This window comes from [Phormidium] sp. LEGE 05292 (genome assembly GCF_015207735.1).
GTDB lineage: Bacteria > Cyanobacteriota > Cyanobacteriia > Cyanobacteriales > Aerosakkonemataceae > Floridanema.
Map to the genome: position 1 here is coordinate 1 of NZ_JADEWG010000032.1, position 56,741 is coordinate 56,741.

Annotated in this window: 41 protein-coding genes; 17 read left to right on the forward strand and 24 right to left on the reverse strand. The window is 41.7% G+C overall.

Translation table 11 applies throughout. The features are described 5' to 3' along the window. Positions 1–30: 30 nt before the first annotated feature. The 7 genes from IQ264_RS11640 to IQ264_RS11670 all read right to left on the reverse strand — a co-directional run bounded on the left by IQ264_RS11640 (position 31) and on the right by IQ264_RS11670 (position 8,247). A complete protein-coding gene (locus tag IQ264_RS11640) occupies positions 31–1,206 on the reverse strand; it encodes a murein transglycosylase A (protein ID WP_193980945.1) in 1,176 nt (391 codons plus the stop codon). 3 nt (positions 1,207–1,209) lie between these two features. Continuing rightward, positions 1,210–1,464 carry a hypothetical protein gene (locus tag IQ264_RS11645; protein WP_193980946.1) on the reverse strand — a complete coding sequence of 85 codons (255 nt, stop codon included), beginning with the start codon at positions 1,462–1,464 and terminating at the stop codon, positions 1,210–1,212. A 95-nt stretch (positions 1,465–1,559) separates the two neighbouring features. Further along, the gene (locus IQ264_RS11650; RefSeq protein WP_322744666.1) at positions 1,560–2,441 is read right to left on the reverse strand and encodes a hypothetical protein; all 882 of its coding nucleotides are present in this window, start codon (positions 2,439–2,441) and stop codon (positions 1,560–1,562) included. A 906-nt stretch (positions 2,442–3,347) separates the two neighbouring features. Then, positions 3,348–3,719, reverse strand: a complete 372-nt coding sequence (locus IQ264_RS11655; protein WP_193980947.1) for a Mo-dependent nitrogenase C-terminal domain-containing protein — start codon at positions 3,717–3,719, stop codon at positions 3,348–3,350. 573 nt (positions 3,720–4,292) lie between these two features. After that, positions 4,293–6,062, reverse strand: coding sequence for a ribonuclease J (locus IQ264_RS11660; protein ID WP_193980948.1), 1,770 nt, complete (start codon positions 6,060–6,062; stop codon positions 4,293–4,295). 210 nt (positions 6,063–6,272) lie between these two features. Continuing rightward, on the reverse strand, positions 6,273–7,157 hold the full coding sequence (dapA, locus tag IQ264_RS11665; RefSeq protein ID WP_193980949.1) for a 4-hydroxy-tetrahydrodipicolinate synthase: 885 nt from the start codon (positions 7,155–7,157) through the stop codon (positions 6,273–6,275). Positions 7,158–7,197: 40 nt separating this feature from the next. After that, entirely contained in the window at positions 7,198–8,247 is a 1,050-nt protein-coding gene (locus tag IQ264_RS11670; protein WP_193980950.1) for an aspartate-semialdehyde dehydrogenase, read from the reverse strand. A gap of 637 nt (positions 8,248–8,884) precedes the next feature. On the opposite strand from IQ264_RS11670, the gene tig reads away from it, so the two are divergent. The 4 genes from tig (at position 8,885) to IQ264_RS11690 (ending at position 13,962) form a co-directional block, all read left to right on the forward strand. After that, on the forward strand, positions 8,885–10,321 hold the full coding sequence (tig, locus tag IQ264_RS11675) for a trigger factor (RefSeq protein WP_193980951.1): 1,437 nt from the start codon (positions 8,885–8,887) through the stop codon (positions 10,319–10,321). Positions 10,322–10,979: 658 nt separating this feature from the next. Further along, complete coding sequence (clpP, locus tag IQ264_RS11680) at positions 10,980–11,624, forward strand: ATP-dependent Clp endopeptidase proteolytic subunit ClpP (protein ID WP_265583030.1); 645 nt, start codon at positions 10,980–10,982, stop codon at positions 11,622–11,624. A 9-nt stretch (positions 11,625–11,633) separates the two neighbouring features. Continuing rightward, on the forward strand, positions 11,634–12,989 hold the full coding sequence (clpX, locus tag IQ264_RS11685; RefSeq protein WP_193980953.1) for an ATP-dependent protease ATP-binding subunit ClpX: 1,356 nt from the start codon (positions 11,634–11,636) through the stop codon (positions 12,987–12,989). A 109-nt stretch (positions 12,990–13,098) separates the two neighbouring features. After that, positions 13,099–13,962: an alpha/beta fold hydrolase gene (locus IQ264_RS11690; RefSeq protein WP_193980954.1), complete on the forward strand. Its 864-nt coding sequence runs from the start codon at positions 13,099–13,101 to the stop codon at positions 13,960–13,962. A 34-nt stretch (positions 13,963–13,996) separates the two neighbouring features. Here IQ264_RS11690 and IQ264_RS11695 read toward each other — a convergent pair whose 3' ends face one another. Next, positions 13,997–14,557, reverse strand: coding sequence for a Uma2 family endonuclease (locus IQ264_RS11695; RefSeq protein ID WP_193980955.1), 561 nt, complete (start codon positions 14,555–14,557; stop codon positions 13,997–13,999). A 6-nt stretch (positions 14,558–14,563) separates the two neighbouring features. Further along, entirely contained in the window at positions 14,564–15,547 is a 984-nt protein-coding gene (locus IQ264_RS11700) for a GntR family transcriptional regulator (protein WP_193980956.1), read from the reverse strand. Between the two features lie 339 nt (positions 15,548–15,886). Between IQ264_RS11700 and IQ264_RS11705 the strand changes: the two genes are divergently transcribed. Next, entirely contained in the window at positions 15,887–17,131 is a 1,245-nt protein-coding gene (locus IQ264_RS11705) for an HhoA/HhoB/HtrA family serine endopeptidase (protein WP_322744667.1), read from the forward strand. A 187-nt stretch (positions 17,132–17,318) separates the two neighbouring features. On the opposite strand, the gene IQ264_RS11710 is transcribed toward IQ264_RS11705, so the two are convergent. The 5 genes from IQ264_RS11710 to rpsT form a co-directional block, all read right to left on the reverse strand. Beyond that, complete coding sequence (locus IQ264_RS11710; protein ID WP_193980982.1) at positions 17,319–21,413, reverse strand: DNA-directed RNA polymerase subunit beta''; 4,095 nt, start codon at positions 21,411–21,413, stop codon at positions 17,319–17,321. A 152-nt stretch (positions 21,414–21,565) separates the two neighbouring features. Continuing rightward, positions 21,566–23,458 carry a DNA-directed RNA polymerase subunit gamma gene (locus IQ264_RS11715; protein ID WP_193980957.1) on the reverse strand — a complete coding sequence of 631 codons (1,893 nt, stop codon included), beginning with the start codon at positions 23,456–23,458 and terminating at the stop codon, positions 21,566–21,568. Between the two features lie 169 nt (positions 23,459–23,627). Further along, positions 23,628–26,978, reverse strand: a complete 3,351-nt coding sequence (gene rpoB, locus IQ264_RS11720; protein WP_228061472.1) for a DNA-directed RNA polymerase subunit beta — start codon at positions 26,976–26,978, stop codon at positions 23,628–23,630. Positions 26,979–28,019: 1,041 nt separating this feature from the next. Next, positions 28,020–28,814: a TatD family hydrolase gene (locus IQ264_RS11725; protein WP_193980958.1), complete on the reverse strand. Its 795-nt coding sequence runs from the start codon at positions 28,812–28,814 to the stop codon at positions 28,020–28,022. A gap of 181 nt (positions 28,815–28,995) precedes the next feature. Continuing rightward, complete coding sequence (rpsT, locus tag IQ264_RS11730; protein ID WP_193980959.1) at positions 28,996–29,304, reverse strand: 30S ribosomal protein S20; 309 nt, start codon at positions 29,302–29,304, stop codon at positions 28,996–28,998. Positions 29,305–29,579: 275 nt separating this feature from the next. Between rpsT and hisD the strand changes: the two genes are divergently transcribed. The 3 genes from hisD to IQ264_RS11745 all read left to right on the forward strand — a co-directional run bounded on the left by hisD (position 29,580) and on the right by IQ264_RS11745 (position 32,764). After that, the gene (hisD, locus tag IQ264_RS11735) at positions 29,580–30,914 is read left to right on the forward strand and encodes a histidinol dehydrogenase (protein WP_193980960.1); all 1,335 of its coding nucleotides are present in this window, start codon (positions 29,580–29,582) and stop codon (positions 30,912–30,914) included. Positions 30,915–31,255: 341 nt separating this feature from the next. Beyond that, entirely contained in the window at positions 31,256–31,681 is a 426-nt protein-coding gene (locus IQ264_RS11740; protein WP_193980961.1) for a universal stress protein, read from the forward strand. Positions 31,682–31,909: 228 nt separating this feature from the next. Further along, on the forward strand, positions 31,910–32,764 hold the full coding sequence (locus tag IQ264_RS11745; protein ID WP_193980962.1) for a DUF928 domain-containing protein: 855 nt from the start codon (positions 31,910–31,912) through the stop codon (positions 32,762–32,764). Between the two features lie 104 nt (positions 32,765–32,868). Here the strand turns inward: IQ264_RS11745 and IQ264_RS11750 are convergent, their stop codons facing one another. Then, on the reverse strand, positions 32,869–33,261 hold the full coding sequence (locus IQ264_RS11750) for a hypothetical protein (protein WP_193980963.1): 393 nt from the start codon (positions 33,259–33,261) through the stop codon (positions 32,869–32,871). Positions 33,262–33,452: 191 nt separating this feature from the next. Between IQ264_RS11750 and hslO the strand changes: the two genes are divergently transcribed. Together hslO and IQ264_RS11760 are read left to right on the forward strand one after the other, a co-directional pair. Next, the gene (hslO, locus tag IQ264_RS11755) at positions 33,453–34,355 is read left to right on the forward strand and encodes an Hsp33 family molecular chaperone HslO (protein WP_193980964.1); all 903 of its coding nucleotides are present in this window, start codon (positions 33,453–33,455) and stop codon (positions 34,353–34,355) included. A 142-nt stretch (positions 34,356–34,497) separates the two neighbouring features. Continuing rightward, positions 34,498–36,717, forward strand: a complete 2,220-nt coding sequence (locus IQ264_RS11760; protein WP_193980965.1) for a chromosome segregation ATPase — start codon at positions 34,498–34,500, stop codon at positions 36,715–36,717. Between the two features lie 66 nt (positions 36,718–36,783). Here the strand turns inward: IQ264_RS11760 and crtD are convergent, their stop codons facing one another. Beyond that, on the reverse strand, positions 36,784–38,283 hold the full coding sequence (crtD, locus tag IQ264_RS11765) for a C-3',4' desaturase CrtD (RefSeq protein ID WP_193980966.1): 1,500 nt from the start codon (positions 38,281–38,283) through the stop codon (positions 36,784–36,786). A 127-nt stretch (positions 38,284–38,410) separates the two neighbouring features. Here crtD and IQ264_RS11770 point away from each other — a divergent pair, with 127 nt between their 5' ends. Then, the gene (locus tag IQ264_RS11770) at positions 38,411–39,697 is read left to right on the forward strand and encodes a M16 family metallopeptidase (RefSeq protein WP_193980967.1); all 1,287 of its coding nucleotides are present in this window, start codon (positions 38,411–38,413) and stop codon (positions 39,695–39,697) included. Between the two features lie 252 nt (positions 39,698–39,949). Continuing rightward, a complete protein-coding gene (locus tag IQ264_RS11775) occupies positions 39,950–40,822 on the forward strand; it encodes a fructosamine kinase family protein (protein WP_193980968.1) in 873 nt (290 codons plus the stop codon). A gap of 89 nt (positions 40,823–40,911) precedes the next feature. Here the strand turns inward: IQ264_RS11775 and IQ264_RS11780 are convergent, their stop codons facing one another. Next, the gene (locus tag IQ264_RS11780; RefSeq protein WP_193980969.1) at positions 40,912–42,216 is read right to left on the reverse strand and encodes a hypothetical protein; all 1,305 of its coding nucleotides are present in this window, start codon (positions 42,214–42,216) and stop codon (positions 40,912–40,914) included. A gap of 735 nt (positions 42,217–42,951) precedes the next feature. On the opposite strand from IQ264_RS11780, the gene IQ264_RS11785 reads away from it, so the two are divergent. Next, entirely contained in the window at positions 42,952–45,456 is a 2,505-nt protein-coding gene (locus tag IQ264_RS11785; protein ID WP_193980970.1) for a tetratricopeptide repeat protein, read from the forward strand. Between the two features lie 79 nt (positions 45,457–45,535). Here IQ264_RS11785 and IQ264_RS11790 read toward each other — a convergent pair whose 3' ends face one another. Then, positions 45,536–47,884 (reverse strand): M10 family metallopeptidase, encoded by a 2,349-nt coding sequence (locus tag IQ264_RS11790; protein ID WP_193980971.1) that lies wholly within the window; start codon positions 47,882–47,884, stop codon positions 45,536–45,538. 455 nt (positions 47,885–48,339) lie between these two features. On the opposite strand from IQ264_RS11790, the gene IQ264_RS11795 reads away from it, so the two are divergent. Beyond that, positions 48,340–48,486, forward strand: a complete 147-nt coding sequence (locus IQ264_RS11795; RefSeq protein WP_193980972.1) for a hypothetical protein — start codon at positions 48,340–48,342, stop codon at positions 48,484–48,486. A 5-nt stretch (positions 48,487–48,491) separates the two neighbouring features. Here IQ264_RS11795 and IQ264_RS11800 read toward each other — a convergent pair whose 3' ends face one another. Together IQ264_RS11800 and IQ264_RS11805 are read right to left on the reverse strand one after the other, a co-directional pair. Further along, positions 48,492–49,397 (reverse strand): S1 RNA-binding domain-containing protein, encoded by a 906-nt coding sequence (locus IQ264_RS11800; RefSeq protein WP_193980973.1) that lies wholly within the window; start codon positions 49,395–49,397, stop codon positions 48,492–48,494. Positions 49,398–49,541: 144 nt separating this feature from the next. Beyond that, entirely contained in the window at positions 49,542–50,294 is a 753-nt protein-coding gene (locus IQ264_RS11805) for a dienelactone hydrolase family protein (protein ID WP_193980974.1), read from the reverse strand. A 177-nt stretch (positions 50,295–50,471) separates the two neighbouring features. Here IQ264_RS11805 and IQ264_RS11810 point away from each other — a divergent pair, with 177 nt between their 5' ends. Next, on the forward strand, positions 50,472–50,858 hold the full coding sequence (locus IQ264_RS11810; RefSeq protein WP_193980984.1) for a metal-sensitive transcriptional regulator: 387 nt from the start codon (positions 50,472–50,474) through the stop codon (positions 50,856–50,858). Positions 50,859–51,142: 284 nt separating this feature from the next. Here IQ264_RS11810 and IQ264_RS11815 read toward each other — a convergent pair whose 3' ends face one another. Both IQ264_RS11815 and IQ264_RS11820 read right to left on the reverse strand, forming a co-directional pair. Beyond that, positions 51,143–51,934, reverse strand: coding sequence for a glycoside hydrolase family protein (locus IQ264_RS11815; protein WP_228061473.1), 792 nt, complete (start codon positions 51,932–51,934; stop codon positions 51,143–51,145). Between the two features lie 47 nt (positions 51,935–51,981). After that, positions 51,982–52,641, reverse strand: coding sequence for an SDR family oxidoreductase (locus IQ264_RS11820; RefSeq protein WP_193980975.1), 660 nt, complete (start codon positions 52,639–52,641; stop codon positions 51,982–51,984). 317 nt (positions 52,642–52,958) lie between these two features. Here IQ264_RS11820 and IQ264_RS11825 point away from each other — a divergent pair, with 317 nt between their 5' ends. Further along, the gene (locus IQ264_RS11825; protein ID WP_193980976.1) at positions 52,959–53,663 is read left to right on the forward strand and encodes a DUF1997 domain-containing protein; all 705 of its coding nucleotides are present in this window, start codon (positions 52,959–52,961) and stop codon (positions 53,661–53,663) included. Between the two features lie 63 nt (positions 53,664–53,726). Here the strand turns inward: IQ264_RS11825 and IQ264_RS11830 are convergent, their stop codons facing one another. Continuing rightward, positions 53,727–54,197 carry a DUF4079 domain-containing protein gene (locus IQ264_RS11830; protein ID WP_193980977.1) on the reverse strand — a complete coding sequence of 157 codons (471 nt, stop codon included), beginning with the start codon at positions 54,195–54,197 and terminating at the stop codon, positions 53,727–53,729. Positions 54,198–54,409: 212 nt separating this feature from the next. On the opposite strand from IQ264_RS11830, the gene IQ264_RS11835 reads away from it, so the two are divergent. Beyond that, positions 54,410–55,693 carry an ankyrin repeat domain-containing protein gene (locus tag IQ264_RS11835; RefSeq protein ID WP_193980978.1) on the forward strand — a complete coding sequence of 428 codons (1,284 nt, stop codon included), beginning with the start codon at positions 54,410–54,412 and terminating at the stop codon, positions 55,691–55,693. A 76-nt stretch (positions 55,694–55,769) separates the two neighbouring features. On the opposite strand, the gene IQ264_RS11840 is transcribed toward IQ264_RS11835, so the two are convergent. Beyond that, positions 55,770–56,678, reverse strand: coding sequence for a 2OG-Fe(II) oxygenase (locus IQ264_RS11840; RefSeq protein WP_193980979.1), 909 nt, complete (start codon positions 56,676–56,678; stop codon positions 55,770–55,772). Between the last annotated feature and the right edge of the window lie 63 nt (positions 56,679–56,741).

The following is a 56,741-nucleotide window of genomic DNA, read 5'->3' on the forward strand; positions in this document are numbered from 1 at the left end:
CTGCCCCCCTGCCCCAGTCCCCATTCACCTTCACTCTTTGAGCAACAAATAATAAAGTTGCCCGTTACTCTTCATTACGCCTGCTCGATCGCCAGCTAATTGACCAGTTCCCATAAACACATCCACCCGACCTGCGCCTTTAATTGCACTTCCAGCATCTTGATCCAGAACAAAGCGGCTGACTTGGCGAAACTCCATGCCACCTCTGCCATCAGGAAAGGGTAGGGAAGTGTGAATCAAGGCTAAAGCACCGGGAGGCATTAAATTTTTATCGGTAGCGATCGATCTTTCCGCCGTCACTGGTACGTTAGTGTAGCCCGTTGCTGGCGCACCACCACTGTCCCGGAAGAACACAAACGGGTTATAGCGGGGGATATAAACGCTCAATTCTTGGGGATTACGGTGAAAATAATCGATCATTACGGGCATAGATAACCCTGAAAGCGGTAATTTGCCATCTTTCGCCAGTTCTCTACCGACACTGACGTAAGGATGCTCAGTTTTACCTGCATAGCCAACACTCATGATTCTGCCATCGGGTAATTGCAAACGGGCAGAACCTTGAATATGAATCAGAAAAGCCTCTAAGCGATCGCGCAACCAAGCTATTTCTAACCCTTGCAATCGCCCTCTAGACCCCTGTAAACCGTCTTTACCTTCCAGTTCCACTCTAGTTGGGTGAGGATGTCGCCAACTCTGGAAATCAGGTGGTAGGCGGTAAATGGGATAGCGGTAAGTTTCATCCGGGGTCAAACTAGCTTGATAGATTGGCTCATAGTAGCCTGTAAATGTCACCGTTCCTCTTCGGTCGTGACCAACAGATTGGTAAAAGACAAATTCTCTATCTACCGCTGCTTGTAATTGTTCTGGGGAATTGGAATTAACTACCAATTGGCGAAACCTTAGCAAACTACGCCGCACCCGATTTAAAGTAATTCCTGGGACGGGATACTTGGCGTAAATTGCTGCTGCTTTAGACGATCGCAAAAATTGCAGGCTATTGTCAATAGAGGTTATTAAAGCTTGTTTATCTCCCCTTTGACCTGGACTACCCCACAAACGATCGTCTAAACCTAATTGTTGCTCCGGTACAGCCCTAATTTTTTGCAGAGGTAAGCTACTGTTAGGGGTAAGCATCGTCGGACTTGGGATTTGAGCAAACACCATGCTCAAACTGAGGGCGAAAGATCCTAGCGTATTAATCATCAATCAAGGTTCTCGGTCAATACTGGATGTGAATATCGGTTCTACTCGAATCGCAAGTATACGGGATGGTCGTACCACCATGTATTCTCCCTGAATGTTTTTAATTGGTACGTTAATAAAGTCATTCGAGGCAGATTTCGGCACCAGTTCCCCGCTGTACCACTTTTGAAAGTCTTGAATTGTCGGGAAACGCACCTCTTCCCTGTGACCACCATCGATTAATAGGTGTACTGCATATTCAGAAGGAGTTCTGGGCATAATAGAAAGCTATTCTCTACAGTATGGAATCATATTATGGGCAAAAGTTGCTCAAAGATCTGACAAAATTTCCAAGAATTGCCCAATCTAACCACTTAAGAAAACAAATTATACCTTGCTAATAGTGCTTCGATCGCACTTGGCAGCATTTGCTCTAGTTCTTTTGCATCTTTAAACGACAATCTTTGGTATTTTGGCAAGTCAAAGGGAAATTGTCCTTTCATTTCCAGTCGTTCCTGATGGGCTAATAAAATCTGTTCGCTACGCTTGCTTTGCAGTGCATAACCCAGTTCTAAGCAAACTTTGGGACTGGGAATTAATTGTGCTGGCGTTCCCTCACCTTCCAGACGAGCGATCGGTGTACTATCAGCAATAAACAACAAACTTTTGCGGATTTTCCGCATGATTATCTCACTCAACCGCAGCGGGCTATCTGTGGGACGCTGTGATTCTACCAGTTTTAATGTTAAACGCGATCGCTCATTCAACTTTTCCACAGTGTTCTGCAATCCTTCCCGTAAAGCTTCACTCGCTGAAGCATATTCTTTTTGATAACACAGAAAGATTGTCGGTTCTAAATCAGCCATCACCGATTGTTTAGCGAAATATATCTCATGGCTGCATAAATCAATATTGGCAATGGCGTAGCCGCCACTACCCTCAATGTAAAATTCTACAGTTTCCCCGTCCAAGTATCTTTCAAACCAAGGCGATCGTTTTACTTCTTGGCTATCTTCCAAAAAATCCGCCCGCAACCCCGACTTTAACAAACTATTCTTACTGAGGCGCAAATCGTGGGGACGTTTCTCCAGTTCTTTTAACGGCTCATACTTCTGAAGATACCAGGCTCTCAGCGCAATAATCGCCATAACACTTAAATTAATACAAATAGCGAAGTTTTCCGACTTATATTTTAAAGTTTTTCCGCCAAACTCGCTTTTAGCCTCTAAAATACTGCTTAAAACAACAACACCCAAGCCTTACTAGTCGAGTGATTTCCTGTAATTGGTAATACTATTTAGAGTTGCATTGCTTTAAAAGTTTACCGATTCTCTCGGCTCACAAGCTAGCTGCATTGCTCTCAGTTAACCAGCTTAGGAAATATCAATGTTCCGGTTGGGTGTTGTTTTCGGACGAGACAGACGTGAATTAAACAGCTCTTTTTTCCTCTTTCTTTACTTAACTAACTTGACACTGGGCTGTTTGATCTGCCAGGGAAGCTTTATTTGCTTCTATTGTTAGACTATCAGCCCTCCCATTAGAGATCAAGTACGTGAAAAGAAACTTTACTTTAATTAGTGTCAATACTCTTATAAATATGATCTTCAATCTGCAAAAGCCATTTCACATAAGACTTATACTTATTTTGGCTAATCCAAATATGTTAACAAACATGGCTAAATTTGACGCTTTGTAAAGTTAATTTACTTTCTTTTCTACCTGAGCAATTCCCAAAACCAAGGAAGAGCTTTTTTGTTAATATCTAAAAAAAACCGCCCTTTCCCAGGCGGGCTAAAAGCGAGGATAAGTATCTAAATTAGTTACTGGTTAGCTAATTTTTATGCCTTAGATTGGTTAATAATTTACTTAGTTAACCAGCAACCAAATTTTATGGCTAGGCGATCGCTAATTCCGACAACTGAACGATCCTCCAATGTTGCTAAGTTAGATGGAACGAAAAGCTAAAATATCTTGTTTCTACTCTGTGTGTGAAGCTAGAGGAAAGCAGAAACTCAAACGGTGACACCTAATAATCTGGCTATTACAGCAACACGATGTTTAAATTAGCAGAGTTTTTAGATTCAGTTGCTTCAACAAGTCGCATCCTTAGCCAAAATTCTCTTTCCTCGTATTATATTTATTCCCATTTTTAGTCGGAATAATTAACAATAGCGCGATACATCTTCTCCACATTCATCAGCTAAGTAACACAAAGCACGAAAGCGTAAGCTAGACACTTCTTCATAAAGCGGATTCAACTTACACAATGGCGGAATGTGAAACAAGGTACGACCAAATAGCTTAACATCGCGTTCAAAAGGACATTGGGCGGGAATCGTTTCACACAAACTATGAGCTAATTCTGGGTCTCGAACATCCATATTGTCGAGTATCAGGCGCAGCGGTTGTAGCAAGTCAAAGCGTTTTCTAGAACTTTGCTTAGAGCTTATGTTTCCAACTGTAACATTTTTTGGATCTGTCCAAATCCAGCTTGTAACCTGACGGTCTTCTATGGTAGACTGAGGTACACTCATTTTTTATAAACTCCTAGCTTCCAAAGAGGTGCATAAAGTCCTCTAGTGGTTGACTACATGATCTCAAATGGTTTTACGGGAATCCCACTCCCATTTGAGTGATTTTTGGCTGGTTAGAATTCCTAAAAACTCCAACGTAGGGATGAGTTGTAGCTTTCGCTTTACACAACTCCATTTGATTGTGCCTAAAATCAGGATGTTTTGCTTCAGTAGAACTAACTAACTTGAATGAAAGTCCGGTTCAGTATATCGGCATTAGAGAAGAGTTGACAACCCACAAAAATAATTTTGAGTAATTGTACTCAATTCTTTTCAATCCCTCAATTTGTTATTGTAGCGTAGCAGAAATGAGTCAATCAGTGGGGGCGGGGTGAGAAAAAACTTTGCTTATCATAACAGAAAAATGCACAACAAAACCCGCCCCTACAAAGCTTTTTTTCCTTCTGCCTTCTGCTGTAAAAAGGCGATTGGTGAATAAGTATAATTACCAAACCCACCAATCACTAACTAGCGAATACCCAAAAAGGAGTATATCTGGAACCAGAATTGCCCCTAGCAAAATTTTCTGGTTTCTTAAGAAGCTACCCTAGCGGTGACGCGACGACGACGACCTGTAGCTTTCGCGGGGGGTGCGTCTGGTGCTTGCAACAGGAAGACTAACAGAGGACGACTTTGAAGTTCGCGGCGCAGCAGTCTAGCAATAGCTTGTTCTATTTGAGCTTGCAAGCCAGTCCAGTCTACTTCTACTTCTCCAGTATCAAAGTTACGGGCAAATTCGCGCCAGCGATCGCTCAACAAGTTTTCAATTGTTTGTTGTACCAATTTTTGCAGTAAGCTTTGCTCAACGGCTGTCACCACCCCGCGTAAATGTACTTCGGGTTTAGCTACTAGTTTGCCATCCCAATCCACAGCAGCGGCGACGGTAACTACACCATCTTCGGCTAATTGCTGCCGTTCTTTGAGAACATTATCGTGAACTACACCAGCACTATCTACCAGTTGTAATCCAGATGGGACTTTACCTGCGATCGCAATACTGTCTTCGGAAAGTTCGACAATATCGCCATTGTCGATAATTACCATATTTTCCGCCGGAATCCCCATACTTTGAGCAGTTTGGGAATGTTTGACTAACATCCGGTGTTCGCCGTGAACTGGTAAAAAGAATTTCGGACGAGTTAAAGCTAACATCAGTTTTTGGTCTTCTTGACAAGCGTGACCAGAAACGTGAATGCCTTTTTCTCTGCCGTAAAGTACATTAGCACCTTGGATCATTAATTTGTCGATCGTATTGACAACTGCGATCGTATTTCCCGGAATCGGATTAGCCGAAAATACTACTGTGTCACCCTTACGGATTTTAATATGAGGATGTTCTTGATTCGCAATTCGAGTCATCGCCGCTAATGGTTCCCCTTGAGATCCAGTAGTCAGAATTAAAACTTGATCGTCGGGTAAATTTCGCGCAACGTGCCAAGGTTGGAGTAAATTATCCTCACATTTGATATAACCTAAATTCCGCGCATGGGCAATCACATTTAACATCGATTTACCCAACACCGAAACAATCCGATTATGCTTTTTCGCTAACTCCAAAACAATATTGACTCGGTGTACTGAAGAAGCAAAAGTTGTCAGCATAATGCGTCCCGGCGCTTGACCAAAAATGCGGTCTAAATTAGGATAAACCGACATTTCTGAAGGTGTTTGACCGGGAACTTCCGAGTTAGTTGAATCACTCACTAAACAGAGAACACCTTTTTCCCCATGTTCCGCTAATCTTTGAAAATCAAACTTTTCTCCGTCTACTGGAGTGTGGTCAATCTTAAAGTCGCCTGTGTGGATAATTACTCCCACTGGGGTATGAATAGCAACTGTAAAACTATCAGCTATTGAGTGAGTATTGCGAATAAATTCCGCAAAAAAGTGAGAACCAATGCGAACAATATCACGAGGTAATACTGTCCTCAATTCCGTTTGTTTAGAAACTCCGGCTTCTTCAAGTTTACCCTGCAATAATGCCATTGCTAAACGGGGGCCATAAATCACCGGAATATCAAATTGTTTCAGGTGATAAGGAATACCGCCAATGTGGTCTTCATGACCGTGTGTAACGATCATGCCTTTAATTTTATGGCGATTTTCCTTCAGATAAGTAGTGTCTGGTAAAACAATATTTACCCCGTGCATTCCATCTGTGGGAAAAGCTAAACCAGCATCTAAAAGGATGATTTCATCATCGTATTCAAAAATGCAGGTATTTTTTCCGATTTCGTGCAATCCCCCCAAAGGAATAATTTTTACTGTTTGGGGTGCTTTTGGAGAATTTGTATCTTTAGTCATTTGCATCCTTTGATTTTAGTAACAAGAAATTTGGTTTTGCTATATGCGGTAATTAGTAATTGGCTAATTTAATCCGAGATTGAATCCTCAATCTAACGCTTAAAAATTGACCAATTCGCTTTACCTGTTAGCCATGAATGGTTGTTTAACTGTCCAGAGTTTTACGGAAATAAGTATTCAATTGTCAAAAATTTGGCTTAGTCATTCCTGTTAAAGTAACGAAAGTTTTTCTAAGGCAATTTTTAATCTGTTAATTTCGTCATTTGATGGTTCACAAAGCGGTGGGCGAACGCTCCCAACATCCCAACCTTTTAATTTTAAAGCTGTTTTTACAAGAATTGGATTTGTGGTGATAAATAGAGACTTAAACAAGGGAAAAAGTTGTAAGTGTACTTTTAATGCTTCGGAAGTTTTACCTACTTCAAAGGCTTGCAGCATTTGTTGAATTTCATTGCCTACTAAATGGCTAGCAACGCTAACTACTCCTGTTCCACCAACTGCTAACAAGGGCAATGTTAGGGAATCATCTCCAGAGTAAATCTCAAATTCTGGTGGGGTAAGTTGGCGAATTTGACTAGCTTGATCCATATTACCGCTGGCTTCTTTAATGGCGACAATATTAGGAATTTCAGCCAAACGAGCTACGGTTTCTGATGCCAAGTTTTGCCCAGTGCGACCGGGTATATTGTAAAGCATTATTGGCAGATCGGGAGAACTTTGAGCGATCGCCTGAAAATGCTGGTAAAGTCCTTCTTGGGGTGGCTTGTTATAGTAAGGAACCACTTGCAAAGAACCATCTATTCCTAGTTTAGCGACTTTTTGGGTGGAAGCGATCGCATCTTTCGTGGAATTAGAACCTGTTCCGGCAATAATTTTCGCTTTTCCAGCTACCGCCTTCTGCACTACCTGAAATAACTCAAACTCCTCATCAAATGTCAACGTCGGAGACTCACCCGTAGTTCCACAAACCACAAAGGCATCTGTACCATTTTCCGCCAAATGTCCTGCTAGTTGCTCTGCAACCGCATAATTTACACTGCCATCTTCCTTAAATGGTGTCACTAAAGCGGTTATTACCCTGCCAAACTTTCCCACACTCTTTTTTCTCCTATTAATTCTCTGCCTAATTATATTTTTAGTGTTTGCCAGAAATAGCTAATTCTGGAGTTGAAGGGGCATTTTCCTTCACCAATAATTCGGCAATTTGTACAGCATTCAAAGCTGCGCCTTTACGAATTTGGTCTCCACTAAGCCACAGTTCTAAACCATTAGGATTAGAAATATCCTGACGAATCCGACCTACTAAAACATCATCTTTACCGCTTGCTTCCATTGGCATCGGGAAATAATTAGCTTGCCAATCTTCCACCAGTTTAACCCCTGGCGACTGACTGAGGATTTCCCTGGCTTTTGCCACTGGAAAAGGTCTAGCAAATTCTAGGTTAATCGCTTCTGAATGCGCCCGAAGTACGGGAACCCGAATACAAGTTGCCGTAATTCGCATTTCTGGATTAGCAAAAATTTTCCTAGTTTCATTAACCATTTTCATTTCTTCTTCACAATACCCCAATTCATTCAACTTGGAGTTATGTGGGAACAAATTAAACGCTAAAGGATAGGGGAAAATTTCTGTTTTTGCCTGTTCACCCTGTAAAATTGCTTGGGCTTGTTCCTTCATTTCTTCCATTGCCCTAGCACCTGCACCGCTAGCAGATTGGTATGTTGATGCTACTATGCGTTGCACTGGTTCTACTTGGTGTAAAGGCCAAACTGCCACTGCCATTAAAATCGTCGTGCAGTTGGGATTGGCAATAATTCCTTTGTGAGTAAATGCTGCTTGAGGATTAACTTCTGGTACTACCAAAGGTACGGTAGGTTCCATGCGAAAGGCGCTGGAATTATCAATTACTACTGCCCCAGCTGCCACTGCTTTATCTGCCCAAACTCTTGAAGTAGAAGCCCCAGCTGATGCTAAGACTATATCCACGTTTTTCAAAGCATCTTCGCTTACTGCTTCCACTGGTAGATTTTCTCCAGCAAACTGGATAGTCTTTCCGGCTGAACGGGGGGAAGCCAATAATTTTAAATCAGCCAGGGGAAACTGACGGCTTGCCAACAATTCTAGAAACTCGGTACCAACTGCTCCTGTTGCGCCTAAAATTGCTACTCGATAGGTTTTTGACAAAGTACATTCCTCCACATTGATGCTAAAAGGTTGAGATTTCGTTAAGTATAAGTTTTACTTGTGACTTTTTCTACAGTTATACAGGTTTTGGGTTTCAGGAATTTTACTGTTCACTTTAACTAGGGTTAGTTACAGACTCTTAACCTATTGGCTGTGTGAGTCACTAAATTGCTTTAGTTCTTGAATGCGATCGATAAATATATCGTTTAGTATTCTGTAATTTAAAAACATATACACTAAAATAATGCAAATTTTACAAAATTTTTGACTTATTGATTAAAGATTAACCTGGGATTTAGCAACAAATGAGTATGCTATATGTACTATCATCAGATACGAACCCAAAACAGAAAAGCACCTCCTCACGCTTGAGGCCCAAGTCAGAACAGACTTATGCTCATCTAGTTTGGCAAATATCCAGATATGCTGCTTACTTGCACCAGCATATCACGGTGTAAGACCTCCGATCGGGAGTAGTCCAAAAGTTGAGAGCAATATAGCCTGCAATAAGAGGCTAAGTTTAAGCTAACAGGCGGTTGCTGGAAAAGCAAGGGCAAGCATTGTTGAAAAAATCAAGTCCTAGCCCCTGTTTTAGCAAGAAAACACTAAATGTCAGTTATTCGGAACCGGAAAATTCATGAAAGTTACCCAGGAAAAGCTTCCCGCTAGCCAGATAGGTCTGGAAATAGAAATTCCCCCTGAAATGTCCAAAAAAGCTTACGAGCAGGTTATACAAGACTTAGCTCGTACTGCCAACATCCCTGGGTTTCGCAAAGGCAAAGTACCCCGCCAAATACTTATGCAACGCTTTGGTACAGCGCGACTCAAAGCAGCTGCTTTGGAAGATGTGATTCGCGATGGTGTACAACAAGCTGTCAAGCAAGAGAACATTAATGCCATTGGGGAATTTTATCTCAATACTTCCCAAGAGGAATTAGTGCAAAATTTTAACCCAGGAGAAGCTTTAACAATATCTGTGAAGGTGGATGTGCCACCGGAGGTTAAACTCAACCAATATACTGGTTTAGATGTTAAGGCTGAAGAAGTCAAGTATGACCCAGAGCAAGTCGATCGATTTTTGGCAGAACGCCAAAAGGAAAATGCTACTCTAATTCCTGTAGAAGGTAGAGTCGCCCAAAAAGGAGATGTAGCTGTAGTAGATTTTAAAGGTCGGATAGTGAGTGAAGAGGAGGGCGGCGAAGAAACTCCGATTCCTGGTGGTGAAGCTGAGGACTTTCAAGTAGAACTAGCTGAAGGAAGGTTTATTGAAGGTTTTGTCGATGGCATTGAGGGGATGAATCCTGGAGAAACCAAAGAGATTTCGGTAACATTTCCCCAAGATTATCCACAACAAGATTTAGCAGGTAAGCCAGCTGTCTTTACGATTACCCTCAAAGAACTGAAAGAGAAAGAGTTACGGGAACTTAATGATGACTTTGCTCAAGAAATCAGTGAGTTTCAAACTTTGGCAGAGTTAAGAGAAAGTTTGGAAAAGCGGTTTCAAGAGACAGCGCAAAGTAAAACAGATGCTAACAAAACGGAAGCTATTCTCAAAGAACTGCAAAAGCAGGTAGAAGTAGATTTGCCAGAAACGCTGATTCAGCAGGAAGTTGATGCTATGCTGACTCAGACGGCGATTCGGCTGAGTAATCAAGGAGTTGATGTCAAAAAACTGTTTACTCAGGATATGGTGACGCAAATGCGACAAGCATCGCGTGGTGATGCGATCGATCGTTTGAAGCGTTCTTTAGCTCTCAAAGAAGTAGCAAAACTAGAATCTATTCAGCTAGAACCTGCTGCTATTGAAGCCAAAATTCAAGAGTTAACCAAAGAGTTTGCTGACGATAATATCGATCCAGAAAGACTCCGAGAATTTGTTGAAGAAGACTTACTGAAAGATAAAATTATTACCTGGTTGACAGAACATTCTAATCTTGAGCTAGTACCGGAAGGTACATTGAAAGCCAGCACTACAGAAGCAACTGAGTCAGCAACGGAAACAATAGATACTCCAGAAGTAACCGAGTCAACAACAGAAGCTACCTCAGAATCAACATCCAGCACTGCGGAATAATTAATGCACTGCATGGGTACTAGTGCAAGAAGGCAGAAGGCAGAAGGGAAGAAGGTTTTTATATTCAGCTTTCTAGCTGTTTTCATCTGCTCAATCATTTCTGCCGTGCTGCACTAGAGGGAATACATAATTTATTAACGCAAGTTGCTAGTTACAAATATGGAATCTAAAACACTTAAGCTCATAACTAGCAACTTGAGTTATTAGATTCTTTGAGTATAATTATCACTAGTCAATTGATCTTAATTAAAATTAATTAAAGTTTGGATCGATCGCCGATCGTCCTGAGTTGACCAATACCTTAAAATTAATATTGAAAATCAGCAAAAATTTGATAAGTCTTGCAGATATTTTTACCTAACTTAACTAAAGCAGCGTGGCAGAAAGAACTATACAGTTAAAAACAAGAAAACAAGCTTTGTCCAAACATTCTCTCCTTGAAGCCTGGGAGCCTTCTGGTACTAGAGGTAGAGCAATGGAAAAGAAAAACTGTAATGAAATAGCCAAAAATTAGTGTTATTCGATATAACGGATATAGATACTTATTCACTTAGCAATCTAAGTTAACAAAACTCATTGCTAGCCCTCACCCATAAATCATCTTTTTATGGTTTCATCAGACTATCCCATCTACTCGTCGTTTTCCAGCTTGCACCTTATGGAAATTCCCCACCACAGCCCAAAGAATATGCTCCCAATGGTAGTAGAACAAACTGGCATGGGGGAGAGGGCTTATGATATCTACTCCCGTCTGTTGCGGGAAAGAATAGTGTTTCTGGGTACACAAGTTGACGATGATGTAGCAGACTCCTTAGTAGCTCAATTGCTATTCTTGGATGCTGAAGACCCAGAAAAAGACATTCAACTGTATATCAACTCTCCAGGAGGTTCAGTGACAGCAGGGATGGCAATCTACGATACTATGCAGCAGATTCGCCCCGATATAGTCACTATATGTTATGGCTTAGCCGCTAGTATGGGAGCGTTTTTGCTCACTGCGGGAACTCGTGGTAAACGAATGTCTCTGCCTAACTCGCGGATTATGATTCACCAGCCATTGGGTGGTGCCCAAGGTCAAGCAGTGGACATTGAGATTCAGGCCAAAGAAATTCTTTATCATAAACGTAAACTAAATGAGTTATTGGCCTATCATACGGGGCAACCTCTAGATAAAGTAGAAGTAGATACCGATCGCGATTTCTTCATGTCAGCAGCTGAAGCTAAAGACTACGGTCTGATCGATCAGGTAATTACCAAACAAAACATCCCCCTGTCGGGGAACGCCGTTACCACACTCAAATAAGAGGCAGTTATGTCTAAATACGACTCCCATTTAAAATGTTCCTTTTGTGGCAAGTCTCAGGAGCAAGTACGCAAACTGATTGCTGGGCCGGGAGTCTATATCTGTGATGAATGTGTTGACCTGTGTAACGAAATATTGGAAGAGGAGTTGTTGGATACAAATCCTGCAACTCCTCAACCAACCAACAGGCAAGAACAACCACAGAAGCGGCGTTCCCGCTCGGCTCAACTTTCCTTGCATCAAATTCCCAAACCCAGAGAAATTAAGAAGTATTTAGATGAATATGTAATCGGTCAGAATGAAGCTAAGAAAGTGCTATCGGTAGCTGTCTATAACCATTACAAGCGTCTCAGCTTTATTCAGTCGAAAAACAGCGGTAAAGTCAGCCCAGACGACACTGTAGAATTACAAAAATCAAACATTTTGTTGATGGGGCCAACTGGCTGTGGTAAAACATTGTTGGCGCAAACCCTAGCAACCATGCTTGATGTGCCATTTGCGGTAGCAGATGCGACAACTCTGACAGAAGCGGGTTACGTTGGGGAAGATGTGGAAAATATCTTACTCCGGTTGCTTCAGGTGGCAGATTTTGATGTGGAAGAAGCCCAAAGAGGGATTATCTACATCGATGAAATTGACAAGATTGCCCGCAAGAGCGAAAACCCTTCGATTACTAGAGATGTTTCTGGGGAAGGGGTACAACAAGCTTTACTGAAAATGCTGGAAGGAACGGTAGCTAATGTTCCGCCCCAAGGTGGACGCAAACACCCCTACCAAGACTGTATCCAACTCGATACCAGCAATATCCTGTTTATCTGCGGTGGTGCGTTCGTTGGTTTAGAAAAGATTATCGAACAACGCATTGGTAAACGCAGCTTTATGGGATTTGAGGTTGACCTTAATGGAGCGGAGATTAGTAAACCAAGGGAAAAGAGAACGGCTGATCTTTTGAAGCATTTGGAACCGGATGATTTGGTGAAGTTTGGCATGATTCCAGAGTTTATCGGTCGGGTGCCTGTGGTGGGAATGGTTGAGCCGTTGGATGAGGAAAGCTTGACGGTAATTTTAACTGAGCCTCGGAATGCTTTAGTGAAGCAGTACCAAAAACTGCTGAAGATGGATAATGTCCAATTAGAGTTTAAACCAGATGCGGTGAGAGCGATCGCGCAAGAAGCTTATCGTCGCAAAACTGGTGCCAGAGCATTACGAGGAATCGTCGAAGAGATTATGCTGGATGTCATGTACGAATTACCTTCCCGGAAAGATGTCACTCGCTGCATGATAACCAAGGAAATGGTAGAAAAACGCTCTACTGCCGAACTCTTGTTACATCCTTCCTCTTTACCAAAACCAGAATCAGCGTAAAATGGTCGTTGGTAGTGGGTAGTTGGTAGGAACAAATTCAATCTACATAACTACCTATTTAGTGAAAACGAATGACCATTAATTAATGACTAATGATTACAGATGACCAATGCCATTAATTGAAATTCGTGGTGTCGAGCATTTTTACGAATGGATTCGCAGTGAAACTGGTAAAACAAAACCAGTAATGGTTTTTGTTCACGGTTGGGCGGGTTCTGGTAGATATTGGGAAAGTACGGCGCAAGCTTTAGTAGATGATTTTGATTGTTTGCTTTATGATTTGCGTGGTTTTGGTCGTTCCCGGTTGCCTTTATTGCAAGTAGAAGATGCAGCTACTTTGACTTATGAATTAGAAGAATATGCGGAAGATTTAGCTGCATTATTAGATGCTTTTCAATTAGAAAAAGTTTACCTTAATGCTCACTCAATGGGGGCTTCGGTAGCTACGCTGTTTTTAAATTTGTATCCCCAGCGCGTGGAAAGGGCAATTTTAACTTGTAGCGGCATTTTTGAGTATGACGAAAAAGCTTTTGCTGCTTTTCATAAATTTGGTGGTTATGTAGTGAAAGTTCGTCCCCGCTGGTTAGGAAAAATTCCTTTTGTGGATAAACTTTTCATGAAGCGATTTTTATATCGTCCCTTAGCAACGTCGATTAGTCGAGCTTTTTTAGAAGATTTTCTCACCGCAGATTATGAGGCGGCTTTAGGAACTATTTTTACTTCTGTGAGTAAGGAAGCGTCGGAAGTAATGCCGCAAGAATTTGCTAAATTAACAGTGCCAACTTTGTTAGTTTCGGGTGAATTTGACCAAATTATTCCCGCAGAAATGGGACGACAAGCAGCAAATTTAAGCGATCGGGTTGAGTATGTTTTAATTCCGAAAACTGCTCATTTTCCGATGTTAGAAGATAGGGAAACTTATTTGCAAAAGGTGAGAAAGTTTTTAGGAATTGCTGAAGAAGTAACGGCTTAATCATTATTATGATGCTCCTCAATTTGATTTAACTTTAACTTAAAGTTAACCAATTAAAAATTTGTTTGGCTGTTAGTTCTAAGGGAATTCCAGAAATTACAGGTAACTGAGTCGCACCTTGAAAAATTTCCACTTGCTGTCCAGGAAATATGGCGAGAATACTTTCTGTTTCTGAGTCTATCAACCAACCTAAGTCTGTGCCGTTTTGAGAATAATGCAATAATTTTTTTAGCACAAAGATTTGTTTCTGTTCAGGAGAAAGAATTTCGATCGCCCAATCAGGATAAATTTCAAACCGTTGAGCAATTCTCCCAGATGATTGAAGAGGAATTCTTTCCCGCCGGAATACGGAAACATCAGGAACGATCGATTCACCCCCAAAAGTGCAGCGTAATTCAGGAAATGCTATAGCAATTTTCTGGGTTTTGGCTACTCGATTAATTGCTTCACAAATTTCCAACTGAAGTAGGCTATGTTCGGCTTGTCGAATTGGTTTCTGAATGATTTCTCCTTTGATAAATTCTGATACAGGATTAGTTTCGGGAAGTTTGAAGAAATCCTCAAGACTAGTCTGCGGTTGAATGTTTTCGCTCATGTTTTTTTACCCTAAACCTAATTCTCGCTTGAGTAAGTTAATGGAATTAATGCCAATATAGTTTTCACAACAAACTAATTGGGGTGGACGAATTAAATCATCTCGTGCTTCTGCCACAACAGCTTTAACCGTAGCAAAACTAGCTTGATCGCTAATAATAACTCTGGCGCTGCGAACGAGAGCATTAAGTTTATAATTATCTCCTTTTTGGGCTGTCATTACTAATAAATCTTCACCGCGTAAACTGTGAATAATTACTTCCGAGGCTCGGAGAATACCAGAACTGAGACTAACTAAACCTAAACAACTATCTTTTGGTAAAGTACTGACAATTTGAATTTCTTTGCTGTAATCGTAGATATCGATCGGAATTACTCGCACAGCTTTTGGCGCAACGATCGCTTCTGCTTCACCAATAAAATAGCGGCTAGTAACAACTGTACCAGAATGTGTTTGTTCTAAAGATTTCGCTAGTTGTTCTAATGGCACTAATTGCACGGGAATTCCCAAAGCTTGTTCTAATTCCTGTGCCATTAATTCGCCAACTCCAATATCAAAACTTGGGGCGGTGACAAGAACACGGGCGCTACAACGTAATCGCCAGTCAATTTCTCCCAAGAATAACTCCCTAGCTTGGCTGAGATTACAACCTTGTGCTAAAAGTTGATCTAAACTTTCTTGGACAATTTTACTAGCATCGGGATATTGTTCTAGGATCGGGGATTTAATTTTGGTTCCGCCTTCGTGCCCTTGAGCGCGAACATAAATTCCTGACCCAGCTTGGGAGTCAACTAATCCAATCTCTTCTAAATGACGATAGACTTTGCTAATAGTGTTGCGGTGTAAACCCGTTTGCATTGCTAGTGCTCTGGTGCTGGGAAGGCGATGTCCGGGGGGAAATTGCCGGGATGCGATCGCGAACCTAATCTGATTAAATAGTTGGGTAGAAGCCGGAATTTCACTATCAGGCTGAATATGAAATTGAACCATACCAGAGCCTCCAGGGACTCTAAATAAATAATTAACAGAGATTTTGCCGTAGGCACCAAAAATTTTTATCTTTGTCTGTAATTCCAGTTTAATAGTTATCCTATCCAAAACTGGCTCTTTTGTTCTGCTGGTGGAAAACTCTGATTTTAGGGACTATGGACTGGGGAATAGGGACTAGGATTGATTGATTAACTCTAACACTTCATTAATTCATCAGGTTTACCGATCGCTTTATGTACGAGAGAGCCAAAAGGTATAAGTTCTAAAATAGTTATGGAAACTTTGCGCTGCAAATACTGAAGCTTTCAAATAGCACAGTGTAGTTAAAAAATCAACATTATGCCAATGACAAAGATTCTTTCCTTTCTCAATCGATCGATCAAATATACTCTTGTCACTCTCTTGGGAGTAGCTATTTCTTGGAGTGCAATGGCAGTATTACCTTTGGCGGCAATTGCTCAAAATCAAGTAGGGACGTTGTATACAACGTCTCTACCTACATTACCCAATTCATCAACTACAGAAGTTACCCAAAAGGCAAGCATCGATTCCTTGCAACGGAACAGCAGTTTTGTCACCGCAGCAGTTAATCGTGTTGGGTCAGCAGTAGTAAGAATTGATACCGAACGTACCATCACTCGCACTGTCGATCCATTTTTTGACGATCCATTTTTCCGGCGTTTTTTTGGTGATGAATTTTCCATGCCAAGAGGCCCACAACAAGGACTAATGAAAGGTCAAGGTAGCGGTTTTATTATCGATAAAAATGGTGTTATTCTCACCAATGCTCATGTAGTTGACCAAGCAGATAAGGTCACGGTGACATTGAAAGATGGACGCACTTTTGCGGGTAAAGTGCAGGGAGTTGATGAAGTAACTGATTTAGCGGTGGTAAAAATTGACCCCAAAGGCAAAATTTTACCTGTGGCACCGTTAGGAGATTCTTCTACTGTACAGGTAGGAGATTGGGCGATCGCAGTTGGTAATCCACTAGGATTAGATAACACAGTTACCCTTGGCATTGTCAGCACTTTGAAACGACCTTCCGTAGAAGTCGGAGTTCCTGATAAACGACTTGATTTTATACAAACTGATGCTGCTATTAATCCAGGTAATTCGGGTGGCCCACTATTAAATGGTTCAGGAGAAGTAATCGGAATTAATACAGCAATTCGTGCTGGAGCAATGGGAATTGGTTTTGCGATTCCGATCGATAAAGCCAAACAAATTAGTGCTCAATTAGCCAGAGGAGAAACAGTTGCTCATCCTTACATTGGCATTCAAATGGTGACATTAACACCTGAATTAGCCAAAGAAAACAACAACGATCCCAATTCTCCCATCACAGTACCAGAAATTTCAGGAGTATTAGTCATGGGTATTTTGCCTAATACTCCTGCGGCTCAAAGTGGTTTACGTCGCGGAGATGTGATTGTAGAAATTGACGATCGACCTGTTACTAATGCAACTGTTTTGCAAAATATAGTGGAAAACTCTCGCATTGGTCAAACCCTCAAATTAACCATACAGCGTGGTAATCAAACTCAACAAGTAGGGATTCAGACAGGACAATTGCAGTCTTAATATCAAGAGTCCCGGCTTTTTAAAGAAGTCGGGACTCTTGATTCAATGAGTTTTAACTGAGGTCTTGCACTCCTGAGCGGAGGCTCTATTTCTCGTTCCCAGGTTCAACTGGGAACGAGGTCTTGGGAGGTTCTACCTCCTTTCAAAGAGCAAGATCTGAGTTTTAAGTTGAATTAATCACTCAAAACTATTCAAAATCATCATCTTCATCGTCGTCTTCCATGTCTTCATCCCCATAAACTTCATCATCAATTAATTCATCACCATCAGCTAAGAAAGAGTAATTAGCACGACCTTTGCTAGGTTCAATTTCCCTGTCATCTCTGGTGATTTCCATGCGATAATTGCGTGCGGTTCGATCGTCCAACACGACTTCAGACAAACTTACGTCGTCATCAAGCACGCCGCTGCCGTCGTAACCTAAATCAATGTCTGGAGTAGACATCGCCTCTTCATAAGCATTGAATCCGGTACCAGCAGGAATCAACCGTCCAATAATCACGTTTTCTTTCAGTCCGCGTAACCAATCAGATTTGCCTTCAATAGCTGCTTCAGTCAATACTCTAGTTGTTTCTTGGAACGAAGCAGCAGAGATGAAGCTATCAGTATTCAAGCTGGCTTTTGTGATACCTAGTAGAACGGGAGTATATTGAGCCGTAGCTGCGCCAGTAATAGACATCGCCTCGTTTACTTGCTCAATTTGCCGCAGTTCTACTAATTCACCGGGAAGCATCACCGTGTCGCCTCCGTCATCAACTCGGACTTTGGAGGTCATTTGGCGGACAATTACTTCAATGTGTTTATCAGAAATTTCAATTCCTTGTGATTGATAAACTGATTGAACTTCGTTGACTAAGAACGTTTGGCAAGCTCTTAAAGCGGCGAGTGATGCTTCGTAAATGCCTCGACTTTCCCGATGTAATTCAAAGAAAATTTCCAAGATTTCATGGGGATTAGATGGGCCATCAGTTAAAGGTTCGCCAGCATCTACTTCTTGTCCGTCGCCAACGATTACGTTTTGTCCAGGGCCAATGGGATATTCGGCTATTACTCCGTCGGTTTCAATTACTTTAATTTCGTGAGGTTCGTCGTCTCCATAGACGATTTGTACCGTTCCTGGACGACGGGCGAGGATGCAGGCTTCTTTTGGTTTTCTGGCTTCTAGGAGTTCTTCAATTCTGGGTAAACCTTGAATGATGTCTCCGGTTTTGGTTCTCTCAAACACCAGTAAAACCAGGTTGTCTCCCCGTTGTACCAAGTCTCCGTCGTCAATGTGTAAGATTGCGCCGTTGGATACGCGATAAGGACGAGCTATTCGCATTACGACTTGAATGCCTTTGTCTCCTTCTTTAAGGGCAACTATCATGGCGGAGGAGGGTGCTTCTATACCTGGGGCTATGGTTGTGCCATCGGTAATTAAGTCGTTGACTTTAACAGCGAGTTCTTTTTTACTTGTGACGTTGGTTTCAATGGTGATTAAGTCACTTTCTCTGACTATCAATACACGACGAATCGCTTCTGCGCCTTCTCGAATACCGCGAATTTCTCCGGCTTCTTTACACTGAATTTCGGTGCGTGCGACTACTGCTCCTGGGGGGATTTGTTGACCGTTGTGTACAAGGAGGCGAGTTTGAGTGCTGCCTTGGGTGGCATCTGCTGCTACGTCACGACGGATTACTAATGATTCTAAGATCACCAGTTGGAGACGCATTACATCTGGGTCGTTTTCGTCTGGGATTAGCTCGATGTCTGCTGCCAGTTGGGGTGCATCTCTGCCAATTTCTAATACTAATTGTGTCCGCAGTAAGTCTAACCCTTCTACAGATTTGACTCGTTCTCCGTCTTTGTAAGGTAGTCTTTGAACAGCCCGCAGTTCTAAAGATTGGGCTGCGTCTAATGCTAGTTCAGATGATGATAGGGCAAGGGTGGGATTTTCTGATTCGGAGTCCCCTGCTCCCCTGCTCCCCTGCTCCCCTGGTGCTTTTGATGAAGCTCTTTGGGTGGGGACGCTTGGGTGATCGGGGATGTGGAATTCCTGTACTGGGCGCAGTAGGAGGGCTGGGCCTTCGGGGGTTTCGACGTATTCTACGTAGCGTAACTCTTGAGTGCTGATTCCGGGATAGACTTCTTGCCCTGGGTGAACGAGGCTGCCTGTGTTTTCGGTCATTATAGAACGAAAGTCTGGCGCGATCGCTTCCAAGTCATCAATTAAGTGCAAGTCTCCTGGTTTAATCACGATTTCCCGCAAGATGTCGTTTTTCTGGACGACTTCGATCACCCCGGAACTAGCACAGAAGATGTCTTTGACTACCTCGGTTCCGGCTTCGATAAATTGTCCATCTTCAACTAAAAGTAAGGAGATGTCTTTGTTAACTTCGTGGGCTTCTTCTGGTATCCAGAGGAGGGTGCCGCCTTGGATGACTTCGTAACCTTGTTTGGCTTTGCCGCGTTTGGCTACTTCTACTCCGGCGTATTTAATGATACCGCCTGTGTTGGTGCGGTAGCGATCGTCTATGAGTTCGGCTACTACCTGGTTGTTTTGTACTTTTGTCCCTGGGGCGGCTTTTAAGGAGAAAAGTTGTCCGCCTTGGGTTTCAATCAGGTAGTGATCGACTCCTTGATATTTTTCGCCGCGAACTCTGGCTGTATCTAAGAGTACTGAGGCGGTGATGATTTCTATTTCCCGGGCTAAGCCTGTGTTGTTGTCTTGGGGTAAGCGGACTACGCCACCATGTTCGCTCACTAGTTTGGTTTCGGCGAGGACGCTGTTAGCTTGGATTTTGTCGTTGTTTTTGACTACTGGTTCGGCTCCGGGTGGGAGGTTGTATACTTCTCCTGAGAGTACCCAGACTAGTCCGCCACGTTGGGCGATTCTGGTGGTGTTGCCTTGGCGATCGGTTTTTTCTTCCGGGATCAAGTCAGCAAATTTGACTTCTCCGGCTAAGTCAGAGGCTACGTCTTTTACAGCTTTTTCTGTACTGCGACGGACGTTGCGCCCAGTAATCGGGACTTCTCCGAGCATTTTTCCAGCTTTGACTTTGCTGTTATCGGCTGCTAAGAGAATTGAGCTTTGGGCGATTTGGAAAGTTTCGGATTTCTCTGTTCCAGTGACGGTGATTTCGCCGTTGGTTTCTGCGATAAAGGCTTCTTCACCATGACGAGTACGATATGGGCGAACCCGGAGGCCACGGCTATATTTAACTGTGCCATCCATGTTGGATTTGATGACTTTAGCTACTTCTCCAGTGAATACGCCTCCAGTGTGGAAGGTTCTCATGGTTAGCTGGGTGCCTGGTTCACCGATCGATTGCGCGGCAATAATACCCACAGCTTCACCTAAATCTACCATTTTGGCATGAGCTAAACTCCAACCGTAGCAAGTTTGACAGACGGAACGCGCTGCTTCACAGGTAAGGGGACTGCGGAGGATCACTTCCTCTACAGCAGCTTTACCGATTTCTGCGGCTAAGTCATCGTCGATCGGTTGGTTGCGTTTGGCAATGATTTCCCCTGTCCTGGGATGGGGTACATCGGCAGCTAACATCCGTCCGAGTAGGCGGTCTTTCAGGGGGATGAGAACGCGATCGCCATCTGTCATCGGCTTCATCGAAATGCCCCGATTAGTACCGCAGTCTAATTCCCGAATGATTACATCCTGGGAAACGTCTACTAAGCGGCGAGTTAAGTAACCGGAATCTGCCGTTCTTAATGCGGTATCTACTAATCCTTTACGAGCACCGTAAGAAGAAATAATGTATTCTGTAACCGTTAATCCTTCCCGGAAATTTGTTTTAATTGGTAAGTCAATGATTCGTCCTTGGGGATCTGCCATTAGTCCCCGCATTCCTACCAATTGGCGCACCTGAGAAATGTTACCTCTAGCACCGGAAAACGCCATCATGTAGACGGAGTTCAGGGGGTCTTTTTTGCGGAAGTTAGTAACAACTTCATCTTTGAGAATTTCTGAAGTACTGTTCCAAGTATCAATTACTTTTTGGAAGCGTTCTACTTCAGTAATTTCCCCTCTAGAATAACGCTGTTCAGTGTTCCGAATTTCTTCTTCTGCTGCTTCTAAAAGTTCACGTTTGCTATCTGGTACTTGCAAGTCATCTACAGATATAGATACTCCAGCTTTAGTAGCATAACGGAAACCTAAGTCTTTCAGTTTGTCTGCTATTTGGGCAGTTCTAGCTGTTCCATAGTGAGTAAATGCCCAGGTAATTAATTTCTTTAATTGACCTTTGTCTACAACGTGATTACGAAATACTTGTTCTTCTGTCATGGTAATTGGTAATTGGTAGTTGGTAATTGCTGATTTCACTTTGTAAGTTATTTGTCATTAGTCATTAGTCTGACGTTACTTTCTTGACTAATGACTAATGACTTTGGCGAAGCTATGGGCGAATCGCTATCTGACCAATGACTAAGACTTTTTTATTGCAGGGCATTTTCGATCGTCTTATTGAAAATAATCCTCCCCGGAGTTGTGCGAATATATTGGTTAATTAAATTACCTTCCGCATCTTCCCGGACTCGGCGCAAAAGTGCGCCACTTTTCTCACCCACGTAAGTTTTCATTACAAAGTGTCCATCACTCGATCGTTCTTCACTTTCGAGTTTTTCTGGTTCCGAATTTACAGTCTTGCCATTAAACCTCACCATTATGTATGAATGGAGGTTAATTTCTTTTTGTTCGTAGGCAACAATTACATCATCAACAGTAGAGAAATAGCGGTCTTTATCCTTAGCATAAGCCGGATTCTCAGCAGTCAAATAATAACAACCCAGAACCATATCTTGGCTAGGAGTAACAATTGGTCTACCAGTTGCCGGAGACAAGATATTATTAGAAGCTAACATGAGCAATCTTGCTTCTGCCTGAGATTCCAAAGATAAAGGAACGTGAACCGCCATTTGGTCGCCATCAAAGTCAGCGTTAAATGCTGGACAAACTAATGGGTGTAATTGAATTGCCCTTCCTTCCACCAAAATTGGTTCAAAAGCTTGAATCCCTAATCTGTGTAATGTTGGTGCCCGGTTTAATAATACTGGGTGTCCTTCAATTACCTCTTCCAAAACATTCCAAACGCTTGGATCGTTGCGTTGAATTAACTTTTTCGCCGCTTTAATGTTATTTACTAAGCCTTGGCGAATTAAGCGATGGATAACGAAGGGTTGGAAAAGTTCGATCGCCATTTCTCTAGGCAAACCGCACTGGTGAATCTTTAATTTTGGCCCTACCACAATTACAGAACGACCAGAATAATCCACCCGTTTACCTAACAAGTTTTGCCGGAAACGTCCTTGCTTCCCTTCAATAATATCGGAGAGAGATTTCAGCGGACGATTATTAGCACCAACCACCGTTCTACCACGCCGACCATTATCAATTAAAGCGTCTACTGCTTCTTGCAACATCCGTTTTTCATTACGGACAATGATTTCCGGCGCTAAAATTTCCTGTAATCTAGCTAAACGGTTATTCCTATTAATTACCCGACGATACAAATCATTCAAATCCGAAGTAGCAAACCGACCACCATCCAATTGCACCATCGGGCGTAAATCAGGCGGAATCACCGGAATAACTTCTAAAACCATCCAATCTGGAAGGGAACCAGTTGCGACAAAGTTATCCATAACGCGCAATCTTTTAATTAATTTAGCGCGTTTTTGTCCTTTAGCCGAAGCGATTTCTTCGCGTAATTGTTCCGCCTCTTTTTCCAGATTCAAATCTTGGAGTAACCGTTGTAATGCTTCAGCACCAATTCCTACTTCTACGCCTGCGAGTTGGGTATCCTCACTATAAATTTGATCTTCAATTTCCATCCACTGATCTTCACTCAGCAGTTGCTTATAAGTGAGGTTAGGCGCATTACCAGGATCTAGAACCACATAAGCATTAAAGTAAACAATTTGTTCCACATCCCGCAACGGCATATCTAAGAGAATCGCAATATAAGAAGGAATTCCCTTGAGATACCAAACATGGGCAACTGGCGCTGCCAATTTAATATAGCCCATGCGATGCCGCCGCACTCTAGATTCGGTTACTTCTACGCCGCAACGTTCGCAAACAATTCCTCTATGTCTGACTCTTTTATATTTACCGCAATGACATTCCCAATCTTTAGCTGGGCCAAAAATCCGCTCACAAAACAAGCCATCCATTTCTGGCTTTAGGGTGCGATAGTTAATAGTTTCTGGCTTGGTTACTTCACCAACTATTTGTCCATTAGGTAGAGTTCTTTCTCCCCATTGCCGAATTCTTTCTGGTGAAGCAATGCCAATTTTTACATAATCAAAACGCTGTTCCAGCTTAGCCATTTGTACTCCGAAATTCAAAATATTCCTATTAGAAAATCAAGTTTTTTAGGGAGTTGGTAGTGGGTAGTTGGCCTTTTTAAGGAGACAGAAGACAGGCGAAATTTTTTAATTCTGAATTCTATCTTCTTTTCCCATTACCAACTACCAACTACCTCTTACCCATTACTAATTATTCTTCTTCCTCTACCAAATCCTCACGAGTCAAAGACTCATAAGTTGGCTTACTAGGAGTCCGACGACCTCCAACATCAGCCATCAAATCAACTTCCACATCTCTGGTGCTACCATCTTCTTGGGTTTCCACTTTATGTACGGCAATATCCAATCCCAAAGATTGCAACTCCCGCATTAATACCTTGAAAGATTCTGGTGTACCAGGACGAGGAATTGCTTTACCCTTAACGATCGCATTTAGCGCTTCATTCCGCCCCTGCATATCGTCAGATTTTACTGTCAGCAATTCTTGTAAAGTGTACGCTGCGCCGAATGCTTCTAGCGCCCACACTTCCATTTCTCCAAACCGCTGACCACCTTGTTGCGCTTTACCACCCAAAGGTTGTTGTGTCACCAAGGAGTATGGGCCTGTTGAACGGGCGTGAATCTTATCATCGACCAAGTGTACCAGCTTCAGCATATAAGCTTTACCGACGGTGATTGGTCGATCGAATGGTTCCCCTGTGCGCCCATCGTAGACGATAATCTTACCTGGGTGTTCTGGGCGGAACAGCCACTCTTTCCCTGTTTCGTCCCTGGCTTGGTCTAATTTGCCATGAACTGTTGCCCGTGAAGCTTCTTGTCCATAGCGTTCGTCAAATGGGACAACTTTAAACCGATATCCCAAGTTTTCTCCCGCCCAAGAAAGCAAGCATTCAAAAACCTGTCCGACGTTCATCCGGGAAGGTACACCCAGAGGATTCAACACAATATCTACTGGAGTACCATCTGGTAAATAAGGCATATCTTCCAATGGCAAAATCCGAGAAATAATCCCTTTATTACCATGACGACCTGCCATTTTATCGCCTACTTGGATTTTCCGTTTTTGGGCGACATAAACGCGGACGACCATGTTTGCGCCTGGGGGTAGTTCGTCGCCTTGTTCGCGAGTAAACACCCGCACATCGACAACGCGACCTTTTTCGCCGTTAGGTACGCGCAGGGAGTTATCCCGCACATCTCTGGCTTTTTCCCCGAAAATTGCCCGCAGGAGTTTTTCTTCAGGGGGTTGGTCAGATTCACCTTTTGGTGTCACTTTACCAACTAGAATATCTCCAGATTCTACCCAAGCCCCAATCCGAATAATTCCGGTTTCATCCAGTTGTCTGAGGGCATCTTCCCCAACGTTGGGAATTTCACGAGTAATTTCTTCAGGCCCTAGTTTGGTTTGTCTGGCTTCAATTTCAAACTTTTCGACGTGAATTGAGGTGTAAATGTCCTGATAAACTAAGCGTTCGCAAATTAGGATTGCGTCTTCGTAGTTATAGCCTTCCCAAGGCATATAAGCGACTAAGATGTTATGTCCTAATGCTAGTTCGCCGCCTTCTGTAGCGGAACCATCAGCCATTACTTGACCTGCTTGTACTATATCGCCTACTTGTACGATCGGTCTTTGGTTCAAGCAGGTATCTTGGTTGGAACGTTGATATTTTTGCAGGACATATTCAATATCTTTCGGCTGTTCTTCTTTCCCGTTGCTTCCTATTGATGACGCAGGACGAACTCTGATTCTTTCGGCATCAACATAAATCACTTCTCCATCAGTCCGGGAAACAATCACCATCCCGCTATCCCTAGCAGCTTGGGCTTCTAGTCCTGTGCCTACTAAGGGTCGTTCCGGTCTGAGTAATGGTACCGCTTGCCGCTGCATATTGGAACCCATCAGTGCCCGGTTTGCGTCGTCATGTTCTAAGAAGGGAATCAAAGAAGTAGCGACGGAAATGATTTGTACCGGGGAAACAGCTACATAGTCTACTTGGTCTGGAGTAGTAGTGGTAAATTCTTGACGATAACGTACTGGGACGGTATCTCCTAAAATTCTGCCGTTTTCGTCAATGGGAATATCTCCAGGTGCTACCCGCTTGTCGTCTTCTTCGTCAGCGGTCATGTAGGCTGGGGGCAAGTGAGATTGTACGATCGCATTTTCTACTCGCCAGAAGGGGGTTTCTAAGAAGCCATACTGATTAACTCTAGCATGGGTAGCCAAGGAACTGATTAAGCCTGCGTTCGGCCCTTCAGGTGTTTCAATAGGACAAACCCGACCATAGTGAGAGGGGTGAATATCCCGAACTGCAAACCCGGCGCGTTCTCTGGTTAATCCACCGGGGCCTAGTGCAGAAAGTCGCCGTTTGTGAGTTAATTCTGCTAGAGGGTTGGTTTGATCCATGAACTGCGAGAGTTGGGACGAACCAAAAAATTCTTTAATTGCAGCAACTAGAGGTTTGGGGTTGACTAGAGAGGCGGGTGTCAAAACTTCGGCATCGGAAACTGTCATCCGTTCTCTGATGATTCTTTCTAAACGGTTTAATCCGACGCGGACTTGGTTTTGCAGCAGTTCTCCCACGCTACGAACGCGACGGTTGCCTAAGTGGTCGATGTCGTCTGTACTACCAATGTCAAACTCAAGGTTAATCAGGTAGTCAATGCTGGCAAGAATGTCTTGAGGTGTGAGTACCCGCATGGTATCTGGAACACTCAAACGCAGTTTCCGGTTGAGTTTGTAGCGCCCTACTCTACCCAAGTCGTAACGTTTGGGGTCGAAGAACCGAGAGTCTAAGAGTTGTTGACCACCGGAAACGGTAGGTGGTTCCCCTGGACGCAGTTTGCGATAGAGTTCCATCAAGGCTTCTTCTTCGGAAGGGTTGCCTTCTTTTTCCAAGGTTTTCTGGAAGTATTCTGGGTGACGCAAGGCATCGAAGATTTCGTTGTCTGCTAATCCCAAGGATTTTAAGAGAACTTGGGCAGAAAGTTTGCGGGTTTTGTCAATTCTGACCCAAACTAAGTCGTTTTTGTCGGTTTCAAATTTCAGCCATGCGCCTCGGTTGGGAATGAGGGAGGCTGAGTAGGTACGCCGACCGTTTTTATCTACTTCTGATTTGTAGTAAACTCCAGGGGAACGGACGATTTGATTGACGATGACTCGTTCAGCACCGTTGATGATGAAGGTGCCTCGGTCTGTCATTAAGGGTAAGTCGCCGATGAAGACTTCTTGTTCTTTGATTTGTCCGGTTTCTTTGTTTATTAATCGGGTGGGAACGTACATTTGGACGGCGTAGGTACTATCCCGGCGTTTGGCTTCGTCTACGTCGTATTTAGGTCTTTTCAGTTTGTAGTCTTTACCTAAAAAATGCAGTTCTAGCTTTCCTGTATAGTCGGTAATTGGGGAGAAGCTACTAAGTTCTTCGATTAATCCTTCTTCTAGGAACCAACGAAAGCTGGAGCGTTGGATTTCTACTAGGTCAGGTAGTGTAACATTAGCAGTGGGAGACTCTTGGGTGGATTTGTTCATTTGGTCAGCAAGCATAGTTAATTTTTAAGTTTTAGGCGATCGCAAACAGAACAATAGGTTAATTGACTAACCTAGTTTGATTGGGGATTAGTTAAACAATTCAAAATTAAAATGTCCAAATCCCACAGAAAGATTTTGGCATTTGGCATTCTGAATTGACGAAGCATCCTCAATCCTAAATCGAAAGTATGAAAATCTGTGTAGTTTGTTAATTGCAAGTCTTGAATCTCAGCAAAGGTTTTGTAGATTACCACTAAACAATCCCAAATTCAAAAAGTAAAACAGGATTTAAAGATTTTCAAGATGAGCAGGATTGATTATTTGATTTATTGGATTGCTAGAATTAATCTTAAAATCCTCCAATCCTTCAATCTTGGTCGGATTTATTGACTTACATTCTGGAGCAGGATTAATCAAAAAATCCGGTAAATCTGTGAATCCCGATCGGCTTTTGAATTTTGCATGGTAGCATTTTGCTTTGACTTAAGTTTTGTCACAGAATGCTGCGCTGGGCTTTAAAAGTTACCATTACCTCGTTAAACTGAATTTAGCTTTCTTCTGCGAAATCTCTCTCCAGATAGTCGGCTGTTGTTGTCCAAAGACATAAGTTCCGGTCACGCCGACCGTACTAGATGATATTGATATCGCTTTAAAAGCTGCTCTCATAAAGTTAAACGTTGGTGGCTTGGCAAGCAAATTTAAAAATATCAGGCTTTTCACCTCTGGTGTCGGTAGCGCGGTGTGCCGTCTGGCAGCTCGCAGTCATTTGCCTGTGTGCTTCTTTTGTGGCTATGATATTGTAGCGTAGCAATAGTGTTTAGGCTAACTCGTTGATTCACGGCGTTTTCCCCCACTGTAATTTCCCCCTTAAACATTATGGCGTAATGTTACCCATCTTTGTTGACCTAAAACGGTTTTTTTAGTATTGGAAGCCAGAATTTTTTAATTCGTCTCAAGTAGCAAAAATAACTATCTTCTGTTGCAAAAGCTGAAAAAGCTTTGTCCAAGCCTTTTACCTTCTCCCTTATTAGATAGTCTGTTGCAGCAAGTTGCGGTTTACACCCCTTTTCCCGTAATTGGCAGACTAAACAATTGACAAGCATTTTGAGTTGTGGTGTTAGCGATCGCTTCTGGTGACACCCCACGTAAATCAGCCACAAATTCAGCCACATAGCGAACATAAGCTGGTTCGTTACGTTTTCCCCGTTTGGGAACTGGGGCAAGAAATGGGCAATCTGTTTCCACCAGCAACCTACCTTCGGGAATCATTTTGGCTGATTGTTGAATGGCGATCGCATTTTTGAATGTTACTACACCACTCAGGCTAATATAGAAACCTAAGTCTAAAAACCATTGAGTTTCTTCAGTAGTTCCGCTCCAACAGTGCATAACCCCATCAACTGAGCCAGAATTTGCCCAAAAATCTTGCATTAGCTCCCGCATTCGCAAAGTTGCATCTCTACAATGAATAATTACTGGCTTTTTGAGTTTTCGAGCTATTTCCAATTGAAAGAGAAAAATTTCTTCCTGCTGTTGTTGGTTTTGCGCCTTGTAAAAATCCAGTCCCATTTCACCTATAGCGACTACTTTGGGATCTGAACTACACAAGTCAAATATTTGCTCGTAGGTGTTTGCTGTCCACTTTTCGGCATCCAGAGGATGTAGACCCACAGCAAAAAACAGTTCAGGAAACCGCTTAGAAAGCGCCTGAATACTGGGAAACTCTCCTGGATGGACGCAAGAGTGTACTAAAGAAATAACTCCCGCATCGCGCCAGCGTTGTCCAACAGCATCTAAGTCTGCCTCAAACACATCAAAATTGATGTGTACGTGGGTATCAATCAACTGCATGGTTAGGGGAAAGTTTTGAGTTATGAGTTGTAGGGGCGGGTTTAGCAGATAAGCCTGTGGTCATAGCAGAAGAATTAACAGTCAAAACCCGCCCTAGAGAGTTCTGAGTTATAAAGAAAGATTGGGAAGTTTTGAGTTAATAAAATTCCCCATCTCCCCATCTCCCCATCTCCATTTCCTCTTAGGAAGGTGTAGCCGTTGCTGGGTTAGTATGGCGCTTTAAGGTTCGGGCTAGACGAGATTTTTTCCGCGCCCCTGTGTTGGGATGCAACACGCCTTTTTTCACGGCTTTGTCGATTTTGCTGTAAGCAGCTGACATCCGCTGCTGTACCTCTGTGAGCGATTCTGGGGTAGGATTAGCAGCGTAGGTGTCTACGGCTGCAAAATATCCCTTCATCAGCGTTCTAACTGCTGATTTGTAAGCTTTGTTACGCAAACGGTTGCGTTCGGCAATTTTTACTCGCTTAATAGCGGACTTAATATTAGCCACTGCTGTTCTTCCGAAGCTACTCTATCTAAATAAACATTGAAAGTCCTGGAAAAACTAATATAACATCTATGCTGACCTGGGAGCGATCCGCGATCGAAATCTCAAGTTAAGCTAGAGAAACAAATTAATGGGCAAGCCTGGAAATTAGGGACGAGTTGACCAAACATACTTATCTTAAAAACAGATGGTTTGACAACCAACCCCGCGAAATTACCAGGGTGTCTGTGCCCCTAAAAACAAACGGGTAACTTCCTAAGATTGGCATTCCTAACTCCATGCTGCGAATCATCACTGAGCGGACTGAGGCAGAATCAGAATTGCGGCGTATCCGCGATCGCACTTCCACTGACCAGATTGTTCATAAAGAAGCAACAGTTCGGGAAGTCCTTCAGCGCATTAAAACGCAGGGCGACCGAGCAGTATTGCATTATACGGCGGAATTCGATCAACAAAACTTAACATTAGAAGAGTTGCGGGTCAGCGGTTCCGAATTGGATGCTGCTTATCAACAAGTATCAAAAGAATTGTTAAATGCAATTCTTCTAGCGAAGGAACAGGTCGAAGCTTTCCACCGACAGCGAGTACCCAAGTCCTGGGTACAGTTTAAAGATGACGAAGTAGTGTTGGGTAAGCGTTACAGACCAGTAGATAAAGCAGGAATTTACGTTCCGGGTGGTCGCGCCGCTTATCCCAGTACTGTGCTAATGAATGCGATTCCGGCTAAAGTGGCTGGAGTACCCCGCATTGTTATGGTCACGCCTCCAGGGGTAGAAAAAACGATTTCCCCAGCTGTGTTGGTAGCAGCACAGGAAGCAGGGATTACGGAAATTTATCGTGTGGGTGGGGCGCAAGCGATCGCTGCACTAGCATTCGGGACAGAAACTATACCCAAAGTAGATGTCATTACTGGGCCTGGTAACATTTACGTGACATTGGCGAAAAAATTGGTTTATGGCACTGTGGGCATAGACTCGTTAGCAGGGCCATCAGAAGTACTGGTAATTGCCGATAAAACTGCTAATCCAGTCCATGTAGCTGCTGATTTGTTGGCGCAAGCAGAACACGATCCAATGGCTTCGGCGATTCTGTTGACCACTGATTCTACTTTGGCGCATAAAGTCCAAGCAGAGGTAGAACTGCAATTGGTGGATCACCCACGCCGGACGCTGACAGAAAAAGCGATCGCTCACTATGGCTTAATCGTATTTGTGGAGTCCCTCGCCATAGCTGCGGAACTGTCTAACGAATTTGCTCCCGAACACTTGGAACTAGAAGTGGAAGATCCTTGGTCAACCTTGGATTTAATTCGTCATGCCGGAGCCATCTTCCTGGGTCATTCTACCCCAGAAGCGGTAGGCGATTACCTAGCAGGGCCAAATCATACCTTACCAACTTCTGGTGCCGCCCGCTATGCCTCTGCCTTGGGCGTAGAAACCTTTATGAAACACTCTAGCCTGATTCAATATTCAGCTACCGCCCTCCAGAAAGTAGCTGGTGCGATCGAGGCATTGACAAATGCAGAAGGACTACCTTCTCATGGAGACTCAGTACGACTCAGAGTTTCCCGACGCGAGTCTGGTCAAGAACGTAATCCCAAATCTTCATCCTAAAAACAGTTGACAGCAAAGCTTAATTAACTTTGATTAATCCCATTGCCAGGTAGGTGAGTGCCGGAAATCATTGATTGCCAAACCTAAAGTCAGTATAATCCTGTTCGTTTCCCATCTTGATCGTCAAATATCTACGATCTAGCCGGAACTTTAATTTTGATTTACTGCCAGAGTGTCTCGTCAGAGTTTTGAGTTTAGGAGGCAACGGTTTTATCATGAGGCCAATGGGAAATCATAAAAATAGATAAACCCGCCTTCATTTAATTGGCAATTGAAGATATTTTTATAAATCGAAACAGAAAACTCAAAACTCACAACTACTCTTTGAGGAGGCTTGATTTGTGCTGAAAACCATTCTGGTGGCATTAGATGGGACAGAACTATCCGAACAGGTAATTCACAGCCTTGATGAAATTAATTTACAACCAGAAACCAAAGTTATCCTCTCTCACGTTATTCCACCGCCGGGAGAGGATGTGGAATGGTCTGCCGATCGACCTCACGGCATAAGTGAGGAAATTCCCTACCGGAAAGCCGAAAAGCAGTTGCAGACTTACCAAAATAGACTGCCTTATCAAAGTGAATTAGAAATAGTTACAGGCGATCCAGCCGAAGAAATAGTCCGTCTTGCCAATATTCACCATGCTGATTTAATTATTATCGGTAGTCGTGGGTTGACAGGGGTAAAACGCATTTTAGAGCGATCGGTAAGCAGCCAAGTCATAGAAGATGCTCCTTGCTCAGTGTTACTGATTAAACCAAGATAAGCAAAAGTCAGACTAAGTAGAAACTGTTAATCAATTTAAATTGCTTGCTTAGGGAACAGGGGAGAGGGTTTGAACGGCAATTTAGAGAGAAACGTTTCAGGCTTTCACTCAAGATACTTAGTATCTGAAACAATTTTTGCCGGAATTGAGTCAAATTAGAGTATACTAGCTCAAAAATTTTGTTCGGTTCAGGTAGGTTTGTGTTTCAAAGAATAAAGCTGAAAAAATATGATTAACTGTCGTCAACAAAATCCCTTGATTTTAAGCATCATATCAATGCTCTTAGTTCAGTTAGTTACTCCCAGTAATAGTTCCTCTAATCACCTATTTAAACGCATATCAATTGGGCTATTCAATTCACCAACGTTAGCTCAATCTTTACCTGGAAATATTCAGTATAGTCCTCCCGATCGCGGAGCGCCAGGAGCCACAGGCTCAGGTGGAGCTAGAGCTTATGAAAAACCCACTATTTTAGAATCTGACGATAACTGGACAAGAACTAGGGGTACTGCCACACCTCCCCCAGCGAATCTTCAAACTGTACCAAAAGAATGTATTTCTACAACACCAACTCTCCTAGTCCCACAAAATCATTTAGGATTAACTACTTCTAGTAATCCCACCTTACTTTGGTATTTACCAAATAAAGATGTGGAAATTATGGTATTTGAATTGCGAAAAGCTGGAGAAAAAGAACCAATTTATGCTGAACAATTACAACCCTCAGCCGGAATAATCCAAATGCAGCTACCGAAAGATCAAGTGAAATTAGAAGTAGGAACAGAATACAATTGGTCAGTTTCAGTTCCCTGTATTGTTGAAGGAAAAAGACGTAAAATCTCAGTGGAAACTGGAATTAAGCGAGTTGCTGCAACACCAGAGTTAACTCAGAAATTATCTCAAGCAAATACGCCCCAACAAAAAGCTAGAATTTATGCTCAACAAGGTTATTGGTATGATGCGCTAGAAACACTTAGTAGTGCTTTTACAGCTAATCCTAATCAATCTACTTATGGTGATATTCTCTCTTTGTTAGACCAAGTAGGATTAAATGAAATAGCTAAAAAAGAGCGCCAAAGATGAGCTATTCATGATTCAAATTAGTGGTTGAGGAACAAGGGGACAAGGGTAGACAATTAAAAATTTATCCTGTTCCCTGTTCCCTGTTCCCTGTTGCCAATTATAATTTAAGGTTTAGTTTGATTATTTGTGAGAAATTCTCTTAATCTCAGCAAACTGAAAGTTTGTGCTAAATTTAATGGGAGTAAAGAGATACCTTCCAAACGGGATTGTACCCAACCATTACCCCAATACCATTCGTGAAAACCATCAATTCCTTGACTTAAAATCAAGCGAAGATGATTAGATTCAGCTACATCAACTTGGTGTTGAATTGCGATCGGACCTAGCCAAGTAGTAAACTGTAATCCACTGTGAAATTGCTCTGGTAAATTATAATCTAAACTTTGCGGCCATAACCATTGCTGTAACTTCCTGGGATAGAGCAAACTTTCTCCAATTGCACTTTCCTCTGCTTCCACTTCAATTCGCAAATTACTATGTTGAAAATTACCCAGCATAAATTAAATTATTACCAAACTAACAATTTTTTCTGTACCTTAGCATTTCCTTTGTCGTCTTGGTAAACAAGTGAGTTGAAACTGAAAGGGCAAAGAAGGGAAAAGTCAACAAAGAGAAATTTTTCTGATTACCAACTGGTTTGAACAAGAGTCCTTACAATAGGAGATGTTAAGAAATGTAAGGAAATAACATGGCCGATCAGTTAATTAGAGCCACTGCTGCCGATGGAGGAATTCGTGCCGTTGGTGTAATTACAACACGCCTCACAGACGAAGCGAAACGGCGGCATCAGCTTTCTTACGTAGCCACTGCTGCCTTGGGGCGCACGATGTCAGCAGGGTTGTTGTTAGTTTCTAGTATGAAGCGACCGGAATCAAGAGTAAATATTCGGGTGAAAGGAGATGGCCCTTTAGGGGGAATTTTAATTGATGCTGGGTTAGATGGTACAGTCCGAGGTTATGTGGACAATCCTGGAATTGAACTACCACCTAATGCCAAAGGCAAACTAGATGTAGGTGGAGCGGTAGGTAAAGATGGATATCTCTACGTAGTCCGAGATGTGGGATATGGTTATCCTTACTCCAGTACAGTAGAACTGGTTTCTGGGGAAATCGGCGATGATGTTTCGTATTATCTGGCTACTTCCGAACAGACACCTTCGGCTTTAGTAGTGGGAGTATTTGTCGAGGCTGGCGTAGTTACGGCATCTGGTGGTATTTTGCTCCAAGTGATGCCTAAAGCTGCATCGGACGAAGCTTTGGTACAAACTCTAGAGTCTAGGGTAGAGGCATTGTCAGGATTTACACCTTTGTTACAGGCAGGTAAGACATTACCAGATATTTTTCAGCAATTGCTGGGAGATATGGGGCTAGTACAATTGCCAGAAGTACAACTGTTACGTTTTCAGTGTAATTGCTCCTACGAGCGAGTTTTAGGTGCGCTCAAACTGTTGGGAGAAGCAGAATTGCAGGACATGATCGAAAAAGATAATGGTGCTGAGGCTATTTGCCATTTCTGTGGAGAAGTTTATCAAGCCAGCAGTGATGAATTAGCTCAACTAATTTCCGATTTACGGGCTGAATCTTCTGGCTAACATAAGGTGACAAATTGTTGAGAGGATGCTAATTAAAATATATATTGCCCAAGATCTAGCTTTTTTGGAATTAGAGGGGTAGGATGCTACCACTGCATATTCGAGCTAGCCAGGTTAATGCAGGATGATTTTGGTGTGAGCTATGAGAGAACGGGGAAATCCGAACCAATGGTTGCCGATGAAAGCGTCAGAGCAGGGAAATAAAAATCGATTCCCACAGGGATCGCTTCGCGAAACGCCAATTCCGCCTCTGATTCCAAATAACGCTGTTCAGCCTAAAGGCACTCTGCACGAAGAACCCAAAGTTGAGGCTTCAGTTTCACCAGCAAGCAACGAGTATGAAACGCCAGTCACAGTAGAAGAACAGACTGACAAAATTGGCGAAAGCGAAGCTTCTGTGAATGGGAAACTCAGGCAAATCAGCAAAAAGTTAAAACAAGTGCAGATCAAAATGCCTCCGGCGGTACAACAGTTAACAGGAAAGTGGCAATTCTGGGTAGCGTTAGCAACAGTTAGCGCAGGCGGAGTGGGAACACTGGCAGTAGCTTTGTTGTTAACGCTGCCAGCACTGCCCAACTGCTCGTCAATTAACTTAATGACAGCCTCAGCGTCAGAGCGGATTTCCTGCGCGGAAACGTTAGCAAATAAGCAGACAGTGAAAGGCTTGCTCGAAGCCATTTCCCTGGTAAAAACTCTGCCCCCAGATCACCCATTACGGGATGAAGCAAACGCACTGATCAAAGAATGGTCGCAAGAGATTTTAAATTTGGCAGATAAGTCTTTTGACACTGGTAAATTAGATGAAGCGATCGCCACAGCTAAAAAAATTCCCTCTGATGTTCCCGCTTATACACTCGTAGAAAAACGCATCCAGCGTTGGCGTGCTGTTTGGGCAAAAGCAGAAGGTTACTATCGAGCAGCCGAAGCAGAAGTACGTAAAGAAAACTGGACTCAAGCCTTCCGAGAAGCTGTACGCTTGCTTTACATTGGCAACAAATATTGGGAAAGCACAAAATATGAAGAACTGACCCAAATTATTGCCTCAGCTAGACAAGATGGTGAAAGTTTAACCAAAGCACGGAAATTGGCAGACGAGGGTGGTGTAAAAAACTTATTAGAAGCAATTAAATTAGCCCAAGGCATTGGTTCAAAAAGCTATCTTTACGAAGCTTCTAAAACCGCAATTGTGGAATTTGGGCGGAAAATGCTGGATTTAGCGCAAAAACAGTTGGATAATCAAGATGTAGATGGCGCTCTGTCTATAGTCCGGCAAATCCCTTCAATTGTGAACTTACAGGGTGATGTAGAAGACTTCACCAACTTGGCACAAGCATTAGCTTTAGCTCAAGAAGGGACAGTAGGTAGTTTAGATGCGGCAATTAACCAAGTGCAAAGGATTAGCCCCAATCGACCTTTGTATGATAAAGCTCAAGATTGGTTATTGCGTTGGCAAAAAGAACAACAAGACGTAGCTCAGTTAGATAAAGCCCGTCAGTTGGCTGGTATGGGCAGTATCAATGACTTACAAGCAGCAATTAGAGAAGCACAACAAATTCCAGAGAATAATCCCAGATCGCAGGAAGCAAAACAACAGATTGCCGCATGGCAAGCTCAAATTCAAACAATAGAAGATCGTCCGAAGTTGCAGAGAGCTCAGCAAGTAGCCAGCTTGGGAGATAACACTTCTTTGGCAGCAGCAGTTAATGAAGCTTCTAAAATTGGTAGAGGTCGGGCTTTGTATTCGGAAGCGCAAAGTAAAATTTCCCAATGGACTGGTCAAATTCAGCGAATGGAAGACCAGCCATATTTAGATCAGGCAAGACAATTAGCTAATTCGGGTAATTTCGCAGCAGCAATTAATACTGCTCAACAAATTAAGCCAGGTAGGTCGTTGTCTAATCAGGCACAGTCGGCAATTCAAGATTGGCAAGCGCAAGTCAGAACGCAACAGAATTGGCAACAAGCACAACAGTTAGCAAGTGCTGGTACGGCTGATTCTTTAGTATCGGCTATTCAGTTGTTGAGGGGTATTCCGAGAAGTTCGGCAATGCGATCGGAAGCGGAAACTGCCATGAATCAATGGAGTTACCAAATTCTTTCCCAAGCGCAAGATCGGGCAAATTATGATTTGCCTGGGGCAATAGAAATTGCTAAAAGTATTCCACCTGGGACTAGTGCTTACGCAGAAGCAAAAGCGCAAATCGAAGTCTGGAAAAATATCTTGAATCCTCCACCTCCCCCAAGTCCTGAATACTTCGCACCTCAACAGGAACAAGCTCCCGTTACCCCAGCAGCTACTCCAGAAGCTACCCCAGAAACTTCGTCACCAACGGAAACTAATACTCCAGTAACTACCCCCTAAGACAATTTTGATTTTTAGATTTTAGAATTTTGATTTTTCCAAATTTTAAATTTGTAGTTGATGAATCTAAAATCGATCGATTTGTCTAACGACTGTGAGGGCGGAGTAGGAAACACCAGCAGTTCCTTCTCCTGGATGGGTGGAGTCACCGACTAACCAAAGATGATTAATGGGAGTACGATTGGCAAATCCAAAGGGGCCAAAAGTGGGAATGCGTTGACCGATACCACCGACTACTCCTCGATCGCGTGCCGTAAAACGGGCAAAGGTACGGGGTGTAGCTGCCTCGGTGTGGATAATTGTTTCGGGGGTGAGATTGAAATATTGACCTAGTTTGAAGAGAGCTTCTTGGGTGTATCTACTTTTTAAGGTTTCGTAATCTGGGCAATTCCACCAAATTCTGGTATCTGTAAACGAGGAAGCTGTAATTGTGGCTTTACCTTCTGGCGCACGTCCATCTCCCGGACGACTCACGGAAACAAACAGGGAATTATTTTCGCCTATTGGCCCTTCGTAATCGTAGAAAAATTGTAAATGTGGGGGACATTCTTGGGGAATAGCGGTTTCATCTACGCCTAAATAAAGGACATAAGCGCCGGATGCTGGTGGTAGTTTGTCTACGCGATAGCGATATCCTTTAGGTGCGGTTTCTCCTAATAGTTGAACTAGGTTTTGAACGGTGACATTAGCAATTATATGGTCTGCGGTTTCAGTCCAAGTTTCTCCGGTTTTTTGATTGTGAATTTGAACGGCTGTGGCTTTGCCGTTTTCGGTGTAAATCTGTTTTACTGTGTGGCGCATTAATAATTTTCCGCCATCCCGTTCCAAGGCGGTGACTAAGCGATCGCTCAACACCTGCATACTACCCTTTAAGTGATACAATCCTTGTGGTGCTTGACTTACACCCAAAGCAGTCGCAGCATAAAGTAATGCTGTTTCTTCTGCATCCACTTGGGAATAAAGCTTTAACTGTAAATCTAAAAAAGTTCTTAACCGTACATTTTCCGCCAAACCAAAATAACGTAACGCATCTCCAACCGTCGAGAAAGTGTAGGGTAAAGTTAATAAAGTATCAGGTCGAACTGCTTTAGTTAATTGCCACAAATCCCATAAATTACGCGGCGGTAAAATTGGCTCGCGAGATTGAAAAGCCCAACTGTAACTAAATAAATTACTCAATAACTGCCAAAATGGTTCACTTCCGGGAAACTGTCGCTGACGTTCAGCAAGCCATTTTTGCGGATCTCGCCACACATTAATTGGTTCAGTTTCTCCAGGAAGAAACACCGCGCAAGCAGGATCGCAATATGTCGCCTCTGGCAGATCTATTTCTAATTCTGAGAATATTTTGTGATGAATGCCTCCCGGTTCTAACCCAGCTACTTGAGTAGCGCCAACATCAAAAGTAAAACCACGACGTTGAAATGTGGAAGCGCATCCTCCGGGAACTATGGCTTGATCTAAGACTAAAACTTGGTAGCCCCGATGAGCAAGTAAGGCGGCGGCGGTTAAACCACCAATTCCGGCACCAATGACAATTACTTTGTTATTGTGATGACTTGTCATATAAATTTACTTTTCTTTATATTTATTATTTTAACTTAACTGATGTAGTAATTCTCACTATTCACCGTTCCCCGTTCCCGGCTCTGTAGTTAAGATGAAGGAAGCGTTACACTAACCATGAAGTTTGATGACCTCGATTTTGCTCAAGTCTCCTCCTCTGAATGCCCCCACTGTCTATCAGTTACCTAATGGGCTAACGATCGTTGCCGAACAAATGCCGATCGAAGCTGTAAATTTAAGTATCTGGTTAAATGTTGGTTCTGCTGTAGAGTCAGATAAAATTAATGGCATGGCTCACTTTTTAGAACACATGGTTTTTAAGGGAACCGAAAATTTAGCCAGTGGTGAATTTGAGCGTTTGGTTGAAGAGAGAGGTGCTGTTACTAACGCTGCTACCAGTCAGGATTATACTCAGTTTTATATTACGACTGCGCCGAAAGATTTCGCTGATTTAGCACCTTTACAAATTGATGTGGTGCTGAATCCTAGTATTCCCGATCGAGCATTTGAACGAGAAAGATTAGTAGTTTTAGAAGAAATTCGTCGGGCGGAAGATAACCCGCGTCGGCGTACTTATCAGAGATCGATCGAAACAGCTTTCGATCAATTACCTTACCGTCGTCCAGTATTAGGCCCATCATCAGTGATCGAATCTCTAACGCCTCAACAAATGCGAGATTTTCACTTTAATTGGTATCAACCTCAATCAATTACAGCGGCAGTTGTGGGTAATTTACCAGTAGAACAATTGTTTGAAATTGTCGCCGAAGGTTTTACTCAACGTCACTCTAATTTATGTTCTATTACAGACAGGTTTGCTATTCCTGAATGGCAACCAGAAACACCTTTTACAGAAGTTGTGAAACGGGAATATGTGGATGAAAGCTTACAGCAAGCTAGATTAATTATGATGTGGCGAGTACCGGGAATGACTGAGTTATCCCAAACTTATCCTTTAGATGTTTTAGCAGCAATTTTAGGACAAGGACGTAGTTCTAGATTAGTGCGAGATTTGCGTGAAAATCGACATTTAGTAACTAGTATTTCTGCTAGTAATTTAACACACAGTTTACAAGGAATTTTTCAAATTTCGGCTCATTTACCAGTAGAAAATTTAGAGGCGGCAGAATTGGCGATCGCCGAACATATTCGCAATTTACAAAAAGAACCTGTCACCAAAGCCGAAATTTCTCGCGTGCGAACTCAAGTAGCAAATCGATTTGTGTTTGCTTCGGAAACTCCTAGCGATCGGGCCGGAATGTACGGTTACTATCAATCAATGGTCAAAAATTTAGATCCAATGCTCAATTATCCAGCCAGAATTCAAGGTGTTAATGAGGAAGAATTACAATTTACTGCTAACAGTTTTCTATCTCCAGAAGCTTATGGAATAGTAATAGTTAAACCGGAATAATAGGGACTGGGGACTTGGGATTGGGGACTGGGAAATTTTTCAGTTGGTACGGGTGAGTTTACTAGACGATTCTGTAGTATTGGCAGAAGAATTAATAGCAGAACCCACCCTTATTAGCAGATTAATTCAATTTAAAATAGGGCTGGTTTTGTACAGATATTGTCTGTAGGTTAAAAAGATTGTCTACTAAACCCGCCCCTATATTACTCTTCTGCATTGTAATCCAGTAAAATCAATTTTCACACTCTACTTATGTGGACAACAATTGCTGAACATATTAGCGAAGTAACAGGTGAGAAATTAGTAGTAGAAAACCGCCGTTCTGTGGGTGGTGGTTGTATTAATCAAGGGTATGTAATTGGCGATCGCAATCGCACTTATTTTGTCAAATTAAACCAAGCTTCTGAAATTGATATGTTTGCTGCGGAAGCTTTGGGATTAAAAGAAATGTGGTCAACTGAAACTATTCGTGTACCGCAACCAATTTGTTACGGTACAGCTGATAATTCAGCTTACATAGTGCAGGAATATTTAGAATTAGGGCGTAGTGGTGGCAATCATGCTTGGTCAGAAATGGGGCGTAATCTAGCAGCAATGCACAAAGCTACTAGTAATCAAGGATTTGGTTGGGAGAGAAATAATACTATTGGATCAACACCACAAATTAATACTTGGACATCAGATTGGGTAGAGTTTTTTGCTGAACATCGTATTAGTTATCAACTAAAATTAGCTAAACGGCGAGGTGGGCAATTTAGTCAAGGGGAAAGTTTAATTAAAGCGATTACTAAATTATTAGCAAATCATCATCCCCAACCATCTTTAGTGCATGGGGATTTATGGTCAGGAAATGCGTCGGTGACAGCAGCAGGTGAACCTGTAATTTTTGATCCAGCGACTTATTATGGCGATCGCGAAGTCGATATCGCTATGACAGAATTATTCGGCAGGTTTCCTGCTAGTTTTTATCAAGGTTATAACGCTGTTTGGCCTTTAGATTCGGGTTATGAATTACGCAAAACTTTATACAATCTCTACCACATTATTAACCACTTCAATTTGTTCGGTGGTAGTTACGAATCCCAAGCAAATAGCATGATTAGTCAATTATTGAGTAAAGTCTAGAAGAAGGCAGAAGGCAGAAGGCAGAAGGCAGAAGGAAAGAAAGGGTTAAAGGTAAATTTTAATTATCTCCTCTGCCCCTCTGCCTTTCTTCATGATGAAACTGCTAAAGGCAAAAGGGAATTGTCTGTAATATTCCTAACTTTTGCTTTGGTATCTTTAACGGAACGGAGATTAGATTTTTTTCCTGGCAATTTTTGACCGTCCCAGTTACGGTATTTCCAGGCGAGTTCTAAGAGATCCATCCATTGCTTTTGTACCTGTTTGAGTGACCATTTTAAATGTTTGGCAATATCCTCATCAAATTTGTTGATTTTTTTGAGTTGCAACAATTCGCGATGTTGAGGCGAAAGTTGATTTAAAAACTCGTCCCATTGTTGAGAGGACATTCCCAATTTTTGGTCTAAGTCTGCGCCTAACCACTGATGGACTAGTTTCCAGTGGGATGCGCGGGCGAACTTATCTACATGATACTTAAAGCGTTGTTGTAAATAATCCCGTTCGCGAGGAGTTAATTTGAGAAATTCGTCAATATCTGGGGCAGAGTAGTCTTGTAGTTTTAAGACTAGGTAATTTACGCAGTCTGATTGACCTTGAGATTCTAGATAGTTTAACAGTTCTGAGATGATTCGATCGCGCAACATCCCCTCACAAGGATCGACTGTTTCGGTCATAATTTGCGATCGCACTTGCTGCATTGCCGAAGCAGACCAACTACTTTGTTGATCGTAGTCTCCTTTGGGTGTTTCTACCGCTTGTTCAATATCTACAGAAGTTTCCGCAGGTTGACGTTTGACAAAAGCCTGCACTCGCAACACAATCAATTGTTGACTAGTGCCATTTGGCAAGCTAATGCGACGTTTGGCATAATTTTCTGTAAACGCCAAGTACTCTGCTAATTCCAGCTGAGTGCGGGGTTGAAACTTGGGTAACTCGTATTCCCGACGAAAAGCATTGATCGAAGCAGCGTAAAACTCTTGTAAAAAGTCGTCAATTAGATTTTTGCGCCCTTGGAAACTTAGCTGAGATTGAGAGGGTGCTACGTAACGATAAATCATCGCAGTTAAATTACTATGTAGCTCAATACGTCCTTGTTTCGCTCCTAAGTGGTAGTAAGACAAGCACTTGTGTAATCTATTACGTCCCAATATCAGTTGCCAAGCGTAAACTTCTCCAGAAGTTTGGATGCGTGAACTTTTGTAGCACATCCGTTCTACTTCTGAGGCAATTCTGGTTGCTACTCCTAATACACTCTGGGACTTTGAACCAACTCTTTGGGAAAGTTCCTCAAGGAGGATCTCCTGCAAATTTGGATCGTTTTCTTGCTGTAAAAGTTCCGGACAATTGCCGTTAACTGGAGTATTTAGATTTGGAATACTATTTGCTTGTACCTGCATGGTATTGCCCCTAAGCATTAAAGTTACAAATTGCACTAAGAGTTAAGGAAAATTTATGTTAGACGCGATCGCCCCTTTGTGTGATTTCACTTTTTGGTTTGATCTATATGTTGACAGTAGACACAAAAATGAAAAACTTTACCTGTAAACTTCCCTGCGGACTAAATTTAACTAATTTTGCATCTTTTTCTCACCAATAAGTTTATATTTGCTTTACTTAAGGGAGAAAAATTTTGAAGATTTTCCGAAGCCAACTGCTGATTATTAGCCTAACGACTAGCGAATGATAAATTTAGTTAGCTGTTGATTTCAGGAGTTGTTATTTATCTAATTCAATCAAAAATTGAATACTTATCTTTTCGGTAAAATAAGTTGCAACTAACCCAGCTAACATCACCTATTGATTGAGTATTCAGTACTTGGTTCTTCGGGCTAAAACTCTTGTATTACCTACGTCACAATTATCTATGTTTTCGGTAATGCTGTGATTTTTTACAATTATTTAAATACAATGGGAACAGAGGAAATATGTTTTTCTCCATATTTAGTAAAGTTTTGAAAACTCCGCTTTCACCTTATGAATATAGTTTGTTTCAAATTCAAAGATTTGTCGATAAGGAAAAAGTACGTAATTTGTCTACCTCAGTTTAAGTAAGAAAAAAACAGAAAAACTCAGGAAAGCTCAGGACGGTTCAGGTAGATATAGGAAAAAGTCAGGAAAAGTCAGGTTATACTATGAATGAACAATTACAAAATAATCATAAATTGGCTCAGATGGATGTAGAAGCAGCACTAAAAATTGTCGATCGAGCAGTGTTTGCTAAAAATAAAAGGCGTTTAAAGCACGTTGAAAGAGTAGTATTCAAAGGAGCTTGGTTACGGCAAAGTTATGCTGAGATTGCCAAAGAATCTGGCTATACATTGACCTACATCAGACAAGATATTGGTTCTAAATTATGGAAACTGCTGAGCGAAGTTTTGGCAGAACCAGTCAGTAAGATTAATCTTCAGGCGGCGGTGGAACGAGAGTGGGAACGGCAAAGACTATTGAATGAAAAACCGACTGAAGAAAAAATCTCTCCTCAAGACTCTCAATCTGAAGAAGTGCTACCTGAACCTGAACGGAAACCTATCCTATCTCATAACCCCTATTTCATTGGACGAAATCGGGAACTTGCTGACTTAAATGCTTTTGTCCAACAAGGGGCAAAAATCATTTTGGTTTATGGTAAGGGTGGCGTAGGTAAGTCTTGGTTGTCCTGGGAATATTTCACCAGTAAGGGTTTCGACCTGATTCTGGAACTGTGGATGGCGAAAGAGACAGAGAAAATAACTAATGCCAAAAGTATAGTTGAGGAATGGTTAAGGCGACACTTTCAGGAAGAACCTAGAGGAGATTTTGGGGTAACGCTGGAGTTATTACGGCAAAAGTTACGCGACCCAAATCGTCGGGTAGGAGTGCTGATTGATAATTTAGAACCTGCTTTAGATAAACATGGGAGATTGATTCCTGCTCATCGAGACTATGTAGAATTATTCCGCGTGTTAGCCGATCCAGCCGGAAATTGTGTAACTTTAATTACTAGCCGCGAAAGACTTGGGGAATCTGCTGTAACTTTTCAGGATTATCGATTAGAAGGATTAGAAATATCAGTTTGGCAACAGTTTTTTAGGAATCGGGGGATTGAGGCTCATTCTGGTGTGTTGTTGGCGATGCACCAAGCTTATGGCGGTAATGCTAAAGCGATGCAAATCTTAAGTGGCGTGATTCAAGCTGATTGGTCAGGCGATTTGGAAAGTTATTGGCAAGCAAATCAGAAGAATTTATTAATTGAGTCTGATTTACAAGATTTGGTTGTTAGTCAATTTAAGCGTTTGCAAGAAGTTGATGCAGATGCTTATAGACTGCTTTGCCGTTTGGGATGTTTCCGCTATCAAGATGTACGTGCTGTCCAGCGGGATGCGATGATGTGTTTGCTTTGGGATGTTCCAGAGTCGCAAAGGATTCGAGTTGTGAAGTCTTTGCGCGATCGCTCTCTGGTAGACTTCCTCAAAGGAGAATATTGGTTACACCCAGTAATTCGTGCTGAAGCTAGAACAAGACTAAAAGCTAGTGAAGATTGGAAAACTGCCAATCTAAAAGCTGCCGAATTTTGGACGCAGAGTGTAGAAACAGTAGATACCACAGCAGATGCGATCGCAGCATTGGAAGCATATTACCATTACGTTGATATTGGAGAATTTGAGTTAGGTTGCCAAGTACTTTTACAAGAAAGAAAATACAAATTAAATTCTCATGGAGAACCAGAATCATTAATAATTTATTTTGGTAGATTAGGCTTGGTTCAACATATTCTTTCTGTAAGTATTGCCATTAAAAATAAAATTGATAATGACTATTTTCTAACCTATCTTTATGGTAATATTGCGGGACTTTACCATCAACTTGGTGACATTCAAACTGCTATTGAATATTATCAAAAAGCCAATTCAATGGCAACAAAATATAGCGATTCTCTGCCCAAAGATTCGATCGATCCTAAAATTAAATACCGATTGGAAAAATTTTCAATCGGTATGCTATTTACAACTAGCTCTTGTAAAGAAGCTCTCTGGGAAGTGGAAGCAGCAATTAAATCTTATAAAGAAGTTATTGCTTTGGCAGAAAATACCAATTGGCATATATTTGCCATATTTTCTCAGTTTAGTATGGCTTTACTATATTCACATAGCCAGTTAGAAACTGAACAAAAGAAAGCTTTGGAATTAATAGATAAAAATTACCAAGCTTATCTGACGCTTCCTGAGAGAATGCTGGGAGCATGGAGTCATGTATACAGCTATTTTTCTATGGGTATGAGTTATACTAATTTAGGGCGAAATGAACAAGCCTTAACTATGTTTAACCGTGCTTTGACTTATGCAGAAAACAGCAATTATGTGCGAGCTATTGGTCAAATTATCACTGGTTTAGCAATGGTGAGTCGCAATCAAGGTAAATATGAAGAAGCTGTAGAACAGCATACAAAAGCGATCGGTATTTTGCATAGAATAACAGCTAAAAAAGACCTAGCCGACGCTTACTATGAATTAGCACGCACCAATCAAAAGATTGGTGACATTGAAAAGAGTCACAGTAACTTCCAAGCTGCAATTCAAATTTATGAACAAATGGGCGCACCTAAACAAGTACAGAAAATCCAAAAAGCAATGGAAAATTTACCAGTAACATCCCATTGATAAAACGTTTTTGATCTCGTTCCCAGGTTCAACCTGGGAACGAAACACAGCGGCGGCTGTGTTTTGGTGCAAGTCTCAGTTAAACAGGAATAAAATCACCATATCCTACCGAAGATGCAGGAATATTTTTCAAAACTGCTAAGTATTCGCCTGCGCTAGGAACCGAAATCAAAGTATCAGCAGCATTTACACCTGTTCCCTGAGTAATAGCTACTAAAAATGATGGTAAACCTGCGCTTAAACCAATCTTATCTATGCCTGGTTGGTAGTCAGTAATTATGTTTGTTGCTGCGAGATTTTTGTTACCATCTCCTAAAGCAAAAATAAATACATCACTGCCATCACCACCAGTCAAAACATCTGCACCACGAGCACCAGTGATGTTATCATTACCTGACCCTCCAATAATGTTGTTAGCCAAATCATTACCTAAAATTTCATCATCTCCCTGTGAACCAATTAAGTTTTCAATTTGCACTCCGAAACCAACTGTGGTACCGAAGCTATCAGTTTGAATCGGAAAAGTAGTAGAACCTTGTTGATTATTATTAGAAACCTCAGTGTTATATACCGATCCATTTAGGGCAAATCTTGCAGTATTTTCTCCTCCTTCATTCATGTTGAAATAATAACCACCTGTAATTGCTGGTAAAGCAGCAAAATTGAGAGTATCTATACCGCCGCTGTCCCAAATTGTTTGCTTGAAACTGTTTTGGCCATTATTTTGAAATGGCCCAATAAAATTGTTGTAATCAAATGCGTAAACTGTGTCGCCTTGGTTGTAATAAGTCGCGCCATATAAATACTGCAAAGCACGAATATCATAAGCCATTGGCGTAATCGCAAAAGAGCCATTGTATGAAGTAGGTGCGTTTGGGTCGTCATTGTAGGTCATGACGGTATTAGTATTGTTATCTTTTCCATTGGGAAGTGTGGGTTCCTCAAATGGATGTTTGAGACCTAAAGCATGACCAATTTCATGAAGTATAATTTGATAAGCAAAACTACCAGGGCCAGCGGAAAAATCAATTAAGCTGGTATCGGGATTTAAATGGACATCACCAGCACGACCAGAGCCAGGGAAGTCGCTAGGTAAATAAGCATAAGCGTAAGCAGCACCATCAGGACTTGTACTTGGCCCATCGGAAAACATAAATCTGATTCTTCCGTAATTAGGAGGTCGGTCAGGAACTTCTACAAAGTTAATCGGAATGTATTGAGCCAAAGTTCGCATCATGTTGCGAATGTTATTTTTGATTGCTGGTGTTAGTTCCTTAACTCCTGATTCTGGGCCTTCATACAAAGGTGCGCTAGCGGTGGTAACAAAGCTATAGGTTAATGTGCCCCCAACAGGGAGATCTAACCATTTGCTTTGACTTGAAGTTAATAACGCATTGATCGCTTCTGGATCGAACCACAAAGATGCCGATCGTCCTTCACTAAAACCACTGGTTTGAAAATGCTCAAAAGCATCTCGATAAGAGAGTTGTGCTGCTGTTAAATCCGGGTTATTTGCTAAATAATATTTTGGATCAAATAATACCGATGAACGGCGACCTTCATTTACACCAAAGGTTACAAAATGATTGAATGCTTGCCTTGGTGTGAATCCAGCTGCTCTTAAATCGAGGTTATTTCCCAAATAATAATTAATATCAAAAACTTGCGAAAATCGTCTGTTCTCATTGACTCCAGTAGTTATAAAATGTTCGTAAGCTTGTTTACCAGTCAAACCAGCTACTACCAAGTCTTGATTATTATTTATGTAGTATTTAATATCAAAAAATGGACTAAATACTCGTTCTTCATTTAACCCAGCATTCAGAAAGTGATTGAACAAATCCTGATTACTCAATCCCAATTCGGCTAAATCTGGGTTGTTAGCCCGATAAAAATCAACATCAAATAATGGTATAGAAGGTCTTCCTTCTGCTAAACCAGCATTCAGAAAATGAGTAAACAAATCCTGATTACTCAATCCGGCTAAATCTGGGTTAGCCGATCGATAATAATTCAGATCAATTGAACGGTTAAATTTCCTCCCTTCATTTAGCCCGGAAGTAAGAAACTGCTTAAATAATTGGTTATTGTCTAAACTGGCTAAATCTGGGTTACTTTGCCGATAGTATGCGATGTCGAAATTTTGGGAAAATTGTCGGCCTTCAGGAAGCCCTTTATCGAAAAAGTTTTGTAAAGTTAAAGTATTATTTGAGGGAACAGGGGGAATAGCTGAACTTACTAAATCTTGATTATTTGCTATAAAAAAGTCTAAATCAAAAAATAGCGAGAATTTTCTATCTCGCTCTAAGCCGTATGTTCGGAAATGCTGTAAAGCTTGTTCATTGCTTAAATTTGCTAAGTCGGGATTTTGCTGGCGATAGTAATTGGGATCGAAAATATCTTCTAGTCTTAAACGAGTATCAGCCATGATTGCTCTACCTTTTTTAATCTAATTCACTGTTTGTTTGACACTGCAATATCACTTCCCTACTACTGTAAGTGCAGTAGCGCCTAAATTTAGGTAGGGAATAACAGGCGGTTTGGGGAGTTTTAAATTCACTCAAATCGCACTATAAGAAATACTAATTCGCTGTGAGGAGCTTGTTAAAATTGTGGGGTTATGACAGGGAAGGCTTTCCTTTCAAGAATCAGGCGAATTAGTATAACCAAGTTATGATGTTAGATCAAATTTGCCCAATTGGGTTTAATTAGGAAAGAATTTTAATAATCATTTTTAAAATTTAAGATTTAATTTACTATTGCTGTTTAATTGTTAAAATTTTCCCAAATCAAATGAGTAATTTGCCAGAAATTTTGCTTCCTGGCTCATAGCTGCGGTGTTTTAGATTTTAGATTTTAACTTTACCGCACGGATAAATCTGGTTGCTCAAAGTCAGAGTAAAACTTTTTTATCTCCAAACCTTACGTGCGGCGGCTCAAACTAGGTTTGAGGTTTGGTCAAAAGAAAATTTTGGTTTATTAAATAGTGGTTGTTCGGAAAAGTTTAAATATCAACCAACCAACCACTAATAAGCTCAACTACCTAATAAATTTTTTCTGGCTCTTTGGGCACGGGCTTCTGCTGATTCCATAACTTCTGCCATATTTTCTAACATTTCTCCGGGATAGTTTTCTAACACTTTGGTAGAAAGAGAAATCCGGCTTTTGCCTTCATCCAAATTGACAACCATTGCTTTAATTGGTTGACCTACTTGGAATAAATTGGTTAAAGATTCTATGTAGTTTTGGCTAATTTGTTTAATGTGCAGTAAACCACTAGTACCGCCCAAGTCTACAAACAAACCAAAGGGTTTAATACTAGAAATTGTTCCTTCTACTAGTTGAGTCAATTCTATTTCGCTGAATCGAGCCGATTGACTAGCTAAACGTTGGGAAAGTACGAGTTTACCACGACTTTGGTCTAGTTCGATAAACGTAACGGTTAGGGGTTGACCGATTAAGTCTTCGAGATTGTTGCGATCGATCAAATGCGATCGAGGAATGAACCCCCGCAATCCTTCAATATCGACAGTCACTCCACCTTTATTTATCCCACTAACTCTTACTTGAACTGACTGACCGCTGTCTTGCAATTCGCGCAGTCTATCCCACTTTTCTTTAATTTCCAACTGCTTCACAGAAACAGTGACTTGTCCTTCTGCATCTTGTTCCCGAATAATTAAAAATTCCCTTTCTGACTGCAAAGGTAACAACACAGATAAATCAGTAATTCCTTGCAGCGAAGCTTCTCTAACAGGCAGAAAAGCCGGAGATTTACCACCTATATCTATAAAAGCGCCATCACTAGTGTATTCATACACTTTACCCCGTACTATTTGTCCCTTCTCAAATCCATAACTTTGTGCTTCTAGAGCTTTGGCAAAATCATCTCTAGAAAAGGATAGATTTTCTGCTGGAGAAGGAGTTGAATTGGATTTCATCTTGCAATCTAAATTAGTTTGTTGTTATTGTGCCAGTGGCATCATTATATAAATACCACTAACAACAGTTGATTTGGCTGATTAACTCAGTATTATTTAACAGTGGCAAACGCTTTAAAAGGGTTTACCACATTTTCAATCCCATTAATTCTCTAACACGAGATTCATTTGAAACAATTGTTTAACTTGTTGCCAAGCTGCTTCAGCTGCCGTCGCATCATAACTACTACGATGATCACAAAAGAAACCGTGATCTACTCCATCGTAGCGAAAGATACGATGATGAATGTGATTTTTTGTTAACTCCGCTTCCATCCGATCAACCTGTTCTGGGGGAATACTAGCATCAGCCATGCCAAAAAAGGCATAAATTGTCCCTTTAATATCTTTAGTCCGAGTAATAGTTGGTTCATCACCACCCGGAGTCATAGTTGTAATACCAGCACCATAGAAAGAAGCAGTAGCCTTAATATCAGGTAAAGTTGCTGCTAAATAAGCAACATGACCACCAAAACAAAAACCAACGCAACCAAAACCATCGGGTTTTACTTCGGGAAGGTTCTGGAGATAATTAATTGTGGCTTGGATATCGCTAAGTAATTCGTCAGCTTTTGTTTGCTCCTTATATTTTCTCCCTTCTTTAATATCTTCAGGAGTATAACCAGCTTCATATCCAGGTGCTTGGCGTTGGTAAATAGCTGGTGCGATCGCTACATAACCTTCCTTAGCAATGCGTTCTGTTACCTCTCGAATATGAGCATTGACCCCAAATATTTCCTGAATCACTATTACCCCAGGAAACGACAACTGACCCGTAGGTTCAGCTAAGTAAGCATCTATTTCCAGATCGCCATGCGGAATTTTTACATGGTTGGAGCGAATCTCTAAGTCTGACATGATGATTTATGAATCTCGTGATATCACCGTTTAGATTCTAGTTGATTAATCCTCAGCTTTGATCTTGGTGGATTCCTTCTCAACTAAGCTAGGATTATCAATATTAATAGTCTGTAAATGATGATTGGATCTAAAGACCAAATTTTTCCTGACTCGGAAACAGAACTAGAGGCAGGTTTGATTGATAGTAATAAAACTCGGAAAAAAGTGCCCGCTGATAGTGTAGACCACATCCACACTCATCATTCCCACCAGGACGATTTCCCACTGAGCGATCGAGCAGGTCATCATCACGTACACTCAGAAGAATCACTACGAAGGATAGTTAATCGCCTCTCTCGCATTGAAGGTCACATTCGCGGCATCAAATCAATGGTACAGGAAAGCCGTTCCTGTCCTGATGTACTAGTGCAGATAGCCGCTGTTAGAGGTGCATTGGATCGCGTAGCGCGAATGATTTTAGATGAACATTTGACTGATTGTATTGGTCGGGCGGCAAAAGAGGGCAACATCGAAGCAGAAATTGAAGAATTGAAGGCAGCTTTAGATCGATTTTTGCCCTAAATAAAAGTTGCCCTCAGAAAATTTTGCTGTTTCTCCCGGATTTAGGTGATCTCGATTAGTAGAAATAATAGTAGATGCACCCTGATAATTCTAACCCCAGCCTAAAAAACTGGGGTTTTTTCGTGACTTTTGCTTAATTTATGCCGATTTTGCTCAAAACAATGGCTCTCCAACACTTGTGGTGATAAGTAAACCTGATTGTTTTGTGAAATACTTAATTTATAAAGAATCCCAGTCCCTAGTCCCCAAAACTAGGGTTTTCCAGCACAAGTGTTGGAGAGCCATTAATTTTGACTAGCTATCTGTAGCTCTTCTTTGAGCATTCGCTGATAGATTTCTGGTAAATATTGGGACATAGAGTTATCTTCTATGCCAGATCCCAAACTCGTCCAAGTACCAGAAAGCAGCCGCAATACTTCCTCGATCTTTCCTTGACGTAGGAGATTGGCAATATCTACTCCCCAAGCTTGGCGATCGCTTAACCACGCATAGACGATCGCATCTTGATACTCAGGTTCAAAACTATACACAGTCCAAAACAATAGAGGCGACGGCTTTGGGTGATAACGTTCCGCTTTTTCTAACCAAGTCTTGTACAATATTTGATATCGTCCCGCTGCGGTAGTACATCTCCCCCGATTCGGGCCTGTAGCTATAGTTACACATAACTGCGGATGGTGGCTCAAATCATCTACCTGCTTACCCCCATAAAGTACGGCGTAGGGATTTGGTACATTTGACTCACTTGCCGAAATAGTTCGCATCAAAGCGCGAATATAAGGATCGCCCCCAGTCATTACTAATGGTTGGACGATCACATCTGCTGGATTAGTGAAAGTGTTACCAACCATTGTGTCTGCAAGTAAATCTACGGCTAACCTTGGTTCTGCAAGTTGTTTGTTACTATGTTGCCAAGAAAAAAAACCCGATGACTGTCTTTGAATAGCTTGGCAACTAATTAGCCAGAAGATTAGAGCAACAGCTGCTACTGAACTTGCAACTGTCACTCGCTTGAGCGCGAAATCTGACTTTTTTTTGCCTCTTGCAGAATGCTTGCGAGCCAATTTCCGAGCCAAAATCCCCACTCCTCAACTTAGTAAAATCCTGTTTCCCTGATGCGAACTCAAATCACACTGGCAAACAGTTCCTCCCAGCTTTTTTCTGTTGCTTGTGGCTGAGCCACAACTTCAACAATTTTATTGACTGCTGCTGGTTGAAATAATGCCTCGACACAAGTCTGCGCTACTTTAGTCCTGGGTATCCTACCCTCAAACAAAGTGTCAGCGACAGACATCACAACTTGTTGGGGATTTTCCTCAGTCGTCAGACCACCTGGCCGAACTATGGTATATCTAAGACCACTATTTTGGAGATATTCCTCAGCTTGTTTTTTCCAAACTAAAATCAACCAAAACAAATTTAGTGGATGAAAAAACCGTGATACACAAAGGGAAGTAACCAAAACAAAGTGTTCAATGTTATTAGCTTTAGCAACATCTACTAAGTTCTTGGTTCCTTCATAATCTACTTTGTAAGGGCCAGTGGGGTCAAAACTAGGACTAGCGCCAGTAGCACAAAGTATGACTGTACTATCTCCAATAGCCTGAGTTAAACTCTCAGGTTGCAGTACATCCCCAACTACCAACTCTACTTTGTCGGGCAATAATCCTTTGGCTTTCTCCAAATCCCGCACTAGAGCACGGACAGGAATTTGCCGCTTCACCAATTCTTGGACAATTCGGCGACCTGTCTCACCTGTTGCCCCTGCTACAAATGCTTTCATGCTTCAAGCTATATTGGTTAGCATTGTTTTTACCATGAGACTTTTTTGAGTTACCTAACTCTAATAGAGATAGGAATCGCTCTGATATAGTCAGCGTGCTGATTTTACCAGGATATGAAAGTTATATGCAACTGATTTCTCCCTATAGGAGTATTTATTACTGTAAGAGGAGTTCTCAGGAAAAAGAGATGTTCACAGGATAAAAACTTAACATTTATTGATTTTCTCGGTTAAAATTCATGATTTAGATGTAACTTTTTTCCTGTAAATGGGCATCCTGAAGATAGACAACGTATAAACAATTTAGGATAGCATCTATGCAATCACAATACAGCGAGTATCAATCTATAGAAATGTCTGAAACGTTTTTGGATTTTAGGCAAAAGTTTTCAGAAGCAGAAGAGCCAAGTACACAAGCTGCTGAAGAATTAGAGCCATTTCGCTTTCATGGTTATTTTGAAGATTGTATGGAAATGTATGCAGCCCCAGAGGTAGTTGCTGAGTATCTTAATGCTCATCATGAGTGGTTTCGGCGTTGTGCTCAACCGATGAAAGCTGAGCCTTTAGGGGAAAATGGCTATGCTTTAGTAATCGGAAGATTTGGTTCTTTTGGTTATGAAGTAGAGCCAAAAATTGGTTTACATCTATTACCACCGGAGGCTGGTATTTACCGTATCCGTACAATTTCTATTCCAGGTTATGTGGCTCCTGGTTATGATGTGGATTTCAATGCGGCGATGAAATTAGTTGAATTAAAGGCAGGTTCTCTTGAGGAAAATACGGAATTAACCAAGAATTTATCTAGTACAATTACTAAGATAGAATGGCAACTGGATTTAGCTGTCTTTATTAAATTTCCCCGATTTATTCATCGGTTGCCTAAATCTTTAATTCAAAATACAGGCGATCGCTTATTAGCGCAAATAGTCCGGCAAGTGAATCGCCGTTTAACTCAAAAAGTCCAAGAAGACTTCCACAATAGCTTAGGACTTTCATTACCCTCAAAATCTAAAAGGCACTAATCGGGAATTTCAGATTTAATTTAAATAGGGATTTTAATTCTGAAATTCCCTTTATTTTTTTGGTTACATTTTGCTGATGATTCTTTGCACGATCTCAACCCCAGTAATGGCCTGCCAACCAAACAACACCAAAAGCACAATATTTAAGCAAATGTGGCTGTAACGTGCCCAATTTTGCCCTTTTTGCATCAAGGGAGAAAGTGCAGCCGAAGTAGCAATTAACCCGGTCATGCCTAACCCTACCAGCAAATGAGGGCCAACAAACAATTTGCCATTATTGATATATGTAACACCCATACCAATTAGGGTGCCAATTACCATGACGGCTAACAGTATAGAGCCTACTTGGTAATGTTTGATGTTAAACTTACCCTTGATTAGCTGTTTCTTTGCTTCTCCTTCTGCGCTTCTGGTACGTCGAACTAAAACACCCAGGTATAAGGCATACAGGGACAAGGCGAATAGAATCCACATTAAAGTGGGGTGAATAAATTGGCTCCAAACTTTCACAGAGGTAGGTATTTCCAAGCTCATAGACTCTTAACGATGGGAGGAACTTTATAAAACTTAGCATAATTGTTTCAGTTATATGTATAGTTAAGATTATCTCCGATGTTTCTTGTGTAACCAATCGCTTTATTTGCATAATATAGCTGCACAATTGGCATAAGATCGGGGGTACTGTCTTCTCAAATTTGAGATTTAACGCTAAGTTGTCAGTGAGTGGAATGGAACGAGGGACAGGCATGATCTCCACTAAAGATAAAGATGTCTTATTAAGACGGGCAGCACAGACTGGTGACATTAATGGAGTAAATACTTTACTTGCTCAGGGTGCAAATCTTAATTCTACTGATAAAGATGGCACCACTCCTTTGATGTTTGCGGCTCGAAATGGCTATATAGAAATAGTCACGGTTCTGTTGGAAGCTGGGGCTAATGTTAATAAGCCAAAAAAACTCAATGGCATGACGGCTTTAATGTTGGCTGCTAGTAGCAATCAAGTGGATGTAGTTAAGGCTTTAATCGCTGATGGCGCTGATGTAAACGCCAAAAATGATGAAGGCAGCACTGCACTAATGGTAGCGGCTTTTAAAGGAAACGTCGAAGTAGTGCAGCTTTTGTTGGCTGCTGGTGCGGAAGTTAATGTTAAAGATAAAGATGAAGATTCAGCACTGACTCTAGCCGCTAATAGTGGTTTTACGGATGTGGTAGCGGCTTTATTGGCGGCTGGTGCGGATGTGAATCAAACTAGCGGTGGGGAAACAGCTTTAACTTTAGCAGCTGACCAGGGACACTTGGGAGTTGTTGAAGCCCTGTTAACAGCTGGTGCGGATGTGAATGCGAAAAATCCCGATGGATGGACAGGATTAATCTCAGCGGCTGCTGGTGGTCATCTTGAAATTGTCAGAAGTTTAATTGACAATGGTGCTGATATTAATACCCAGGATTCCGATCGCGAAACAGCTTTGCATTTAGCTGTGGTGGAAGGGAATATTGCGGTGGTAGAAATTCTCTTAGATAGGGGGGCAGATTTTCGCGCAAAAAATCAACTTGGCGATACACCTTTGCTGTTGGCAGCGTTACATAATCATGAACAAATTGTAGCTATTTTACAAAATTTCGGTGCTGATTGTAATGCTACTAATTTTGATGAAACTGCTTTAACTTTAGCGGTATCTAACGGTAATGTCAGGATGGTGCAAATTTTATTAGAGGGTGGTGCTGATATTAATTTGGCTACGGAAGATGGCAAAACTCCGCTAATTAAGGCAGCAGAAAATAGTAGTAGTGATATGTTGGAATTGTTAATTTCAGCTGGCGCTGATGTTAATTTACAAGATAATCTGGGTGCTACTGCTTTAATTTGGGCGGTTTCTAGAGGTTATGGGGAAGCGGTGGCAGTTTTGCTGGCTGCTGGTGCTGATGTGAATCAGAAACGAGATGGAATGACGGCTTTAGCTTTCGCTAAATCTAACGGTTATTCTGATATCGTCAAATTACTTGAAGCAGCAGGAACCCAAGAGTAAGTAGGGAAGCAGGGGAGAGAACTGAAAAATAAAAATTTTTTCCCCAACTCAAAACTCAAAACTCAAAACTCAAAACTTAAAACTTAAAACTTTCTTCTCGACGCACCCAACCGTTAATAGTGAATCTACTGTCAGCAAATGCGTGGGAAACGCAAGTTACTGGCAGAACTTCGTGATAGCAATTGCTGGGGAAAAAGACTATGCTGTTGTTGCGTGGTTCTATGGTTTGGAAGCTGTCACTTGGATAATAAGTAGAGTTAATAATTTGGCGATCGTACATTACTAATTCTCCACCAGAAAAAGGTTTAGGTTCTCGATAAAAATAGTAGCAATAGGTCAATTCTCTAGTGGCGGTTTCGGGAGTTCCGTTATCACTATGTAACCGGAAGTAATTATTATCATTATGGGCTGTTAATTGTACTTCAATGTGGGAAATTGGGAATAATCCCATTCCCAATTTACTCAGTACAAAAGGTATGTTTTTTTTCAGCCGTTGGAGAAAGATTGCGGAAATTTCAGGAAATTGGTGTAATACCCAAGATCTGCGATGATCTGGATGATAGGAAGTATTAGTTAAAGGGGCGGTGTCTACAAAAGCTGATTCCTTTTCTAAACTATAACTAATTAATTTTGTCTTTTCTTCTTCACTTAAAAAGTTGTCCATTTGGAAGCAGGGAGAAGTTAAAATATTTCTCTCTTGCGGATTATTTGAGGCGTAACTTTGCAATAGTAATGATGGTTCAGTTACTACGCCAACGAGGGAACTTTGGGGAAAAGATAAAGCAGATTGACCATTTTCTAAAGGGATATGAAACCATTGTGAGGATGAATTTGGTTGTTGCTGAGATTCACCTCTAGTTACAGCTAAAAGACTATGTAATAGTGGCGAATTTGTGTTTAGCCAAATTGTGTAGTTATGTCCTCCATTTAGGAGAATATTAACTTTGACTTTTTCAGTTGCGATCGCCTCTAGATGAAATTCCATAGAAAACTCTCAATCACAATCTGCAAAGGGAACAGGGAGGAGGGGTATGGGGGACAAGGGGAC

What these genes read in the sequence shown, in the direction of transcription:
- IQ264_RS11640 (WP_193980945.1), bottom strand. Translation starts at nt 1,206, where the DNA reads ATGATTAATACGCTAGGATCTTTCGCCCTCAGTTTGAGCATGGTGTTT.
- IQ264_RS11645 (WP_193980946.1), bottom strand. Translation starts at nt 1,464, where the DNA reads ATGCCCAGAACTCCTTCTGAATATGCAGTACACCTATTAATCGATGGT.
- IQ264_RS11655 (WP_193980947.1), bottom strand. Translation starts at nt 3,719, where the DNA reads ATGAGTGTACCTCAGTCTACCATAGAAGACCGTCAGGTTACAAGCTGG.
- IQ264_RS11660 (WP_193980948.1), bottom strand. Translation starts at nt 6,062, where the DNA reads ATGACTAAAGATACAAATTCTCCAAAAGCACCCCAAACAGTAAAAATT.
- tig (WP_193980951.1), top strand. Translation starts at nt 8,885, where the DNA reads ATGAAAGTTACCCAGGAAAAGCTTCCCGCTAGCCAGATAGGTCTGGAA.
- clpP (WP_265583030.1), top strand. Translation starts at nt 10,980, where the DNA reads ATGGAAATTCCCCACCACAGCCCAAAGAATATGCTCCCAATGGTAGTA.
- clpX (WP_193980953.1), top strand. Translation starts at nt 11,634, where the DNA reads ATGTCTAAATACGACTCCCATTTAAAATGTTCCTTTTGTGGCAAGTCT.
- IQ264_RS11690 (WP_193980954.1), top strand. Translation starts at nt 13,099, where the DNA reads ATGCCATTAATTGAAATTCGTGGTGTCGAGCATTTTTACGAATGGATT.
- IQ264_RS11695 (WP_193980955.1), bottom strand. Translation starts at nt 14,557, where the DNA reads ATGAGCGAAAACATTCAACCGCAGACTAGTCTTGAGGATTTCTTCAAA.
- IQ264_RS11700 (WP_193980956.1), bottom strand. Translation starts at nt 15,547, where the DNA reads ATGGTTCAATTTCATATTCAGCCTGATAGTGAAATTCCGGCTTCTACC.
- IQ264_RS11705 (WP_322744667.1), top strand. Translation starts at nt 15,887, where the DNA reads ATGCCAATGACAAAGATTCTTTCCTTTCTCAATCGATCGATCAAATAT.
- IQ264_RS11710 (WP_193980982.1), bottom strand. Translation starts at nt 21,413, where the DNA reads ATGACAGAAGAACAAGTATTTCGTAATCACGTTGTAGACAAAGGTCAA.
- IQ264_RS11715 (WP_193980957.1), bottom strand. Translation starts at nt 23,458, where the DNA reads ATGGCTAAGCTGGAACAGCGTTTTGATTATGTAAAAATTGGCATTGCT.
- rpoB (WP_228061472.1), bottom strand. Translation starts at nt 26,978, where the DNA reads ATGCTTGCTGACCAAATGAACAAATCCACCCAAGAGTCTCCCACTGCT.
- IQ264_RS11725 (WP_193980958.1), bottom strand. Translation starts at nt 28,814, where the DNA reads ATGCAGTTGATTGATACCCACGTACACATCAATTTTGATGTGTTTGAG.
- hisD (WP_193980960.1), top strand. Translation starts at nt 29,580, where the DNA reads ATGCTGCGAATCATCACTGAGCGGACTGAGGCAGAATCAGAATTGCGG.
- IQ264_RS11745 (WP_193980962.1), top strand. Translation starts at nt 31,910, where the DNA reads ATGATTAACTGTCGTCAACAAAATCCCTTGATTTTAAGCATCATATCA.
- IQ264_RS11750 (WP_193980963.1), bottom strand. Translation starts at nt 33,261, where the DNA reads ATGCTGGGTAATTTTCAACATAGTAATTTGCGAATTGAAGTGGAAGCA.
- hslO (WP_193980964.1), top strand. Translation starts at nt 33,453, where the DNA reads ATGGCCGATCAGTTAATTAGAGCCACTGCTGCCGATGGAGGAATTCGT.
- IQ264_RS11760 (WP_193980965.1), top strand. Translation starts at nt 34,498, where the DNA reads ATGAGAGAACGGGGAAATCCGAACCAATGGTTGCCGATGAAAGCGTCA.
- crtD (WP_193980966.1), bottom strand. Translation starts at nt 38,283, where the DNA reads ATGACAAGTCATCACAATAACAAAGTAATTGTCATTGGTGCCGGAATT.
- IQ264_RS11770 (WP_193980967.1), top strand. Translation starts at nt 38,411, where the DNA reads ATGACCTCGATTTTGCTCAAGTCTCCTCCTCTGAATGCCCCCACTGTC.
- IQ264_RS11775 (WP_193980968.1), top strand. Translation starts at nt 39,950, where the DNA reads ATGTGGACAACAATTGCTGAACATATTAGCGAAGTAACAGGTGAGAAA.
- IQ264_RS11780 (WP_193980969.1), bottom strand. Translation starts at nt 42,216, where the DNA reads ATGCAGGTACAAGCAAATAGTATTCCAAATCTAAATACTCCAGTTAAC.
- IQ264_RS11785 (WP_193980970.1), top strand. Translation starts at nt 42,952, where the DNA reads ATGAATGAACAATTACAAAATAATCATAAATTGGCTCAGATGGATGTA.
- IQ264_RS11790 (WP_193980971.1), bottom strand. Translation starts at nt 47,884, where the DNA reads ATGGCTGATACTCGTTTAAGACTAGAAGATATTTTCGATCCCAATTAC.
- IQ264_RS11800 (WP_193980973.1), bottom strand. Translation starts at nt 49,397, where the DNA reads ATGAAATCCAATTCAACTCCTTCTCCAGCAGAAAATCTATCCTTTTCT.
- IQ264_RS11805 (WP_193980974.1), bottom strand. Translation starts at nt 50,294, where the DNA reads ATGTCAGACTTAGAGATTCGCTCCAACCATGTAAAAATTCCGCATGGC.
- IQ264_RS11820 (WP_193980975.1), bottom strand. Translation starts at nt 52,641, where the DNA reads ATGAAAGCATTTGTAGCAGGGGCAACAGGTGAGACAGGTCGCCGAATT.
- IQ264_RS11825 (WP_193980976.1), top strand. Translation starts at nt 52,959, where the DNA reads ATGCAATCACAATACAGCGAGTATCAATCTATAGAAATGTCTGAAACG.
- IQ264_RS11830 (WP_193980977.1), bottom strand. Translation starts at nt 54,197, where the DNA reads ATGAGCTTGGAAATACCTACCTCTGTGAAAGTTTGGAGCCAATTTATT.
- IQ264_RS11835 (WP_193980978.1), top strand. Translation starts at nt 54,410, where the DNA reads ATGATCTCCACTAAAGATAAAGATGTCTTATTAAGACGGGCAGCACAG.
- IQ264_RS11840 (WP_193980979.1), bottom strand. Translation starts at nt 56,678, where the DNA reads ATGGAATTTCATCTAGAGGCGATCGCAACTGAAAAAGTCAAAGTTAAT.